Source organism: Fusobacterium sp. (assembly GCF_030528405.1).
Taxonomy (GTDB): Bacteria; Fusobacteriota; Fusobacteriia; order Fusobacteriales; family Fusobacteriaceae; genus Fusobacterium.
In genome coordinates this window covers 1-49,867 of record NZ_JAUMYY010000008.1, presented here as the reverse complement: position 1 = coordinate 49,867, position 49,867 = coordinate 1, and the positions used below count along the sequence as shown (strand labels likewise).

The 49,867-nt window shown below is 27.7% G+C and carries 61 protein-coding genes; 34 read left to right on the top strand and 27 right to left on the bottom strand.

Features of this window, described 5'->3' with window-relative positions; genetic code table 11:
- Positions 1-38: 38 nt before the first annotated feature.
- The 12 genes from Q4A58_RS02520 (at position 39) to Q4A58_RS02465 (ending at position 6,101) form a co-directional block, all read left to right on the top strand.
- A complete protein-coding gene (locus Q4A58_RS02520) occupies positions 39-776 on the top strand; it encodes a penicillin-binding protein (protein ID WP_303116333.1) in 738 nt (245 codons plus the stop codon).
- A 137-nt stretch (positions 777-913) separates the two neighbouring features.
- On the top strand, positions 914-1,495 hold the full coding sequence (locus Q4A58_RS02515; protein WP_303116332.1) for an N-acetylmuramoyl-L-alanine amidase: 582 nt from the start codon (positions 914-916) through the stop codon (positions 1,493-1,495).
- A complete protein-coding gene (locus Q4A58_RS02510) occupies positions 1,476-1,856 on the top strand; it encodes a hypothetical protein (RefSeq protein ID WP_303116331.1) in 381 nt (126 codons plus the stop codon). The genes Q4A58_RS02515 and Q4A58_RS02510 overlap by 20 nt, the downstream gene beginning before the upstream one ends.
- On the top strand, positions 1,846-2,292 hold the full coding sequence (locus Q4A58_RS02505; protein WP_368501038.1) for a DUF1353 domain-containing protein: 447 nt from the start codon (positions 1,846-1,848) through the stop codon (positions 2,290-2,292). Before Q4A58_RS02510 ends, Q4A58_RS02505 begins: the two co-directional genes overlap by 11 nt.
- A 14-nt stretch (positions 2,293-2,306) precedes the next feature.
- Positions 2,307-2,786 carry a holin family protein gene (locus tag Q4A58_RS02500; protein WP_303116326.1) on the top strand — a complete coding sequence of 160 codons (480 nt, stop codon included), beginning with the start codon at positions 2,307-2,309 and terminating at the stop codon, positions 2,784-2,786.
- A gap of 185 nt (positions 2,787-2,971) precedes the next feature.
- The gene (locus tag Q4A58_RS02495) at positions 2,972-3,325 is read left to right on the top strand and encodes a hypothetical protein (protein ID WP_303116324.1); all 354 of its coding nucleotides are present in this window, start codon (positions 2,972-2,974) and stop codon (positions 3,323-3,325) included.
- 27 nt (positions 3,326-3,352) lie between these two features.
- Positions 3,353-3,541: a hypothetical protein gene (locus tag Q4A58_RS02490; protein ID WP_303116322.1), complete on the top strand. Its 189-nt coding sequence runs from the start codon at positions 3,353-3,355 to the stop codon at positions 3,539-3,541.
- 55 nt (positions 3,542-3,596) lie between these two features.
- Positions 3,597-3,788 (top strand): hypothetical protein, encoded by a 192-nt coding sequence (locus Q4A58_RS02485; protein WP_303116320.1) that lies wholly within the window; start codon positions 3,597-3,599, stop codon positions 3,786-3,788.
- On the top strand, positions 3,772-4,254 hold the full coding sequence (locus Q4A58_RS02480) for a hypothetical protein (protein ID WP_303116319.1): 483 nt from the start codon (positions 3,772-3,774) through the stop codon (positions 4,252-4,254). Before Q4A58_RS02485 ends, Q4A58_RS02480 begins: the two co-directional genes overlap by 17 nt.
- A 527-nt stretch (positions 4,255-4,781) precedes the next feature.
- The gene (locus tag Q4A58_RS02475) at positions 4,782-5,123 is read left to right on the top strand and encodes a helix-turn-helix transcriptional regulator (protein ID WP_303116318.1); all 342 of its coding nucleotides are present in this window, start codon (positions 4,782-4,784) and stop codon (positions 5,121-5,123) included.
- A gap of 150 nt (positions 5,124-5,273) precedes the next feature.
- Entirely contained in the window at positions 5,274-5,855 is a 582-nt protein-coding gene (locus Q4A58_RS02470) for a hypothetical protein (protein ID WP_303116317.1), read from the top strand.
- Entirely contained in the window at positions 5,856-6,101 is a 246-nt protein-coding gene (locus Q4A58_RS02465) for an FCD domain-containing protein (RefSeq protein ID WP_303116314.1), read from the top strand.
- 217 nt (positions 6,102-6,318) lie between these two features.
- Here Q4A58_RS02465 and Q4A58_RS02460 read toward each other — a convergent pair whose 3' ends face one another.
- Positions 6,319-7,473, bottom strand: a complete 1,155-nt coding sequence (locus Q4A58_RS02460) for an iron-containing alcohol dehydrogenase (RefSeq protein WP_303116313.1) — start codon at positions 7,471-7,473, stop codon at positions 6,319-6,321.
- Positions 7,474-7,600: 127 nt separating this feature from the next.
- Between Q4A58_RS02460 and Q4A58_RS02455 the strand changes: the two genes are divergently transcribed.
- The 9 genes from Q4A58_RS02455 (at position 7,601) to Q4A58_RS02415 (ending at position 15,307) form a co-directional block, all read left to right on the top strand.
- Positions 7,601-8,137, top strand: a complete 537-nt coding sequence (locus tag Q4A58_RS02455; RefSeq protein ID WP_303116312.1) for a hypothetical protein — start codon at positions 7,601-7,603, stop codon at positions 8,135-8,137.
- A 145-nt stretch (positions 8,138-8,282) separates the two neighbouring features.
- Positions 8,283-9,365 carry an alanine racemase gene (locus tag Q4A58_RS02450; protein WP_303116311.1) on the top strand — a complete coding sequence of 361 codons (1,083 nt, stop codon included), beginning with the start codon at positions 8,283-8,285 and terminating at the stop codon, positions 9,363-9,365.
- Entirely contained in the window at positions 9,358-10,110 is a 753-nt protein-coding gene (locus Q4A58_RS02445) for a DUF368 domain-containing protein (RefSeq protein WP_303116309.1), read from the top strand. Before Q4A58_RS02450 ends, Q4A58_RS02445 begins: the two co-directional genes overlap by 8 nt.
- Positions 10,111-10,357: 247 nt before the next feature.
- Positions 10,358-11,434 (top strand): peptide chain release factor 1, encoded by a 1,077-nt coding sequence (gene prfA, locus Q4A58_RS02440; RefSeq protein ID WP_303116308.1) that lies wholly within the window; start codon positions 10,358-10,360, stop codon positions 11,432-11,434.
- A gap of 45 nt (positions 11,435-11,479) precedes the next feature.
- Positions 11,480-12,604, top strand: a complete 1,125-nt coding sequence (gene prmC / locus Q4A58_RS02435; RefSeq protein ID WP_303116306.1) for a peptide chain release factor N(5)-glutamine methyltransferase — start codon at positions 11,480-11,482, stop codon at positions 12,602-12,604.
- A complete protein-coding gene (gene queA / locus Q4A58_RS02430) occupies positions 12,585-13,616 on the top strand; it encodes a tRNA preQ1(34) S-adenosylmethionine ribosyltransferase-isomerase QueA (protein ID WP_303116336.1) in 1,032 nt (343 codons plus the stop codon). The genes prmC and queA overlap by 20 nt, the downstream gene beginning before the upstream one ends.
- Before the next feature lie 15 nt (positions 13,617-13,631).
- Positions 13,632-14,180, top strand: a complete 549-nt coding sequence (gene rsmD, locus Q4A58_RS02425; RefSeq protein ID WP_303116304.1) for a 16S rRNA (guanine(966)-N(2))-methyltransferase RsmD — start codon at positions 13,632-13,634, stop codon at positions 14,178-14,180.
- Between the two features lie 14 nt (positions 14,181-14,194).
- On the top strand, positions 14,195-14,407 hold the full coding sequence (gene xseB / locus Q4A58_RS02420) for an exodeoxyribonuclease VII small subunit (RefSeq protein WP_303116302.1): 213 nt from the start codon (positions 14,195-14,197) through the stop codon (positions 14,405-14,407).
- On the top strand, positions 14,408-15,307 hold the full coding sequence (locus Q4A58_RS02415) for a polyprenyl synthetase family protein (RefSeq protein WP_303116300.1): 900 nt from the start codon (positions 14,408-14,410) through the stop codon (positions 15,305-15,307). It abuts the gene before it with no gap.
- Positions 15,308-15,350: 43 nt separating this feature from the next.
- Here the strand turns inward: Q4A58_RS02415 and Q4A58_RS02410 are convergent, their stop codons facing one another.
- From Q4A58_RS02410 to Q4A58_RS02390, 5 genes are read right to left on the bottom strand one after another with little or no spacing between them, the layout of a single operon-like run.
- Positions 15,351-16,211, bottom strand: a complete 861-nt coding sequence (locus Q4A58_RS02410; protein ID WP_303116298.1) for a DMT family transporter — start codon at positions 16,209-16,211, stop codon at positions 15,351-15,353.
- A 45-nt stretch (positions 16,212-16,256) separates the two neighbouring features.
- On the bottom strand, positions 16,257-16,991 hold the full coding sequence (locus Q4A58_RS02405; RefSeq protein ID WP_303116297.1) for a MipA/OmpV family protein: 735 nt from the start codon (positions 16,989-16,991) through the stop codon (positions 16,257-16,259).
- A complete protein-coding gene (locus tag Q4A58_RS02400) occupies positions 16,988-18,775 on the bottom strand; it encodes a polysaccharide deacetylase family protein (RefSeq protein WP_303116296.1) in 1,788 nt (595 codons plus the stop codon). The genes Q4A58_RS02405 and Q4A58_RS02400 overlap by 4 nt, the downstream gene beginning before the upstream one ends.
- Before the next feature lie 15 nt (positions 18,776-18,790).
- Positions 18,791-19,684: a radical SAM protein gene (locus Q4A58_RS02395; protein ID WP_303116294.1), complete on the bottom strand. Its 894-nt coding sequence runs from the start codon at positions 19,682-19,684 to the stop codon at positions 18,791-18,793.
- A gap of 42 nt (positions 19,685-19,726) precedes the next feature.
- Positions 19,727-20,530, bottom strand: a complete 804-nt coding sequence (locus Q4A58_RS02390; RefSeq protein WP_303116291.1) for a Cof-type HAD-IIB family hydrolase — start codon at positions 20,528-20,530, stop codon at positions 19,727-19,729.
- Between the two features lie 197 nt (positions 20,531-20,727).
- On the opposite strand from Q4A58_RS02390, the gene nhaC reads away from it, so the two are divergent.
- The 5 genes from nhaC (at position 20,728) to Q4A58_RS02365 (ending at position 26,564) form a co-directional block, all read left to right on the top strand.
- Positions 20,728-22,155: a Na+/H+ antiporter NhaC gene (gene nhaC / locus Q4A58_RS02385; protein WP_303116287.1), complete on the top strand. Its 1,428-nt coding sequence runs from the start codon at positions 20,728-20,730 to the stop codon at positions 22,153-22,155.
- A 177-nt stretch (positions 22,156-22,332) separates the two neighbouring features.
- Positions 22,333-23,268, top strand: a complete 936-nt coding sequence (locus Q4A58_RS02380; protein ID WP_303116285.1) for a nitronate monooxygenase family protein — start codon at positions 22,333-22,335, stop codon at positions 23,266-23,268.
- 193 nt (positions 23,269-23,461) lie between these two features.
- The gene (locus Q4A58_RS02375) at positions 23,462-24,892 is read left to right on the top strand and encodes an NAD(P)/FAD-dependent oxidoreductase (protein ID WP_303116283.1); all 1,431 of its coding nucleotides are present in this window, start codon (positions 23,462-23,464) and stop codon (positions 24,890-24,892) included.
- A gap of 11 nt (positions 24,893-24,903) precedes the next feature.
- Positions 24,904-26,220 (top strand): NAD(P)/FAD-dependent oxidoreductase, encoded by a 1,317-nt coding sequence (locus tag Q4A58_RS02370; RefSeq protein WP_303116281.1) that lies wholly within the window; start codon positions 24,904-24,906, stop codon positions 26,218-26,220.
- Entirely contained in the window at positions 26,220-26,564 is a 345-nt protein-coding gene (locus Q4A58_RS02365) for a DUF1667 domain-containing protein (RefSeq protein WP_303116279.1), read from the top strand. The genes Q4A58_RS02370 and Q4A58_RS02365 overlap by 1 nt, the downstream gene beginning before the upstream one ends.
- 211 nt (positions 26,565-26,775) lie before the next feature.
- On the opposite strand, the gene Q4A58_RS02360 is transcribed toward Q4A58_RS02365, so the two are convergent.
- From Q4A58_RS02360 to Q4A58_RS02345, 4 genes are all read right to left on the bottom strand, one after another.
- Entirely contained in the window at positions 26,776-27,657 is an 882-nt protein-coding gene (locus Q4A58_RS02360; protein ID WP_303116277.1) for a phosphate/phosphite/phosphonate ABC transporter substrate-binding protein, read from the bottom strand.
- 154 nt (positions 27,658-27,811) lie between these two features.
- Entirely contained in the window at positions 27,812-28,222 is a 411-nt protein-coding gene (gene mscL / locus Q4A58_RS02355) for a large-conductance mechanosensitive channel protein MscL (RefSeq protein WP_303116276.1), read from the bottom strand.
- Positions 28,223-28,249: 27 nt separating this feature from the next.
- Positions 28,250-29,341, bottom strand: a complete 1,092-nt coding sequence (gene mnmA, locus Q4A58_RS02350) for a tRNA 2-thiouridine(34) synthase MnmA (RefSeq protein ID WP_303116273.1) — start codon at positions 29,339-29,341, stop codon at positions 28,250-28,252.
- A gap of 11 nt (positions 29,342-29,352) precedes the next feature.
- Positions 29,353-29,979, bottom strand: coding sequence for a LysE family translocator (locus tag Q4A58_RS02345; protein WP_303116271.1), 627 nt, complete (start codon positions 29,977-29,979; stop codon positions 29,353-29,355).
- A gap of 137 nt (positions 29,980-30,116) precedes the next feature.
- Between Q4A58_RS02345 and Q4A58_RS02340 the strand changes: the two genes are divergently transcribed.
- A complete protein-coding gene (locus tag Q4A58_RS02340) occupies positions 30,117-30,461 on the top strand; it encodes a hypothetical protein (RefSeq protein WP_303116269.1) in 345 nt (114 codons plus the stop codon).
- A 30-nt stretch (positions 30,462-30,491) separates the two neighbouring features.
- Here Q4A58_RS02340 and Q4A58_RS02335 read toward each other — a convergent pair whose 3' ends face one another.
- The 16 genes from Q4A58_RS02335 to Q4A58_RS02260 all read right to left on the bottom strand — a co-directional run bounded on the left by Q4A58_RS02335 (position 30,492) and on the right by Q4A58_RS02260 (position 44,692).
- Positions 30,492-30,686 carry a DUF1858 domain-containing protein gene (locus Q4A58_RS02335; protein WP_303116267.1) on the bottom strand — a complete coding sequence of 65 codons (195 nt, stop codon included), beginning with the start codon at positions 30,684-30,686 and terminating at the stop codon, positions 30,492-30,494.
- 126 nt (positions 30,687-30,812) lie between these two features.
- Positions 30,813-31,649 (bottom strand): 3-deoxy-8-phosphooctulonate synthase, encoded by an 837-nt coding sequence (kdsA, locus tag Q4A58_RS02330; RefSeq protein ID WP_303116264.1) that lies wholly within the window; start codon positions 31,647-31,649, stop codon positions 30,813-30,815.
- A gap of 1 nt (position 31,650) precedes the next feature.
- Positions 31,651-33,123: a UDP-N-acetylmuramoyl-L-alanyl-D-glutamate--2,6-diaminopimelate ligase gene (locus Q4A58_RS02325; protein ID WP_303116262.1), complete on the bottom strand. Its 1,473-nt coding sequence runs from the start codon at positions 33,121-33,123 to the stop codon at positions 31,651-31,653.
- A gap of 12 nt (positions 33,124-33,135) precedes the next feature.
- Positions 33,136-33,813 carry a uracil-DNA glycosylase gene (locus tag Q4A58_RS02320; protein ID WP_303116260.1) on the bottom strand — a complete coding sequence of 226 codons (678 nt, stop codon included), beginning with the start codon at positions 33,811-33,813 and terminating at the stop codon, positions 33,136-33,138.
- A gap of 95 nt (positions 33,814-33,908) precedes the next feature.
- Entirely contained in the window at positions 33,909-34,340 is a 432-nt protein-coding gene (locus Q4A58_RS02315) for an HD domain-containing protein (RefSeq protein WP_303116258.1), read from the bottom strand.
- Positions 34,331-35,074 carry a toxin-antitoxin system YwqK family antitoxin gene (locus tag Q4A58_RS02310; protein ID WP_303116255.1) on the bottom strand — a complete coding sequence of 248 codons (744 nt, stop codon included), beginning with the start codon at positions 35,072-35,074 and terminating at the stop codon, positions 34,331-34,333. The genes Q4A58_RS02315 and Q4A58_RS02310 overlap by 10 nt, the downstream gene beginning before the upstream one ends.
- 78 nt (positions 35,075-35,152) lie before the next feature.
- On the bottom strand, positions 35,153-36,613 hold the full coding sequence (gene guaB / locus Q4A58_RS02305; RefSeq protein WP_303116252.1) for an IMP dehydrogenase: 1,461 nt from the start codon (positions 36,611-36,613) through the stop codon (positions 35,153-35,155).
- A gap of 165 nt (positions 36,614-36,778) precedes the next feature.
- Positions 36,779-37,636, bottom strand: coding sequence for a mechanosensitive ion channel family protein (locus Q4A58_RS02300; protein ID WP_303116250.1), 858 nt, complete (start codon positions 37,634-37,636; stop codon positions 36,779-36,781).
- A 15-nt stretch (positions 37,637-37,651) separates the two neighbouring features.
- The gene (locus tag Q4A58_RS02295) at positions 37,652-39,232 is read right to left on the bottom strand and encodes an NAD(P)/FAD-dependent oxidoreductase (RefSeq protein ID WP_303116249.1); all 1,581 of its coding nucleotides are present in this window, start codon (positions 39,230-39,232) and stop codon (positions 37,652-37,654) included.
- 10 nt (positions 39,233-39,242) lie between these two features.
- Positions 39,243-40,208, bottom strand: coding sequence for an SIS domain-containing protein (locus tag Q4A58_RS02290; RefSeq protein WP_303116247.1), 966 nt, complete (start codon positions 40,206-40,208; stop codon positions 39,243-39,245).
- A 22-nt stretch (positions 40,209-40,230) separates the two neighbouring features.
- On the bottom strand, positions 40,231-40,779 hold the full coding sequence (locus Q4A58_RS02285; RefSeq protein WP_303116245.1) for a 5-formyltetrahydrofolate cyclo-ligase: 549 nt from the start codon (positions 40,777-40,779) through the stop codon (positions 40,231-40,233).
- On the bottom strand, positions 40,772-41,362 hold the full coding sequence (locus Q4A58_RS02280; RefSeq protein WP_303116244.1) for a uracil-DNA glycosylase family protein: 591 nt from the start codon (positions 41,360-41,362) through the stop codon (positions 40,772-40,774). Before Q4A58_RS02280 ends, Q4A58_RS02285 begins: the two co-directional genes overlap by 8 nt.
- Positions 41,363-41,373: 11 nt before the next feature.
- Complete coding sequence (locus Q4A58_RS02275) at positions 41,374-42,150, bottom strand: MBL fold metallo-hydrolase (protein WP_303116241.1); 777 nt, start codon at positions 42,148-42,150, stop codon at positions 41,374-41,376.
- Positions 42,147-42,851 carry an SDR family oxidoreductase gene (locus Q4A58_RS02270; protein ID WP_303116239.1) on the bottom strand — a complete coding sequence of 235 codons (705 nt, stop codon included), beginning with the start codon at positions 42,849-42,851 and terminating at the stop codon, positions 42,147-42,149. Before Q4A58_RS02270 ends, Q4A58_RS02275 begins: the two co-directional genes overlap by 4 nt.
- Before the next feature lie 16 nt (positions 42,852-42,867).
- Complete coding sequence (locus tag Q4A58_RS02265) at positions 42,868-43,881, bottom strand: spore photoproduct lyase family protein (protein WP_303116236.1); 1,014 nt, start codon at positions 43,879-43,881, stop codon at positions 42,868-42,870.
- Positions 43,850-44,692, bottom strand: a complete 843-nt coding sequence (locus tag Q4A58_RS02260) for a spore photoproduct lyase (RefSeq protein ID WP_303116233.1) — start codon at positions 44,690-44,692, stop codon at positions 43,850-43,852. Before Q4A58_RS02260 ends, Q4A58_RS02265 begins: the two co-directional genes overlap by 32 nt.
- Before the next feature lie 242 nt (positions 44,693-44,934).
- Here Q4A58_RS02260 and Q4A58_RS02255 point away from each other — a divergent pair, with 242 nt between their 5' ends.
- Positions 44,935-45,432 carry a flavodoxin gene (locus Q4A58_RS02255; protein WP_303116231.1) on the top strand — a complete coding sequence of 166 codons (498 nt, stop codon included), beginning with the start codon at positions 44,935-44,937 and terminating at the stop codon, positions 45,430-45,432.
- A 42-nt stretch (positions 45,433-45,474) separates the two neighbouring features.
- Here Q4A58_RS02255 and Q4A58_RS02250 read toward each other — a convergent pair whose 3' ends face one another.
- Positions 45,475-45,996, bottom strand: a complete 522-nt coding sequence (locus Q4A58_RS02250) for a nitroreductase family protein (RefSeq protein ID WP_303116229.1) — start codon at positions 45,994-45,996, stop codon at positions 45,475-45,477.
- Positions 45,997-46,139: 143 nt separating this feature from the next.
- Between Q4A58_RS02250 and Q4A58_RS02245 the strand changes: the two genes are divergently transcribed.
- The 6 genes from Q4A58_RS02245 (at position 46,140) to Q4A58_RS02220 (ending at position 49,804) form a co-directional block, all read left to right on the top strand.
- Positions 46,140-46,928, top strand: a complete 789-nt coding sequence (locus tag Q4A58_RS02245; RefSeq protein WP_303116335.1) for a M48 family metallopeptidase — start codon at positions 46,140-46,142, stop codon at positions 46,926-46,928.
- A gap of 61 nt (positions 46,929-46,989) precedes the next feature.
- Positions 46,990-47,583, top strand: a complete 594-nt coding sequence (locus Q4A58_RS02240; RefSeq protein WP_303116227.1) for a flavin reductase family protein — start codon at positions 46,990-46,992, stop codon at positions 47,581-47,583.
- 305 nt (positions 47,584-47,888) lie between these two features.
- Positions 47,889-48,326, top strand: coding sequence for a YtxH domain-containing protein (locus tag Q4A58_RS02235; protein ID WP_303116225.1), 438 nt, complete (start codon positions 47,889-47,891; stop codon positions 48,324-48,326).
- 13 nt (positions 48,327-48,339) lie between these two features.
- Positions 48,340-48,834: a hypothetical protein gene (locus tag Q4A58_RS02230; protein ID WP_303116224.1), complete on the top strand. Its 495-nt coding sequence runs from the start codon at positions 48,340-48,342 to the stop codon at positions 48,832-48,834.
- Positions 48,835-48,960: 126 nt separating this feature from the next.
- Positions 48,961-49,329 carry a nuclear transport factor 2 family protein gene (locus Q4A58_RS02225; RefSeq protein ID WP_303116223.1) on the top strand — a complete coding sequence of 123 codons (369 nt, stop codon included), beginning with the start codon at positions 48,961-48,963 and terminating at the stop codon, positions 49,327-49,329.
- Between the two features lie 97 nt (positions 49,330-49,426).
- Positions 49,427-49,804 (top strand): hypothetical protein, encoded by a 378-nt coding sequence (locus Q4A58_RS02220; RefSeq protein ID WP_303116222.1) that lies wholly within the window; start codon positions 49,427-49,429, stop codon positions 49,802-49,804.
- The last annotated feature ends 63 nt before the right edge of the window (positions 49,805-49,867 follow it).

Here is a 49,867-nt window from a genome sequence, read left to right as displayed (position 1 = left end):
AGATTTAAAAATCTACACAAAATTAAGGAGGTAAATAAATGTTCAGAATATTTACAAAAGAAAAAAAGAGTAAAGAATTATTTAACATAAATTTAACAAAAGAAGAAGTTAGGGAATTGATGCATGATAATTTATTTTTAGATTATCCGCATATAAAAAAAGAAGATTGTATAGTTATAGAGAGAGAGGAACCTTTTAAAAATCCGACATTTGCCGATGGAATTATAAGAGAAATGACAAGAGAAGAACTTGTTGAAAATGATATTTTAATTCCACTTGAATTAGGAGAAAAAATAGTTGATAAAAAAATTATAAAAGTTCCTAAGCCCGATGATAAAAATTACTGGAACTGGGATGGAGAAAACTGGGTTTATGATAATGATCAAGAGAAAAAGGAATATTTTAACAGAATAGATGAAATAAAAGCTAAATCACTTGCCTACGGATTTGATTATAAAATTAATGGTCAAGAGCACAGACAGAGGTGTCGTGACAAAGACATAGCTCTTATGGCAGCTTCATTAATAGAATTAATTGCAGAAAAATTAATAGGGAACGATAAAGCTACTTCTTTTTGGTATTTTGAAGATAATTACGAATGGGAAGTAGATTTAAAAACTTTAACACTCTATGCTAGATATGGAAAAACATTCACTACAAGTGTATACAAAACAGAAAACTATTTTAAAACTCAAGTCATAGCTAAAAAATTATCAGAACAAGAATTTGAAAACAAAAGAAAGGAAATTCATAATGAGCTTGTTAAGGGCTCTTAAATTTCTTTTTGATATAAAATATCAAAGAATAGTTTAAAACGATTTTTAAAAGCAAAATAAAAGAAATTAAAAGCTATAAAGTAGTATCTTAAGTTATTTTAAGATGAAAAATCCAATTCTGAAAGGAGGTGAAGGATATGAAAGTAGCTTTAATTATAGGTCATAATCCTCGTGGACAAGGCTCTTATAGTTCTCATTTAGAAAATTCAGAATATAATTTCTGGAGAGAAGTGTGTAACTCAATTAATACTATAAATGATAGTATAGATATATATTGTCGTGAAGCAAAAACAAATTATATTGAGGAAATGAAGCCTGTTATAAAAGAAATAAACAATCATAACTATGATTATTGTCTTGAACTACATTTCAATGCTCATAAAAATGAAAATGCTAAGGGATGTGAATGTTTAGTACATAAGAATAGTAAAAAAGGTAAAGAGATAGCTTTATCTTTTTTAGAAAAGTTGAATATAACATTTGATATTCCAATACGACAAAAAAATACAAAAGGATTAATTGAGGTAGAAAATAGTAAAACTAGAGGTGCATATGGAATTTGTAATACAAAACCTCCATATGTGTTAATAGAACCTTTTTTTGGAACTAACGTAGAGGCTTTAGAATTCAAGGATTCGAGAGTTATGGCAAGATTTATAGTAGATTTTATAATGGGATTTAAATTTAAGGAGGAAAAAAATGAAAGAAATTTTAAATAATATATATGCTTATTTGGGGAATTTCACAATGGAAGAATGGTTATGGATGTTAGGAGCTTTAATAGGAATTTTATACATACTTTATAATAGAAAAAAATATGTTGAACTCTTTGATAATTCAGTCGTTATGGCTGAAACATCTTTTAATCATGGTGATAACTTGAAAAAGTTGGAAGCAGCAATAAAATTTGTAAGAGAAAGAACTGCAAATTTACCTTTTGTAGCAAGATTTATCATAATTAAATTTATATCTAAAAAAAGAATGGTAGATCTAATAGAAAAATCACTACAAAAATTCTCTGATGTGTTCGGTACAGGTAGAAAAGTAGACATAAAAGGGAATGAGGCTGATGGAGAATAATGTTAAATTAATTGTAGATGGAGATAGTTTTATATTGCTGGAAAGTTATAGTAGAAGAATTAATAACTTTTCTATTATAGTTCCTAAAAATTTTAAAACTGATCTTGCTTCGATACCAGGACCAGCTCGAATTTTTTTCAAAACTTTTGGCAAATATACTAATGCAGCAGTAGTCCACGACTTCTTATATTCTGAACTCAATGCAACAGGAATAAATAGGTTTCTTGCCGACAAAATTTTTCTTTATATAATGAGAGAAGATGGAGTTTCAAAAGTAAGTAGCTCACTTATGTATAGGGCAGTCAGAAGCTTTGGGGAGCTGTCATGGAAGAAAAAAATAAAAAACGAAGGATATAAAGAACAAGCACTTATAGATAAAACTATAGAAGCTCAAAAATATTATAAACAGTGGAATAGAATATTAAAACTAGACTAAAGGGAGCTGATTGGATGCTACAATTGATTATACAAATATATCAGTTAGCCAAACATTATTTGATGATGCTAGGAAGTAGCTTGCTAGCTATCTTAATTTGGGCAATAGGTGGCTTTGATGTACTAATAAAGGCATTATTATTTCTAATGACATTAGATTATGCTACTGGAGTTTGGATAGGCTACCGGACAAAGACATTAAATAGCACAAGAGCATACAAAGGACTTGAAAAAAAAATAATGGTTTTAATCATTATATGTTGTGCTACAGTTATAGAAAAATTAATGCCCAAAATGGGGATAAGAATAATGGTAGGAATATTTTATTCGGCTACAGAAATATTAAGTGTTATTGAAAATGCTGCTAAACTAGGTGTTCCTTTCCCTGAAGCATTAAAAAAAGCTCTCGAGCAGTGCAAAGGAAATCAATGTACTAATTTAACTTCAGATAAAAAAGTTGATAAAAAAATAGATATAGATGAAAAGATGAAATAAAAATTAATGGGTAGGTGAGAGCCTACCCTCTTTTTTTATTTCTTATAAAAAATTTTTTAATTATTTTTTCAAAATTCTCTATAAAACGTTGAAAATAAAAAGAAAAAAATTTAAAAAAAGTGTTGACATAACTATATAGTTATGATATTATATAGTCAAGATAAGAGATTAAAGGAGGAATAAAAATGAAAAGAGAAGTAATGAAGAAAGCTTGGATGTTAATGAGAAAAGGATATAATAAAAATTTTGCAACTTGCTTAAAAGCTGCATGGGCACTAGAAAAAAGAGTAAGAAAAGTTTTTTCTGAAACTTCTCTTGATAGAGATGAATTAAACAATATGATGAAATTTAACAAAGCTTTTAAGCATTCTGCTAATAAAAGCAATATATCAAGAAATGTTATTTATCAAGGTCAAGGAATTGAAAACTATAGAGATTTCAGACTTTGGGCAGTAGAAGGAAGAGCAAGAGTTTATGTAGAAAGATATATAGATAATATATTTATAGAAAAAATGTACACTGAAATAAAAACAATATAAAAAATAATATAAAAAGGAGTGAGATTTATGAAAAAATTAAGTTATTTGGATTACGAGGAAGGAATAATAAAATTCTCGTCTAAGGAAGATGAGGAAATATGCCTAAAGCATTGGAAAGATGAAAATAAACTTTCTGTAGACGAATTTGGAAGAGTCTACAATGAAGGTGGACAGTATATTGCTGACGTTGGGTTTATAAGTGAAGATGAAGAATAAATAACTTATTATACAGAAGAGAGTTGTTTTACAACTCTCTTCTGAAAGGAGGTACATGGGAAGAAAAGGATACAGCACTTCTGAAAAACAAGTTGCTGCTAATAAAAGAAACCTGGAGAAAAATCCTATTGCGAGAGTAAAGCAAAGAAAGTTTAATGCTAAATCTCAAGCAAAAAAATATATTCTTGAACTCGCCGATAAAGATGAGTTAAAGGAAGTTCAAGAATGGATTGACTCCAGGAAATAAAAAATTACCTAATCTAGGAATAATTTCAAGAATTTTAAAGAAAAAGACCTGGGAAGAAATTCTTATAAAAATAGATAGAATAGAAATTCAGAAAACATTTATAAAAGAAAAAATGAAAAAAGAATATATTGAAATATCTGAAAAACTTAATAAGCAATATGGTGCAAGCATCCCTGACATAAAAAGATATTCAAAATATAGCGTAACTTCATTTTATTTTGTCTTTAGAGGAATGGAGGGTTTAAGAAAAGAATGTAATTTTGAAAATCCTTATCTTAAATCAAAACTTAATTATAACGAAATTAAAAAAACTGCTATTGAATTGTTTAAGCAGTATGGAGAATTATCTAAAACTGATTTAACAAAATTGTTAAAGGAAAAAGAAATTTCAATAGAATCTATATTTAAAGCTTTTAAAGTTATGAATATGAGAAATTTATATAAAAAATTAAAGGAAGAAGGATAGTGTAAGATAATATTAAGAATGATTAAGATAGATATAATAGTGTAGTAGTTATCTAAAAGTAAAAAAATATATTAAACGGATAAAAAAACAATAAACAGATGATTTTATAGCGAGTTCAAATCCCTCTCTCACCGCCATAAAATCTTTATTTACCAATGCTTTTTTGAAAGTAAAAAAATATTTTGACAGGGAGTGGCAGGGTGAAAACTTGTAATATCCTTGAATTTAAGGAGAGTTATATCTTTTTTATAGCTCTTTTTTTTATTTTGAAATTCAGGTTCTATACTTTTAAGTGTTGATATTTTACCATCAACACTTAAAAGTATAGAACCGAAATAGAACAGTCTATAAAAGATATAGATAATAAAAAGAAGTAAAAAAGTTAATTTACTTCTTTTTTATTTGTGAAAGAAATAAAATTTTTTGTTTGGTATATCCATACGAAGGTGGTATAATAGTTTTTAAGAAAGGGTAAAGATTTTATTAAAACTTTTTTCCTTTTTAAAAAATATAAAAGGAGTATAGGTATGAAAGAGAATAAAACAGAGAAAAGAAGAGAACAATACGAAAAAAAATTAGGTATTTTCTTAAAAAAAGTTAGAACTAAGAGAAAATTATCTCTAAGAGTTGTGGGAGAGAAAGCAGATATGAATTTTACATATCTTTCTCACCTTGAAACACATAATCGTGAAAAAGCAAAATTGCCAAGTGTAGAAATATTAAATAAACTTTTTACAGTATATAAGTTAGATTTAAAAGAAAGAGTAAAGTTTTTAGAAATTTACTTTAATTTAGTTATACCAGAAATATATATATACAATTTAAATACTGATAAAATCAAGGATATAATTAAGATTTTAGAGGCTTAATGGTTCTGTTTATCAGAAAGTTTAGTAACATTCTTTAAAAGCAACTTCCAATACTTTTTAAATTTGTTATACTTAATTATATAAGCTGGTGTAAAAATATAAAATATATGTTACAATTGATAAATAATAAAATTTTTTTAAAGGAGAAGTATGAAAAAAATAATATTTTATATGTTACTTATGATGATAGGAAAATTTACCTTTGCAGTTGTAAATACTCATCAACCAGGGTCAGCAGCATGGCATAATTATAATAATATGTTATGGGGTCAGTTAGAGTATGATAGGCAACAAAGAGAACAAGCTGCACAGAACTCTCAATTTCCACCTCAACAAGCTATGGAAACTTATATTAACAGGTCTGTATTTGTTTGGAATGATGAAACAGGAAAGGCTTTTTATCTTCCATGTGGACAGGAGAAAGAAGGCTGGGGTGCAAAGAGAGCAGTTGTGAATAGAGCTAAAAAAATTTTTTTTGAAATCCATGGAGAGAAGTCAAATAGACATATTGATTGGGATTGTAGTTTTGCTGTTATTACAATGGGAATTGGTAATAAAAGTGGAAAGATAGAAGCTTTTGTTGATAACGACATAAGAAAGTGGGTAAAAAAATATGGAGGAGATGATCCAGATTTTAAAGTAAAAGTAGAAAGGGATGCATTAGATTATTGTGAATCGCAAGCCTATAATTGTGAGCTTATATATGAACTTGGTGATTTCGGTGAAAAATAGTTGAAAGTTGTAAAATGGACTGGAAATAGTCAGTTATATGAAATGGTAAAAGAACTGAATGATAAAATATATATGGTTGGTCATAAAGCAATAAATAACGAAAAATCTACAAGAGATATGGAATCGCTTGAAGAACACAGAAGGATTATTGAAGCTTTAAAAAATAATGATATCCTTGCTGCTAAAAACCTTATGATTCTTCATATAGTAGAAACAAGAAGGAATTTAATAAAAAATTTTTTATAATTTAAAATTTTTTTCTTTAAGAATAAATAATTATTTAATAAAATTGATAAGAGATAAATAAAATTCTATCCTTTAATTTGCAAGTTAAGGCATTTATCTTAATAAGAAAAGGTTTATTTATCTCTTTTTTGCATATAAAAAAGGTGTTGATAGATAAGAAATATAATCTGTCAACACCTAAAGTATATATTAGATTTCTTATTAGTAACAAGAAAATTTAATATGCCATTTTTAAAATTTGGTATATTTCTTCTTTAGTTAAAGGATATGCATAGCCAATATCTTGTCTAATAGCAAGCTCAGCAATTTTTTCTAGAGAAGATTCTTTAACTCCAACTTCACTTAATCTTGTTGGTGCTCCTATCTTTTTCCAGAAACTTTGTAATGCCAAAGCACCCTCTCTTGCAACTTCTTTGTCTGACCTATTTTCGCCGTTTATTCCCATAATATTTATAGCAAAATCTTTTACTCTAGTTACATCTTTATTCAAAATATGTAAAATCCAATTAGGCATTATGATTGCAAGACCTTCACCATGAGGAATATCATATATTGCACTGACTGCATGCTCTATTCTATGAGTTCCCCAATCTCCTACTACTCCTAATTCTAAAGAATTATTCAGAGCCATTGTAGCAGATAACATAAGTACAGAACGGGCATCATAGTCATCTGGCTTTTCTAGAGCTAGAGGAGCGTATTTCATAATAGTTTTCATTGCCCCTTCTATAAAAGTATCAAGCAAAGGATTATGTTCTCTATTAAAATATTGCTCAAGTAAGTGGCTCATAGAGTCTACAACACCATTTACAGTTTGATTTTTAGGAACAGTAAAAGTATATGTAGGATCCAATATTGAAAATTTTGGATAAGTTAAAGAGCTTCCCCAACCAAGCTTTTCTCCAGTTTCTAAATTAGTTATCACACTACCTGAATTCATTTCAGAACCAGTAGCTGCAATAGTTAGTATTACACCAAAAGGGAGAGCTTTTTTAGGTCTATGTTTAGCTATAACAATATCCCAAGCATCCCCTTCATAAAAGCTTCCAGCAGAAATTAATTTCACACAATCTATAGTACTTCCTCCACCAACAGCAAGTATGAAGTCTATATTATTTTTCTTTATAATTTCTATAGCTTTTCTAGCGGTAGAAACTCTTGGATTTGGTTCTACTCCTCCAAGCTCAAATATTTCAAAATCTTTTAATTCCTCTTGGATTTGCTCATATATACCATTTCTTTTTATACTTCCTCCACCATAAACAAGTAAAACTTTTCTACCGTACTTTGATACCTCTTTTGCTAAAGATTTAATTTTTTCTCTTCCAAAAATTAATTTTGTAGGGTTTTGATATATAAAATTTTTTATCATAGTTTAACCTCCTTTTCCTATATGTATATTTTACAACAAATTTTGAAACTTTCAAAATATAAAAATTTTTTAGTATTGACTTTTTTTTGATAAAAATATACCCTATATTTATACTGGAGGAGAAAACATGAGAAAAATTAAATTTACTCTTATCTTTTTACCCTTAATTCTGGGTGTATTAATTTATTTATTATATAGAAGTAGGAATCTCTTCTACTATAATTTAATACATTTTTTAGATATGAATGGTTATGTCATTTTGGCTAGAGAGGCAGCTTGGCTATATAGAAAATTATTTCCAACCTGGAGTATATACTCCTTACCTGATGGATTATGGCTTTTTTCTACAGGAGCTGCTTTTTTATTATGTAGAAACAATTATTTAGTTCATTGTGTTTGGTTTAGCTGTATATACATATTAATGATAGTTATTGAATATGTACAAAAGTTCTATGGTGGACATGGAACTATGATAGGTACCTTTGATAAGAAAGACATAATGACCTTCACTATTGCCTATATTTCTATAAATATAGTTGCTTTTATTTTAAGAAAGTTGGACAAAAACTATAGATACAAGATGACATTAAAAGCTGAAATAATAGAAAATTTTTATTATTCTTTTATATTTTTGTTATTGGGGATATTGCCTAGTATGTTATAAAATAATTTACGAAGTATTATATAAAATTTTAAAATATAGAAAATTAATTCATAATTTAACTCTTGTTCTGATTCTTGCAATAAATTATATTATTATTTATAATAGAATTAAAGTAGAACTTGTTTTCAATTATAGGGAGGAAAGTATGAGTAATTCATTTTATGCAGTTATTGATAAGGAAGCTTTAAAAAACAATATCGAATATTTAAAAAATTTTAAAAATAAGGATATTCTTCCAGTTATCAAAGCAAATGCTTATGGACATGATATTTTTTTGATTGCAAAGTTATTATATGATTTAAATGTTAAAACTTGGGCTGTTGCTCGTTTATCTGAAGCTTTAGGCTTAATTGAATACTTTAAGACTTTGAGTATAGATGACTTTAGAGTTTTAGTTTTTGAAAGTATAGACAACTATAAAGTTTTGAATGAAAATAAAAATATTTATCCATCTATTAATAATCTTGAAGAGTTTAAAAATGCTCTTGCTAATAATATAGAAACAGAGAGAATGTCTTTAAAAATCGATCTTGGATTTGCAAGAAATGGCATTTCTGAAAATGAAATAGAAAGTTTAAAAAAATTGGCTAAATTTAATGATTGGAAATTTTTTGGAATTTTTTCACACTTATTTTCTGTCGAATATGAAAATGGCTTTAATGTTATAAAAAAATTTACCAATATTGTAAATAGTCTTGGAAAAAATAAGTTTTCTATCATACATTTACAGAATGCTGCTGGAATATATAATTATGATATAGAAATAGTTACGCATCTTAGGACAGGAATGCTTGTTTATGGTTTACAGGAACCTGGATACTATGATACAAATTTAAAACCTGTTTTATTTGAACTTACAGGGAAAGTTGATACAGTTAAATATGCAAATGAAATTGACTATGTAGCATATGAAACTTTAGAGAGCGTAGATGCCTCTACTACTAAAATAGCAAAAATAAAAATTGGCTATGGTGATGGCTTCCCAAAGTGTAATAAAAACACTTATTGTTTAATAAATAAAAAAGAGTATAAAATATCTCAAGTAACTATGGACAACACTTTTATAGAAGTTGATGATAAGGTAAAAGTAGGAGATAGAGTGCAACTTTATCATAGACCAAATGAATTAAAAGCAAAAACTGGCTGTGGAGCTCTTGAGTTATATATTGCTCTTTCTCCACTTAGAATAAAAAGAGTTTTGAAAGGTGAATTGAATACAGATGATTAAACTATTTTTAAAATCTATTATTATAGGAGTAGCAAATATAATTCCTGGTGTTTCTGGAGGAACAATAGCTGTTTTGCTTAATATCTATGATGAATTAGTTGAAAAAATTGGAAATTTTTTGGATGTTGATTTTAAAACAAAAATTGACTATGCAAAATATTTAATAGTTGTCATAATAGGTGCCTGTGTTGGAATTTTATTATTTGCTAATATAATAAAATTTTCTATTACAAATTATCCTAGATTTACATCTCTTGTTTTTTCATTACTTGTAATACCATCTATTCCTTTTATTGTAAAAGGTTTAGATTATAAAAAAAAGAAAAATTTACTTGCTTTTCTCTTTGGAATTATATTTATGCTAATCTTTGTTTTTTTAAGCATCAAATACCCTAAAGAAACTAGCTCACCAATTATTTACACTGTATCTGATATTGGTTGTTTTGGTCGTTCATATTTAATAAAAATATTTATTTGTGGTTTAATTGCAGCAGGAGCAATGATAATACCAGGGATTTCAGGTTCACTATTACTTCTGATGTTAGGAGAATACTATAATATTGTTGCTTTTATAAGTAATTTTACTATTCAGCCTCTATTATTTTTAGGCTTAGGAGTTGCCACTGGATTAGTTCTTTTCTCAAAAATGATAGATTTTTTATTAAAAAATTATAGAGAACTTACTTTATTTTTTATAACAGGTATAGTTACTATGTCTGTTATTCAAATTTGGATTAATATATAAAAATTTCTATGATTTATTTAAATAAGGAAGAATATTTTTTTTGTACTGCACCCTCAATCTTGTTCAATGTTAGGAGTGCAGTACAATTTATTTTATCATTTTTAACTAATTTTCAGAATTTTCTCTAAAAAAATTAAAAAATTTATAGGTAAATATTAAAAAATATGTTTTTATTGAATTTATTTAAGAAAAATATAAAAAATGTGGTATAATATTATGCTTATACATAGATTAAGGAGAGTGTAAAATGTTTGATAAATTAGATGAAGTTGTTGCTAGATATGAAGAATTAAATCAAATGCTCGTAAGCCCAGAGATTCTTGCAGATTCTAAAAAAATGATTGAATGTAATAAAGCAATAAATGAAATTACTGAAATAGTAGATAAGTATAAGGAATATAGAAAATATGTAGATGATATAGAATTTATAAAAGAAAGTTTCAAGACAGAAAAAGATCCTGATATGAAGGAAATGTTGCAGGAAGAATTAAGAGAAGCTGAAGAAAAGATTCCTGAAATTGAAAATCAATTAAAAATATTATTACTTCCTAAAGATAAAAATGATGATAAGAATGTTATTGTTGAAATAAGGGGGGGAGCTGGAGGAGATGAGGCAGCATTGTTTGCTGCGGACTTATTCAGAATGTACTCTAGATATGCAGAGAGAAAAAAATGGAAGGTAGAAATCATTGAAAAACAAGAAGCAAGTGGACTAGGAGGCTTAAAAGAAGTAGCTTTTACGATAATAGGTTTAGGTGCTTATTCAAGACTAAAATTTGAATCAGGTGTACATAGAGTTCAAAGAGTACCTGAAACAGAAGCTTCGGGTAGGATTCATACTTCTACTGCTACTGTTGCAGTTTTACCAGAGATAGAAGATGTTCAGGAAGTTAAGATAGATCCTAAAGATTTAAAAATTGATACATATAGATCAGGGGGAGCTGGAGGACAGCATGTAAATATGACAGATTCTGCTGTAAGAATTACTCATTTACCTACAGGTGTTATAGTACAGTGTCAAGATGAAAGATCTCAATTAAAAAATAGGGAGAAGGCTATGAAACATTTAGCATCTAAACTTTTTGAGATGGAACAAGAAAAACAAAGATCTGAGGTAGAAACAGAAAGAAGGTTGCAAGTGGGTACAGGAGATAGAGCCGAGAAAATTAGAACTTATAATTTTCCACAAGGAAGAATAACTGATCATAGAATAAAATTAACTGTGCATCAACTAGAAGCTTTTTTAGATGGTGATATAGATGAAATGATAGATGCGCTTATCACTTTTCACCAAGCTGAGCTTTTATCAGCATCCGAAGAATAATACTTTTGATTCTTTTTTAAGTAAATTGTGAATATGAGGTAAAAAATGAATTTATTAGAGATATTAAAGTTTGCTGAAGAGTATTTGAAAAAATACTCTTTTTCAAAATCACGCTTGGAAGCAGAAAAATTAGTTTCCTATGTTTTGAACTTAGAGCGTATTGCTCTTTATCTTCATCATGAAAGAAAATTAGAAGAAGAAGAAAAATCTAAGATTAAATATTATTTAAAGAAAATGACAAGTGAAAATAAAAAATTTGATGAAATAAAAGAGGAAAAGAAAAACTTTAAAATAGAAAATTTAGAGATACTAAAAAAATCTATCGACTATTTGGAAAAATTTGGAGTTATTAATGCTAAACTAGAGACTGAATATATCTTTTCAGATGTTTTAAATATCAATAGAAATATTTTAAATCTTTCTATTTCCCGAGAAATATCAGAGGAAAATAAAAAAAAGATAAAAGATATGCTTATAGCACGAGCTAAAAATAGAGAGCCCTTACAGTATATTTTAGGAGAATGGGCTTTCTATGGTCATAATTTTAAAACTGATAAAAGAGCTTTAATTCCAAGAGCAGATACTGAGATTTTAGTGGAACAATGTAAATTGTTAATGTATGATAAAAATTCTTGTGACATATTAGATATAGGTACAGGAAGTGGAGCAATTGCCATAACTTTAGCTAAAGAACTCCCTAATTCTAAGGTTATAGGATTGGATATAAGTCAAGAGGCTCTTGAGCTTGCAAATGAAAATAAAATTTTAAATAAAGTTGAAAATGTAGATTTTATCCTATCTGACCTTTTTAATAAAGTAGAAGATAGAAAATTCGATTTAATAGTATCCAATCCCCCCTATATAAGTAAAGAAGAATTTGAAACTCTTATGCCAGAGGTAAAAAATCATGAACCAAGAAATGCACTTACTGATGAAAGGGATGGACTTTTCTTTTATGAAGAAATAAGTAAGCAAGCTTCTTATTTTTTGAAAGAAGATGGATATTTAGCCTTTGAAATTGGCTATAATCAAGCTGATAATATTAAAGAAATTCTGAAGAAATATGATTTTACGTTGATTTCACTACTAAAAGATTATGGTGGGAATTATCGAGTGGCTATTGGAAGTAAAAAGAAAGTAGATGATGAAGATGTCAACTTATCTGAATGACTATGAATATTTTTTACCAGAAGAGTTAATAGGGCAAATTCCAAGAGAACCAAGAGATCACTCTAAGCTTATGCTTTTAAATAGAGAAAAAGCTACAGTTGAACATAAACATTTTTTTGATATTATTGACTATTTAAAAGAAGGAGATGTGCTTGTTAGGAACTCAACTAAAGTAATACCTGCAAGAGTTTTTGGACACAAATGTACTGGAGGCATTTTAGAGGTATTACTTATTAAAAGGATTGATATAGATAGTTGGGAATGTCTTTTAAAACCAGCTAAAAAATTAAAATTGGGTCAAAAACTTTACATTGGTGAGGATAATTTACTAATAGCTGAATTATTGCAAATTAAAGAAGATGGAAATAGAATTTTAAAATTTTATTATTCTGGAAGTTTTGAAGAAAATTTAGATAAATTAGGTAATATGCCATTACCACCTTATATAACCAAAACTCTAAAAAATAAGGATAGGTATCAAACTGTATATGCAATGAAGGGAGAGTCTGTTGCTGCTCCTACGGCAGGTTTACACTTTACGACTGAACTTTTAAAAAGAATTTCTGAAAAAGGCATAGAAATAGTTGATATATTTTTAGAAGTTGGACTTGGAACTTTTAGACCTGTTCAGACTTTAAATGTCTTAGAACATACAATGCACAAAGAATTATTTGAAATTCCTGAAAAAAGTGCTAATATAATAAATAGAGCAAGGAAAGAAGGAAGAAGAATTATATCTGTTGGAACAACTGTAACAAGAGCTTTAGAATCATCTGTTGATGAGCATGGATATCTAATAGCTCAAAAAAAAGATACAGGTATTTTTATTTATCCTGGATATAAATTTAAAATTGTAGATGCTTTGATAACAAATTTTCACTTGCCTAAATCAACCTTACTTATGTTAGTTTCAGCTCTCTATGATAGAGAAAAAATTCTTGAAGCATACAGGCTTGCTGTAAAAGAAAAATATCAATTTTTCAGTTTCGGAGATGCTATGTTTATATATTAATTTTAGGAGAGTTTTATGAGAATAATAGCTGGTGAAGCAAAAAATAGAAAGTTAAAAACAAGAAAAGGTTTTGATACAAGACCAACTTTAGAAAGTGTTAAAGAATCTCTTTTCTCTATAATTAGTCCCTATTTAGAAAACTCTGTATTCTTAGATTTATTCAGTGGGAGTGGCAGTATAGCACTTGAAGCTATAAGCAGAGGTGCAAAAAGAGCTGTTATGATAGAAAAAGATAGTGAAGCTTTAAGATGTATAATAGAAAATATAGATGCACTTTCTTTCACTGAAAGATGCAGAGCATACAAAAATGATGCTTTGAGAGCTATAGAAATTCTTGGAAGAAAAAATGAAAAATTTGATATAATTTTTATGGACCCTCCTTATCAAGATGAACTTTGTAAAAGAACTTTAAAGCAAATACAAAAGGCTGATATTCTAGCAGAAAATGGACTTATAATATGTGAACATCACCTACATGAAAGTTTAGATGAAGAAATTGCTGGATTTAGAAAGAGTGACGAAAGAAAGTATAATAAGAAGATTTTAACTTTTTATACTAGATAATACAGGAGAAGATTATGAAAAAAAATAGTTTTGAAGAAAATTTGCAGAATTTAGATGAAATCATTGAAAAATTAGAAAGTGGAAGTTTAACTTTAGATGAATCTATAAAAGAATATGAAAATGCTATGAAGATAATAAAAAATGCATCTAAATTCCTAAATGAAGCTGAAGGGAAATTATTTAAAGTCTTAGAAAAGAATGGAGAAATAGATATAGAGGAGATGTAGATGACAGCTGAAAAATTCAAGAGCTATTTAGAAGAAAAAATAATTTTTTTCGAACTTGAAATGGAAAAAGAATTAAGTGAGCTTTTCTATCCAGAGATTATTGCTGAAGGAATGAAATACTCAGTTTTAAATGGTGGAAAAAGAATAAGACCTATTTTACTTTTTGCAACATTGGAACTTTTAGGTGTCAGTATTAAAAGAGGTATAAAATCTGCTATCGCTTTAGAATTTATACATTCTTATTCTTTAGTGCATGATGATCTTCCTGCACTTGATAATGATGAGTATCGACGAGGAAAATTGACAACTCATAAAAAATTTGGGGAGGCTGAAGCTATTTTAATTGGTGATGCACTACTTACTCATGCTTTTTATTTACTATCTGAAAAAAACTTAAATTTCTTAAGTGCAGATAAAATTGTGAAAATAGTTTCAAAAACTTCACTTTATTCGGGAATAAATGGTATGATAGGTGGGCAGATGGTAGATATTAGTAGTGAAAATAAGAATATTGATTTGAGAACTTTAAGATATATTCATAGTCATAAGACAGGAAAACTAATAAAATTACCTATTGAAATTGCATGTATAATAGCAAAAGCAGATTTAAATATTCAAAATATTCTAAGTGAGTATGCTGAACTTATAGGTCTTGCTTTTCAAGTAAAAGATGATATTTTAGATATAGAAGGTTCTTTTGAATATCTTGGTAAAACTATTGGTAGTGATGATAAACTTAATAAATCTACTTATCCTACTCTTTTAGGATTGGAAGAGAGTAAAAATATATTGACACAGACAATAGATAGAGCAAAGAAACTTATAAGTGATAATTTTTCTCTAGATAAAGCAGAAATTTTGATAGCTTTGGCAGATTATATAGAAAATAGAAATAAATAAGGTTGTTGGAGGGATAACTATATCCTTTTCAACAACCTTTTATTTATTCAATTTTTTCTTTTTTCTTGTTGTGCAAGTAAAGATATATAGCTGTTATAATAATTATTGTTCCACCTATTATACTATATGTATCTGGGATTTCACCAAACACAAGATATCCTGCTAACATTCCTGTAAGTATAATGGTGTAATTGTAAATGGACACTTCAGAAGCAGGAGCAAATTTATATGCATAAGTAAGACCGAATTGCCCAAAGGTTGCTGAAACACCTATTCCTATTAAAAACATTAATTCTATCAAATTTGGTTTTATAAAATTTAATAGCATATAGGGCAGTGTTCCTAAGACAGTTGTCAAAGAAAAATAAAAAATTATTACTTCTGCTTCTACCTTATTATTTAAATATCTTATAATAGTATAAGAGAAACCCGCAGTTAATGCCCCAAATAAACCAACTAAACTAGGAAGCAAAGTAAAAGAGTTGCCTGGTTTTACAACAAAGATAACTGCTAATAACATAAATATTATGCCAATTATTTGTTTCTTATCAATTTTCTCTTTTAAAAAATAGCAAGCACAGATTGTAACAAAAACTGGTGATAATTTGTTTAACATGTTAGCATCTGCTATAGTTAAATGTTCTATTGCATAAAAATTAGCAGCCATTCCTAAAGAACCAAATAATGATCTTCCAAATACAAAAGGAATAAATTTTCTATCTATTTTAAGGCTTTTTTTATTTTTCAATATAAAAACAAAAGACATTAAGCAATTTATTAAATTTCTTAAAAAAAGTTTTTCATATATTGGGATATTTGGAATATATTTTATTACTATACTCATAGCTGTAAAACCCATTACTGATACAAGCATCCAAAGAATTCCCTTAGTTTTATTAGTCATTGCTTTCTCCCATTTTAGTTGTTTCTATGTAAAATTCTATTTTCCTTAAAAAGAAAACTTTAGTCCCATACCTACATTAGTAACTACATCATTTTTAATAATAGGAGATCTTCTAACCTCTTTAGAATATTTATCTAAGCTAATATAGGCAAATGCTGAGAAAGCTCTATTAAAATAATATTCTGAGTAGATGCCAGCTCCTACTGAGTATGAATTATCGGGTTTATAGCTTTCTTTTATAGCTTTTCCCAGTTCGTTATCAGCAATACCAAAATAATATCTTGTATATTTTTTTTCAAAATACTTACTGTTGATATTAGGAATCAGTATAAAATTTTCAGAAATTTTTATTACTTTTGATAATTCTAATTTTCCATGTGTTCCTCTTTTACCTCCTTCAAGTGAAGTACTTAAATTTATTTTTTCACCAACTATATTTAAAGGGGCATCTAATTTTATTCCAGCTGTTATTTGCTTCTTTCTTTCATTTATAGTTTTGTAACCATAGTCCATATTAGAAGCTTTTATTGAGTGACCATCTTGAAAATTACCATATACGGATAGATCCAAAACATCAGTATTTAAAAATTTATATCCAACTTTAAAGCCATTTATATAGAAATTATCATAGTTAACTTTTACATAAGGAAGAAACATTGTATCTTCACTCCCTCTATATAATCCACTTTGTTTTCCCACTACTCCTCCTACAGAAACAGTATTTGCAAAAGTAGAACTTGCGAAAACTAACAAACTTATTAAAATATATGATTTTTTCATTTTTTTTCCTCCCTTTTTATTTTTATAAAGTTGTAATTTCCTTTAACTTTTCTTTTAAAACTTCTAAGATTAGTATTAGGAAAAATAGCTATTCTTCTTATTTGATAAAAATCATCTGAGATACAAACAGAGCCAGAATCAGTTGCCAGAGCAAATATATATCCTGCTTTTTTTGCCATTTTTTTAGCATATTCATTCAATATTCCATAAGGATAGGCAAAACTTATTATATTTTGACCTATTTTTTCTTCTAATATTTTTTTGCAACATATAACTTGTTGTTCTATTTCTTTCTCACTTATTTTATTTATTTTAGGATGGTTGAAAGTATGAGCACCAAATTCTATCCCATATTCCTGCATTTCTAAAATCATTTCTTTAGTCATTAAAGGGAATTTTTTTTCATTGCTTGCCTCAACATCCCATTCATTATATGTTGATTCTGCCATTAAGAAGATAGTAGCCTTAAAATTAAATTCTTTTAGAATAGGAAAGGCTAGGTCAAAATTATCGACATAACCATCATCAAAAGTTATTATTATATATTTTTTATTTAAATCAAATCTCTTTCTCCAAGAAATTTTTTCAAAGTCTTTAAATGTTATGGGCTCATAATTATTATCTTTTAAATATTTCATATGTTCTCTAAAGCTATTTTCATAGATATAGGTTCCATGTACACCTTCATTTTCAGAAGAATTAATAACTCTATGATACATTAGAATTGGAACCTCCCATCTTCGTTTTTGAACATATAAAGAGAAATATTTTTTCTCTATTTTATCAACTATATTTTGAAGGTTAACTTCAGAAAATACAACTTCTTTTAAGTTTTCTTTTTCAGTGTCAGAAAGCTTCAAAGCATTTTTTATATCATTTAAAAAAATATCAACTTCTATCTTAGCATATTTGAAATTACTAATATCTCCAAAATTTGAAGAAAATGCCATTTCTAAATTATTGTTTTGAACAAGCCCTAAGTATTCTGTTTCTCCTACAGCTATAACTGGAACTTTATTCAGTATTGCTTCCATAGCAACTCTTCCAGCACCAATTATAATATCTGAGCTTAAAATTTTTTCTTGTATATCTGGGATATAACCTAAAAATTCAATTCCTTCTTTTTTAAGAGGAAGAAATCTTTTAGGTATATCTTTTCCACCTATAACTCTCACTTTGTAAGTATCAAGTAATTTTTGTTGGCTAAAAATATTTAGTATATCGTAGGCTACATCACCCTTAGGGCCTGATAGCCTTCCTATAATTGATACAACTATTTCCTTATTTTCTTTTTTAGGAAGTAGTTTTTCAGAGAAGTTTATGGGATTTCTAAGTACAGTAATTTTTTCTTTTGTAAAACCTATATCTTTTTCAAGATGATTTTTTATATTTTCACATACGGCTATGCTATGTTCTCCAAAACCTTTTATTATCTTTCGACTTAAGTGCACTGGTTGTTTTCCATGAGTTGTAGTTATTAAGGGAATATTTGTAAGCTTACATGCTATTTGGCAACTCCATGAAGAAGCCCTTGAATGAGCATGTACAATGTGTATATCATTTTCTTTAATAATTCTTACAAGTGTTTTAATATGACTTAATCTATTAGCAAGACTTCTTTTATTAAACTCTAATTTTATATATTTAGCTTTAGTGTTTGTAGATAGAGTGTCAGAAACTATAAAAACTTTATTTCCTCTTGTTGTTAGTTCATCTGCAATGGTAGTAGCATAAATTTCAGCTCCTGTAACCTCTAGTTGAGATAAAGCCATTAATATATTCATAGCGATATCACCTCTCTATAAAAATCTATAATTGTTCACATCTATAGCCTCATGTTCTATTGCATTATCTATTTCAGCAATCATCCTATCTATATCATCAGGTAAATTTCCTTTTAAATTTAAATAGTTAGATGCATGGTTTGCTCTAAATATTACTTTTCTTGTAAATTTTTCTCTATCCATACTTGCTAAAGTAAGTTTCATTTCTTTTAAAACTTCTACTCCTTCTAAGTAATCATATTTTCCTTCCTGCATAAGCTTGTATAATTCAGTTCCTTCATACAGTCTTAAATTTAAAATACTGGCATATTTAGGAGAAATTTCTTGAATTATTTTTGCTGTGTTGATTGCATGGTTTTTATTATCTTGATATTTTCCCATAAGACCCGCTATAAGTGTTATTGAAAGTTCAATACCAGTATTCATTATTTTTTTTGATAATTCAACGATCTTCTCAGCTTTAATTCCCTTTTTTATGAATTTAAGAGCCTCATTATCACCACTTTCAACTCCTAAATAAACTAATGTTAATCCTTTTTCGTAGAGAAGTTTTAATTCGTCTGTACTTTTTTGGTGTATAGCAATAGCTGTACCATATACCGATACTCTTTGACATTCTGGAAACACCAATTTAATATAGTCTAAAATTTCAGCAAGAATTTTAGTTGGAACAATAAGTGCATCCCCATCAGCTAAAAATATTTTGTCCACAGGTCTGTTTTTATAAATTGCTCTAAAAGTATCTATTTCTTTTTTGATTTCTTCTACAGGTTTTATAACAAATTTTTTATCTTTATACATACTACAAAAAGTGCATCTATTATGAGAACAACCTAATGTTATTTGAATTATAAGACTGTAAGCTTCACTTGGTGGTCTGTATAATGGAAAATCATATAAATCATACATAAATTTTAACGCTCCTCTTAATTAAGTAATAACTAAAATTTTTTAATTTTGTAAAAAAATTTCTTCTAATTTTTTTGCGACACCATCTTCATTACAATTGCCAATAATTTCTAATTCTGGTAATTTTTCTTTAAGTCTTGGATTAGCATTATCCATGATAAATCCTCTTCCGACTATACTTAACATTTCATAATCATTGAGTCCATCGCCAAAGGCAACTATATTCTCCAAAGGAATGTTTAGATAAGTTGCTATTTTTTTTATAGTATTTCCTTTATTTGTACCTTTTTTTAGTAATTCTATACAAAATGAAGATGATAGAGTTATAGTTAAATCTTCAGAAAATTCTTCTCTTAACCGATGCTCTAAAACTTCTATTTTATTCTCTTTAGCTAGGTAGAAAAATTTTGTTATATCATGATTTTTAAACCTATCAAAATTTTCTATTTTATATGGAAAACCAGATTCTGCGTGAAATTCATCTAGTCCTTCTATTTTATACTCTATATACCAGTTGCCATTTTTGTAGATATTTCTATGATATTCTTTTTTATCAACCTCAAAATCTAAGATTTTATTTACATATTTTTCTGAAATTTTTTCTGATATTATTTCTTCATCATTCTCATTATGTACAACAGCACCATTAGAAGTTACTAAAAAAGATTTTAAACCTAATTGATTTTTAAAAAATTTTGCATCTAAATATGGTCTTCCTGTAGCTATAACAAAAATTATTCCCTTTTCATTTAACTTAGAAATTATATTTTTACTATATTCTGATATTGTGTGATTTGATGTGAGCAAGGTTCCATCCATATCACAAATTACTAATTTATATTGCATATCTTCTCCTATCTGTATTTTTATTTATCATTTATTATAACACAAAATTAAGTTTTTTGTGAATTTTCTGAATAATCGCACAGTTTTAAATATATTTTATATATTTAATATTTAAAAAATATATATTTTACAAATGTTGAGAATAAGATAAAATTTAATAAAATATTTTTTATCAAAAAATAAAAAAGGAGTTGGATATGATGAGAATAAAAAGGAAGCCTAGTCTTTTTATTGCAGTTTTGCCTTTTATTTTTTTAATTATTGTTATGCTTTTAGGAACTATTGTCTATGAATCACCTGCACAAATCCCTTTAATACTTGGAATAAGTTTTACTTGTATATTAGGATATTTTTTAGGTTATTCTTATGAGGAAATTGAAGAATCTATGATAGAAACTAATAAAATGGGTTTACAAGCTAATTTTATTATGTTAATAGTAGGCTGTTTAATTGGTTCTTGGATTATTGGTGGAATCGTTCCAGGTATGATATATTACGGATTAAATTTATTCACTCCTAGAATTTTTTTGATAGTTCTTCCAATTATGTGTGCAATAATTAGCGTTTCAACAGGAAGTGCATGGACTACGGCTGGGACAATGGGGACAGCCGCAATGGGAATAGGAATAGGTATGGGAATCCCAGCACCATTGGTAGCTGGAGCCGTTGTTACTGGAGCATCATTTGGTGATAAATTATCTCCTTTGTCTGATAGTACAAACCTTGCAGCTGCAACAGCGGAAGCTAATTTATTTGAACATGTTAGGCATATGTTAAAAACAACTATTCCAAGTTTTATAATAGCACTTCTTATTTTTTCATTTTTAGGAAAAAATTTTGGAAATTCTGACATTGATAATCAAGCTATTGTTGATATTACAAAAACAATTGCAGCTAATTTTAAAATTACTCCTCTAGTTTTTATTCCACCTTTAATTATAATTATAGTCATCTTTTTAAAGATTCCTCCAGTACCAGGAATGCTTATAGGTACAATTGCAGGAATTGCTATGTCTTTTTATCAGGGGGTAGATTTACAAACTATAATTACAGTATTATATGAAGGACCTAGTTTAGATACAGGAAATGCAGTTGTTGATAAACTTTTAAATAGAGGTGGCTTACTTTTTATGATGGAAACAATTTCTTTGGTGATTTGTGCTTTAGCTTTTGGAGGAGCAATAAAGGCAATTGGATGTGTAGACACAATTATTGAAACTATTTTAAAGCATTTAAGAAGAAGAGGATCAATTATGACTTCCAATGTTTTAATGTGTATATTATGTAATTTTGTTGCAGCTGATCAATACATGTCTATAGTTATACCAGGACAAATGTATAAAAAAGTTTATAAGAAATTAAATTTAGCACCTGAAAATTTATCAAGAACACTGGAAGATGCAGGAACACTTACTTCAGGATTAGTACCATGGTCAACTTGTGGTGCCGTATATTTTGCCACTTTAGGTGTAAGTGCTTTTCAATATGGAAGGTATCATATACTTGGTTTAGCGAATCCAATAGTAGCCATAATCTATGCTTATTTTTTAATTTGTTTAAATCCGTTGGACAGAAATAAACCAATTAAAGATAGATTAACAGAGGAAGATATAAAAGATTTATAAATTAGAGAATTTACTAATTTATTAAATAGTGTGAAAAATATAAAACAATGCATTCTTTTTTTAATAAAAAAATTTTGTTTTTAATATATCAATAAATATTTTTCTTTCATTATCTTTAAACTTATGCTATAATATTTTCATAAAAAATAACACTTGTTATTTAATGGAGGTAATTAAATGTTAAAGATAGGAAATGTAGAAATAGAAGTACCAATTTTTCAAGGAGGTATGGCAATTGGAATCTCAATGTCTAATTTAGCTGCAGCAGTGAGCAATGAAGGAGGGCTTGGACTAATTGCTGGGACTGGACTTTCAAAATTGGAATTAAAAAAACAAATTGAGGATGCAAAAAGCAAATTGAAAGATGCTAAAAAGGTCTTAGGAGTCAATATAATGTTTGCTGCAAGTAATTTTATGAAATTAGTAGATGCTGCAATCGAAGGAGGAGTAGAGTTTATAGTTTTTGGAGCTGGCTTCTCTCGTGATATTTTTGAATATGTAAAAGGGACAAAAACTCAAGCAATTCCGATAGTTTCCTCTTTAAAACTTGCAAAAATTGCAGAGAAATTAGGGGCACCTGCTGTTGTAGTAGAAGGAGCTAATGCAGGAGGGCATTTAGGTACGGATCTTGATTCATGGGACATAGTTCCTGAAATAGCTCAAAATTTGTCTATTCCTGTTATAGGTGCAGGTGGAGTAATTACCCCAGAAGATGCAGCAAGAATGCTTTCAATTGGAGCAGTTGGAGTTCAAATGGGCAGTAGATTTGTAGCTTCAGAAGAGTGTGAGGTTAGTAGAATTTTTAAAGAAATGTATGTTAACCTAAAAAAAGGTGATATAATACAAATAATGAGTTCTGCTGGTCTTCCTGCTAATGCGATTATAAGTCCTTATGCAAAAAAAGTTATAGATGAGGTAACTGAGTTTCCTAAAAACTGTTTTGCATGCTTAAAAAAATGCACTAAGAAGTTTTGTGTAAATGAAAGACTTGTAATGGCACACGATGGAGACTTAGATGAAGGAATTTTTTTCGCGGGTAGAGATGCTTGGAAAATAGATGAAATATTACCTGTTAAAGAAATTATGGATAGATTCAAAAAAGTATTTAAGTAAAGTATCATAGAGAATTTGGTATATTATAAAAAATATTCAATATATTTAATTATACCTTGACAAAAAATAAAAAAAAATGTAATATAAAATAGCAAAAATAAATAATCTGACTAGTGTATATGTGTGTCATGTAAAAAGTGGAAGAGATTCTATACTTTTTTCATGACCTTTATTTTTTTAAGGAGGAAACGATATGTTTGATGTTGCTATAATTGGTAGTGGAATTATGGGAGCTGCTGTTGCACGAGAATTATCAAAATATAATTTAAGTATTGTAATAATAGAAAAAGATAATGATGTTTCTTGTGGAACTACGAAAGCTAACTCTGCAATAGTGCATGCTGGTTATGATGCCAAAGAAGGAAGTCTTATGGCTAAATATAATGTTGCTGGAAATGCTATGTATGAAGAGCTTTGTAAAGAAGTTGATGCTCCTTTTAGAAAAGTAGGTTCTTATGTATTGGCTTTTTCTGAAAAAGAAAGAGAGCATTTAGAACTTCTTTACAAAAGAGGAATTGCAAATGGAGTACCTGAACTTGAAATAATTGAAGCTGAAGAAATTCAAAAAAGAGAACCTTATGTTAGCAAAGAAGCTGTTGCAGCTTTATATGCTGGAACTGCTGGTATTACTGGTCCATGGGAATTTACTATAAAACTTATAGAAAACGCTATGGAAAATGGTGCAGAGCTAAAATTAAATTCAGAAGTAATAAATATAAAAAAAATTGATGATTATTTCGAGATAAATTTAAGAAATGGAGAGATTATAAAATCAAAAACAGTTATAAATGCTGCTGGAGTTTTTGCCGATATTTTAAATAATATGGTATCAAAGAAAACTTTTAAAATAATTCCTAGAATTGGAGAATACTATTTGCTTGATAAATCTCAAGGTTATTTAACTGATAGTGTAATATTTCAATGTCCTAATGAAATGGGAAAAGGGATTTTAGTGGCAAAAACAGCTCATGGAAATATAATTTCAGGTCCAACAGCTTCTGATGTCAGTGATAGAAACTACGTTGGAAGTTCTGCAGAAGCCTTAGAACAAATTAGAAATACCGCAGTTAAAAGTATAAAAGATATTAACTTTAGAGATAATATAAGAAACTTTTCTGGACTTAGAGCTGAAGCTGACACTGGAGATTTTATTTTAGGTGAGGCAGAAGATGTAAAAGGATTTTTTAATATGGCAGGAACTAAATCACCTGGTCTAACATCAGCACCTGCTATGGCTGTTGATTTGGCAGATATGGTAGTTAAAAGTTTAGGAAATATAAGTAAAAAAGAAAATTTTATACAAAATAAAAAACATATTTACTTTATTGAACTTTCTGCAGAAGAAAAAGCAGAGCTTATAAAAAAAGATCCAAAATATGGAAGAATAATTTGTAGGTGTGAGAATATAACTGAGGGTGAAATTGTTGATGTAATTCATAGAAAATGTGGTGGAAGAACTTTAAATGGCATTAAAAGAAGATGTAGGCCAGGTGCAGGAAGATGTCAAGGTGGATTTTGTGGACCTCGTGTTCAAGAAATATTGGCTAGGGAGCTAAATCAAAAACTAGATGATATATTACTTGAAGAAAAAGGCTCTTATATTTTAACTGGGGAAACAAAATAGGAGGAAACGATATGAAATATGATTTAGTAGTGGTAGGTGGTGGACCTGCTGGTCTTGCAGCTGCAGTTGAAGCAAAAAAAAATGGAATTGATAGTATTTTAGTAATTGAAAGGGCAAAAGAATTAGGTGGAATACTGCAACAATGTATACACAATGGTTTTGGATTACATGAATTTAAAGAAGAATTAACTGGACCTGAATATGCACAGAGATTTATTGATCAATTGAGAGAACAAAATATTGAATATAAACTGGATACTATGGTTTTAGAAGTTTCTCCTGAAAAAGTAGTACAAGCAATAAATAGTGAAGATGGATATATGATTATAGAAGCTAAAGCTGTTGTTTTAACTATGGGTTGCCGTGAGAGAACAAGGGGAGCTATAGCGATTCCAGGTGATAGACCAGCTGGTGTATTTACTGCTGGTGCAGCTCAAAGATATATTAATATGGAAGGATATATGGTTGGAAAAAGAGTTGTAATCTTAGGTTCAGGCGATATAGGACTTATTATGGCTAGAAGACTTACACTTGAGGGAGCAAAAGTTTTAGCAGTAGCAGAATTAATGCCTTTTTCAGGTGGACTTATGAGAAATATAGTTCAATGCTTGGAAGATTATGATATTCCTTTGTACTTAAGTCATACTGTAGTTGATATAATAGGAAAAGATAGAGTAGAAAAAGTTATTATAGCTAAGGTTGATGAAAATAAGAAACCTATTCCTGGAACAGAAATAGAATATGAATGTGATACTTTACTTCTTTCAGTTGGTTTAATACCTGAAAACGATATTTCAAGAGCAACAGGTATTGAAATGGATAGAAGAACAAGTGGACCTATAGTTAATGAATTAATGGAAACTAATATCTCTGGAATATTTGCAGCAGGAAATGTTGTACATGTTCATGATCTTGTAGATTTTGTTAGTGGTGAATCAAGAAAAGCTGGAAAAGCTGCAGCTAGATATATAAAAAATGAAATAGAAGACGGAGAATATATAAATTTAAAAAATGGAAATGGTATAGTATATACAGTTCCGCAAAAAGTTAGAGTGGAGAACATAGAAAAGTCTTTAGAAGTTTTTATGAGAGTCAATAGAATTTTTAAAAATGTAAAATTAGAAGTAAGAGCTGGTGATGAGATTCTTATGTCAACTAAGAAAAATCATATGGCTCCAGGAGAAATGGAAAGACTCCTAATATCTAAGAAAAAATTAGAAAATTTAAAAGGAAAAGATATAATATTTGAAATAGTAGAAGGAAAACAAATTGTTTCTTGTACTAGTTATGATAGCTGTACAATAGAACAAATTGGAGGGGATAAGTAATGAAAAAGGAAATGATATGTATAGTTTGTCCTGTTGGTTGCCATATAAACGTTGATACAGAAACTTTAGCTGTCGAGGGAAATGCATGTCCAAGAGGAGCTGTCTATGGAAAAGAAGAGTTAACAGATCCTAAAAGAGTTGTAACATCTACTGTAAAAATAAAAAATGCTTTGGATTATAGATGTCCAATTAAAACAACTGCAGGGATACCAAAGAATATGAATTTTAAATTGATGGATGAATTGAAGAAAATTGAACTGACTGCACCTGTTAAAAGAGGAGATATAATAATTGAAAATGTTTTTAATACAGGTGTAAATGTTGTAGTTTCTAAAGATATGTAAACAAATTTAAGATTTCTGAGAGTATGAACTTTTTTCTGTAAATTCTATCTTCTATGATTAGAATTTTTTAGTTAACTTTAATATATTAGTTTAATATTTTTAATATGTCAAGATTAAGGTATTCTAAAATGAGTACCTTTTTCTTTTTTAGGATTCAAATCTACACTCTCATAAAAAGTGGGGCTGTTGAAATATAGCCCCTTCTTATTTTTTATTTTACTTTTTCAATATCTATACCTAATTTTTCTAATTTAATTCTTATATTATCATAATTGTTTTTATCAGCTTCTTGAAATCCCTTTAATCCAAAAAGATTTAAAAGAAGTTCCTGACCTTCCTTCTCTTCTGTTATATCTATGAAAGCTTGTTTTATTTTATTTTTTGTAGAATCATCAATTTTTGAAGAAACAGTTAAAGTAACTCCAGGTATCAAATCACTCTTTTCTATTATTTTAGTTTTTTTCTCTATTTCTGGAAATTCTTTTGAGAATTTTTTAAAAGCATTTTCATATGTTCCTATTGCATCTACATCGCCATTAATAAGAAGCTGTAAAGCTTTATCATGACCACCAGCAAATTGATATCTAATATCTCTTTCTATATCTATTCCATTATCCATTAGTATGACTGCTGGAAATATGTAACCTGAAGTTGATGAAGGGTCTACAAAAGCTATTTTTTTTCCTTTTAAATCAGAAACTTTTTCAATTCCTAAATCATTTCTAACAATTAGTACAGAATAATAACCTGGTTCATTATTTTTATTTAAACTTGTAAGTAGAGCTTCAGAACCATGTTTTTTATTAGCAAGTATATAGGCGAATGGAGGTATCAAAGCAAAATCAATTGTCCCTGTTCCCAAGGCCTCAACTACTCCTATATAATTAGTTGCAATAAAGCCTTCAACTTTTTTTCCTATTTTTTCAGTTAACATATTATGTAAAGGTGCAGTTTCCTCAATTAATTTCTCAGAATTACTTAAAGGTACAAGTCCCATAACAAGAGCTTTTTCTTCTTTTTTCTTTCCACATCCTAATAATAAGATTAAAATTGAAAGTATTATGCTTGTAAATAAAATCAATCTTTTCTTCAAAATGTATACCTCCTAATTAATATTATATTTATATCATACTTTATATATTTCTATTGTCAAGAGTATTTTAAAATTCATTTTAATAATAATTTATGCATTTTTAATTAAAAAAGAGAGTGTTTAATAAAAAACAACTCTCATTTATTATTTAAAATTACTTATCAGCCATTTTTGTTAAGGCATCTCTAATTTCAGTTAATAGAACTTCTTCTTTAGATGGTGCTGGTGGAGCAGGTGCAGGCTCTTCTTTCTTTTTGCTTAGATTATTTATAAGCTTTATAAATACAAAAATACAGAATGCTATAATTAAAAAGTTTATTATTTCTTGTAAGAAAACTCCATATTTAATAGAAGCTTGTTCAACTCCTTCAGCAGCTTCCCCTAATTTGTATTCCAAAGAAGTGATATCAATATTTCCCAAAGCTATACCTAAGATAGGCATCATAACATCATTAACTAGGCTTGTTACAATTTTTCCAAATGCACCTCCAATTATAACCCCAACTGCCATGTCAATCAAGTTTCCACGCATAACAAATGTTTTAAATTCTTTAAAGAATCCCATTTTTTTACCTCCTATTTTTAAAAATGTTTATTTTTTAATAAAGCCTCCCGCTATTACAGAACCTTCATTATTATAAAATACTATACCCTGACCAGGAGTAACAGCTCTAACAGTATTATCTATTAATTTAACAATAAAATCTTCTCCAGACTTTTTTAAAATACATTTATGTAAGATGTCTCTTGATCTTGTTTTTACAAAGCATTCTAAATTATCTAAAGATTCTATGTTTGTTTGTAAAAATAAATTGATATTTGTAGCAATAAGTTCATCTTTATTTAAATCTTCGTTACTTCCAACTATTATACTATTAGTTTTTACATCAAATTCTAAAACATATAAAGGTTTATCTGTTGCTATTCTTAAACCTTTCCTCTGCCCTATAGTATAGAATGAAAAACCTTCATGTTGCCCAAGGACTTTTCCATTTTTATCAATTATATTTCCTTTTTTAATTGCAGTACCTTTTGAATTTTCTATTAAAAATTCTTTTAATTTTCCATCTTTAACAAAACATATTTCTTGAGAATCTTTTTTAGAATAAACTCTTACCCCTAATTCTTTAGCTAATTCTCTTAGTTTAGGTTTTTCCAAATCACCAACTGGGAAAATAATATTTTTAAGTTTTTCTTTTTTTACCTGTGCTAAAAAATATACCTGATCTTTATTTCCATCATCTCCTGCAGTCAGTGCACCATTTTTTAGTTTAGTATAATGCCCTGTTGCCATATAAGAGGCACCTTTATCTAATATAAAATCAAGTAATTTACCAAATTTTATATGTCTGTTACATACCATACAAGGATTAGGAGTTCTTCCATTCATATATTCATTTATAAAGTAATTCATAACTTTTTCTTTAAAATCGTCTCTAACATCTAAAACATAGTGTTCTATTCCCAAATCTTCACATACTTTTTTAGCATCTGAGTCTTCATCATTAAAGGTTTTCATAGTTACGCCAAATATTTTATATCCCTGCTCTTTTAAAATATAAGCGACTGTTGAGCTATCAACACCTCCACTCATAGCTACTCCTATTACTTTATTTTGATTCTCTGGATTAAATTTTACATATTTTTTAAATTCCAGTGAAATATTTTTATTTATGTTAGTCATCTGTTTCCTCTCTAAAAACTTAGCCATTTAAACAAAGTTTTAATAACTAAGATTAGTGAAAATGTAAATAATAAAATATTAACTCCTTTTATTAACTTTGACATTCTCTTTTTATTTAAATTTTTTCTAAAGCCTGCAAATATACGAGTAGTAAAAAACCACATTGTAGCTCCACCTATAAAAACTCCTAATAAAGTTTCATATATATGAGTAGAACTTTCATCATTGTAAACTTTAAGTGTAGTGAAAATGACAGTTATCATTACTATACTTGTTATATTTGCAAGAGCAAAAAATATACCTGTAAAATAATTTTGTACCATATTTTTTATTTCTACTCTTACTTCTTTTATCTCTGTTTTGGATAATATTTTTTTTAAGGCTATATACATTAAAAATAATCCTATAATTAGAGTAAGAAAATATTCATATTTTATGATTATTGTTTCAACTTTTGAAATAAAGAGTAAAGAAATTATTGCATATAAAACATCAATTGTAACCATTCCCATTGCAGCCATATAGCCCTTCCAACGACCTTCTACCATTGTAAGTTCTATACAATATAGCCCAACAGGTCCAAATGGCAATGATAATATTATTCCTGTTATAATTCCCTTTAGTAATGAAAGCCCCAAGTTTCTTCTCCTTCTATATAAACATTTTTAACAATTACTTTTTATTTTAACATAATTATTAATTTTTTTCTATAATTAAAATTAGAAATTATGCTATAATAAGCATAAGTAAATTTTAGAAAAAAGGATGTTGCATAATGACAGAACTAGAAATAAAAATTATAGAATTTTTGCTTTCTGCTGCCGTATATAGTGAAACTGCAATAATGAAAAACTTAGGAATTGATGAAAAGACTTTAAAACAAAGTTTTTTGATTCTTGAAAAAAATGGCTATATTGAACCTTACGATGTATTTATAAAAAGAGAGCAATTAAATGAAATAAGTGATTGCTGTAAAACTAAATCATTTAGTTCTTGCTCTTCATGTAAAGTATCAAACAATTGTACTTCAAATTGCTGTTCAAGTAATATTTTTAGTAATATAGAAGATTTTTCAAAAATAAAAGTTTTAACTAATAAGGCAATAGATTTGTTCCTTTAAAAATGCAAAAGCTCCCTTAGGGAGCTTTAATTATTTCTGGATTAATGCATTTATTTCATCTAAAATTAATTTTACATCTAAACCATGAGCTTCTATTCCTTCTCCTAAAGTTTCTCCAGAAGCTATCATACATCCTACACAACCAAGACCATGTCTTTGGAATACTTCCACTGCTACAGGATATTTTTGAACTATTTCCATTATATTCATATCTCTTGTTACCATTTTTTATCCTCCTTGCTTTAAGTTTATTAATCTAGCTAAATTATAATAAACTTTATAAAAACTGTCAACAATTTTTATTTCCATACATTTATATTAAGCAAATATAAAAATTATTGTAGTTAAATATTATTTTCCTTTTACAATACTATCTATTTCCACTGCAACTTTTAAAATTTCCTCTAAATCTTTTAAATATAGCATATTAGGTCCATCAGATTTTGCTTCAGCAGGGTTAGGATGAACTTCTGCAAATATTGCATCGATACCGATTGCTAGTCCTGCTCTTAAAAGAGGATAAACATATTCTCTATCCCCTGAAGTTGCAGTTCCTAGACCTCCAGGCTTTTGTACAGCATGAGTTACATCAAAGACGACAGGATAACCAAATTTTCTCATTTCTAAAAGAGCTCTCATATCAACTACCATATTATTATAACCAAAAGTCGAACCTCTTTCACAGAGCATTATATTTTTATTATTAGATTCTTCAAATTTTATAACAATATTTTTCATATCCCAAGGAGCTAAAAATTGACCTTTTTTAATATTAATTGCTTTTCCTGTATTTGCTGCAGCAACAAGTAAATCAGTCTGTCTACATAAGAAAGCAGGTATTTGTAAAATATCTGCAACTTCTGCTACTTTATCGCATTGCCATGCTTCGTGAACATCAGTTATAACGGGAATATCATATTTATCTTTAATACTTTTAAGCATTTTCATTCCTTCATCTATACCAGGACCTCTATAAGAGTAAATCGAGGATCTATTTGCTTTATCAAAGGAAGCTTTAAAAATATAATTGATGCCTAAATTATCACAAATATTTTTGACCTTAGCTGCAATTTCATCCATAATTTCTAATGATTCCATAACACAGGGTCCTGCAATAAGAGTAAATCTATTACTTCCTCCTATTTCAAACTTTCCTATTTTTATTTTATTTACATTGCTAATTAGCATTTTAAACCTCCGTTTTATATTTCGTCTTCTCTTTCATTTTTCTCTTAACTATTTCTCTTCTGGCAATCTCTTTATCGTCAAAATGATATTTTTTTAACCCAATTATATGATAAGTTTCATGTCCTTTACCAGTTATCAATATTATATCATTCTTTCTAGCAATAGATATAGCTTTTTTTATAGCTTCTTCTCTATCAGGTTCAAATATATGTTTTTCTAAAAAATTAAATCCTTTTTTTACTTCTTCAAATATTTGTTCTGGATTTTCTGTTCTAGGATTATCAGATGTAAGTATAGTTATATCGCTATATTTTTCTGAAATTCTCGCCATGATTGGTCTTTTTTTTCTATCTCTATCTCCACCACAACCAAATAATGTTATTACTCTTCCCCTATCTTTTATGTTTTTAGCAGCTTTTATAACATTTTCAAGAGCATCTGGTGTATGTGCATAGTCAACTATAACTTTATATTCTTGCCCACATTCCACAGTTTCAAACCTTCCTGGAGCAGGTCTTAATTCTTCTATTCTAGCAGCTATTACTTCTAATTTTTCTCCCATTTTTAAAATAATTCCCAATGCACCTAGTGTATTATACAGATTAAAATTACCTAAAAGTTTATAATTTACAACTATTTCTCTTTCTTTGTATCTTATTTTTATTTTTTCATTATCTATAAATTCTGCTTTTAATTCTCCGTTTTTTATACCATAAGAAAGAATAGCATTTGAAGTATTTGATAGTTCTTCATAAAGTTTTTTTCCATATTCATCATCAATATTTATGACTGAATTTTTTTTATCTTTAAGCTTTAAAAATAATTTTTTCTTGGCAAAAAAATAATTCTCCATAGTTTCATGATAGTCTAAATGATCTTGAGTCAGATTAGTGAAAAGTGCATAGTCAAAATCTACAGTTTCAACTCTACCAAGTTCTAAGGAATGAGAACTAACCTCCATAATTACGTAATCTACACCTTTTTTTAAACTTTTATCAAAAATTTTAATCAAGTCTAGTGACTCGGGAGTAGTATTTACAGCTTCTATAATTTCATCATCAATTTTATATTCTATAGTTCCTATTCTTGTTATTTTCTTATTTCCTAATAATTTTTCTATCATATATGTACTTGAAGTTTTCCCATTAGTTCCAGTTACACCAATTATTTTCAATTTTCTTTGAGGCCAGTTAAAATAATTTGAAGCTATATGAGCTAATTTCAATCTCAAATTTTCAATTAAAATATAAGTAATATTATGTTTTAATTCTACTTCCTTACTTACCACTACGCAAGTTGCACCTCGTTCAACAGCAATATCTATAAAATTATGCCCATCAACATTAGAACCCTCAAGAGCAATAAAGATAAAATTTTCATTTATTTTTCTCGAGTCATACTCTATACCACTATATTTTCTATCAAAATCAACATTTTTTAGAATTTTATATTCTAGTCCTGAAAAAATATTCATTTATATACTCCTTTAAAATTTATTTTCTATTTGCCAATCAATTTCTTTTAAACCTAGATTTTTTAAAATTTTATTGGCTTCACTAAAATGTTTACAGCCAAAAAAACCTCTGCTTGCTGAAAGTGGACTTGGATGTACACCTTTTAAAATAAAATGTTTTTCAGTATTTATAAACTTCTCTTTAGATTTTGCATTATTTCCCCATAGTATAAAAATTACTGCTTCTTCTCTTTCATTTAAAATTTTTATAACATTATCTGTAAAAATTTGCCATCCTATATTAGAATGAGAATTTGCTTCACTATCTCTGACAGTTAAAGTTGTATTTAGAAGCAGTACACCTTGCTTTGCCCATTTTTCTAAATAACCATTGTTTGGAATATATAGACCTAGGTCATTTTGTAATTCTTTATACATATTTATAAGAGAAGGTGGAGTTTTAATACCATAATTTACAGAAAAAGCCAGTCCATGTGCTTGGCCATACTGATGATAAGGATCTTGTCCTAGAATAACTATTTTTGTATCTGAATAAGAAGTCAGCATAAAGGCATTTAAAATGTCTTTTTTAGGAGGATAGACTTTATAATTTTTGTACTCTTCCTCTAAAATACTTTTTAATTTTATAAAGTATTCCTGCTTAAATTCATTTTCTAAAATTTTTTTCCAGTCATTGCTTATTTTTGACATAATTTTTCACTCCTATAGAATTAAAAATAGGGAGGTTTTCAATCCCTCCTCTATTTTATCACAAATATATTTCTTAATCTATTTTTAGTTTTATTTTATTCATCATCTAGTTTTTGAAATTCTCTCATCATTTCATCCAAGGGTTTATTATGATGATTAAGGCATAAAGTGGCAAGTTCTAGATTATATTTTTTTAATTTTTCATATGCATTTAAGCTATGCATTTCTAAAATTTTATCTCCCATTAATACTTTTTTTATTCTTCTTAATAAGGAGGCATTGCCTTTTCCACAATCATGTAAGAGAGCTAATTTTAAATATAAATTATTATTAGATAATAAGTTATTTTTTTGAACTCTTTTCATCAGATTATAGGAATGTAGTTTGTCGTAATCAGACATCTTAGAAAATATTAAAAACTCTACCTCAGATAGTATTTCTTTAATTTCTTTGTCAAAAGTATTGTCATATTTACAAAATATGTATGAAAATCCTTGTTTTATTCTTGAAATGAATATTATTCCCATCTTTCTTTTAATAATCTCCCTTTATCATAGGTAGAAATCATATCAAGTGAGCCATCTTCTCTATATTTTTTCCAAACTCCATCTTTTTTCCATGAGGTATAATTTCCTTCTTCCGATAATTTTCCATTACTCCAATAAAATTTCCAAGTTCCTGTTCCATTTTTAAAGATACTTTCATGCAAAATTTTTCCATTTTTATCATAAGCTATTATTCCATCTACTCTTCCATTTAAATATTTTACAATGGATTTTAAATTTCCATTTTCATAGTATGATTTTTGTTCGCCATGAAGTTTACCTTTAGAATAAATTTCGGATAGCAGAACTCTTCCAGTTCTAGAATACCAAACGCTTTCTCCATCTAAAAGACCTTCTTTATAAGATTCATAGTAGCTTATTTGTCCATCAATAACTGCACCAAATAAACCAGTAAAAGGGGTTTTTTCATCAATCTTATATGCTATACCATTTTTCATATCTTTTTCAAAAACATCAATTATTGAATTTGGATCTATTTTTTCAATTTTGACTATTTCATTACTTGTATAATTTTCTTCTTTTTTTTCTTTCTTATTTTTTATGAAAGAAGGATTAGTTTTTTTTGATCCAGTTTCTCCTATTATTTCATTTGAAACATCTTCTAATAATTTTATTTCTTTTATTTCTGCATTGTAAGAAACAGAAAAATAAAATAAAAATCCCCCCAGAATTATTATTTTATTCCACTTTTTCATATAGTACCTCATTTTCTTTTTAATAAAAGGCTGTTGCAGATTCGTTTAAATATAGAATGCAATAGCCCAATTTTTAAATTATTTTGAATAATTAGGTGCTTCTTTAGTTATAGTTACATCATGAGGATGGCTTTCTTTTAATCCAGCACCAGTTATTTTTATAAATTTTCCATTTTTTTGTAGGGCTTCAACTGTTGGAGCACCACAATATCCCATACCTGCTCTTATTCCACCAGCAAGTTGAAAAACAACATCCTTTACAGAACCTTTATATGCAATACGCCCTTCTATGCCTTCAGGGACTAATTTGGATATATCATTTTCTGTTTGGAAATATCTATCTTTAGAACCTCTTTTCATAGCAGCTATAGAACCCATTCCGACATAAACTTTAAATTTTCTTCCTTCTAGTATTATTTCTTCTCCTGGTGCTTCTTTAGTTCCAGCTAAAAGACCACCTAACATTACGCAGTCTCCCCCGGCAGCAAGAGCTTTTACTATATCACCAGAAAATTTTATTCCTCCATCAGCGATAACTCCGATTCCTTTATCTTTACAATATTCGTATACATCGTTTACAGCAGTTAATTGTGGAACACCAACCCCTGCTACAACTCTTGTAGTGCAAATTGAACCAGGTCCAATTCCTACTTTTACAGCAGAAACACCTGCATCTATAAGATCTTTTGCAGCCTCAGCAGTAACAATGTTACCACCTATTAGTTCAAGTTCTGGATAAACTTTTTTAATTTCTCTAACAGCATTTATAATTCCACTTGAATGTCCATGTGCAGAATCTAGAGTAACTATATCTACTCCAGCTTTAACAAGGGCTTCAACTCTTTTCATTAAATCAGGACCTACTCCAACAGCAGCACCACATCTTAATTTTCCTGAATCATCCTTGCATGCATTTGGGTATTGTACAATATTATCTATGTCTTTTATAGTAATTAATCCCTTTAAATATCCTTCTTTATCAGTTATAGGTAATTTTTCTATTCTATTTGCAAGCAAAATTTCTTTTGCTTCATCTAATGTTGTTCCAACAGCAGCAGTTATAAGCCCTTTACTTGTCATTATTTCACCAACAAGTTGATTCATATCTTTACGATATTTAATATCTCTATTTGTTATAATTCCTATTAACTTTCCACTTTCTTCTATAACAGGTAAACCTGAAATTTTATATCTTTTCATTATCTCTTCAGCTTGATAAACTGTACTTTCTTTATTAAGAGTTATAGGGTTTGTTATCATTCCGCTTTCTGATCTTTTTACTCTATCCACTTCTGCTGCTTGCTCTTCAATAGACATATTCTTATGTATAAAACCTATTCCTCCTTGTCTTGCAAGAGCAATTGCCAAATCAGATTCAGTTACTGTATCCATTGCAGCACTTAAAATTGGTAAGTTTAATGTTATCTTTTTTGTTAATTTTGTTTTTAAGCTAACTTGATGAGGTAATACATCAGATTTTGCAGGTATCAAAAGTACATCATCAAATGTTATAGCTTCTTTTAAAATTTTTCCGTTCATTTCTCCTCCTAAATTAAATATAGTTTATCAAGATATTTTTTACATTTTTAAACTCATCTTAAAAATTTATTTGATATTATATCAAAATTTGAATATTTTATCTAGATTTTTATTAATATTTAGTTTACATTTTTCAATTTTGTTTAGAGAGTGAATAGAAAATTTTTATTTTCTATTATAGATATCCAATTTATTATATGGAATTTCTATTTCATTTTCATCAAATAGCTCCTTAACTCTTTTATTTATATCATACATAACATCAAAATAATCTTCTATTTTTACCCAAACTCTAAATCTATAATCAAGTGAACTTGAATTATGTTTAATAAGGGATATTACAACAGTTCTTTCTTCATTTTGAACTATTCTTTTTTCTTCATCTACAACCTGTTGTAATATTTTTAATGTTTTTTCTACTGAGTTATCATAAGAAGTTGAATATACTAGATCTAATCTTCTTTCTGGATTTTTTGTAAAGTTTATTATTGCAGAATTTGCCAGTTGACTGTTAGGTACTATAAGAGCTAAGCCATCGGGAGTTGTTATTGTAGTATAAAGAATATGTATACTTTTTATAACTCCTTCTATAGCTCCATTGTTAGCAGATATAAAATCACCTTTAGAAACATTTTTAAAAAATAATAATATCATTCCACTTGCTAAATTTGCTAAACTTCCTTGTAGAGCTAAACCTACAGCTATTCCTGCAGTACCTAAAATAGTAACTAGAGAAGTTGTCTGTACTCCTAAAGTGCTTATTACAAAGAAAAATAATACTATATATAAGATTGTTTTTATAAGTGATCTTAGAAAACTTGAAAATAAAGGATCTACCTGTCTTCTTTCTGAAAATTTCTTCATGGAAAATAATATAAAATTTACAAGTTTAGGCCATATAAAAACTAATATCAATAAAAAAAGCAATTTACCCGCCAAAATAGGTAAAACCTTTTCAAATTTTTGTAAGCTATCTGTTAGCATTCTTTCTATCATACTTTTTTCTATAATAATTTCTTTCATTTTTACTCCTACCTTTTAATCTATAATTTTACTAAATGCTAAATCAACAACTCTTATTCCATCTACTGCAGCACTGGTTATTCCGCCAGCATAACCTGCTCCTTCGCCTATTGGAAAAATTCCTTTAATAGATAGTGATTCACCTTTTAAATCTCTTAAAATTTTTACAGGTGCTGAAGTTCTAGTTTCAGGGCCTATTAGATTGACATTTTTAGATATAAATAAATTATTTTTAGACCAATTTTCAAAAGCTGCTCTTAAATTTCTTGTAATGTATTCTGGAAAAAAATTGTTCATATCATAGGCTGTTAATTTCATTTTATAACTGCTTTCTATACTCTCTTTAGTTACAATATTTTTCATAAAATCAATGACATTTTGATATATTGCTCCATAAGTCCCTACAATTTCATAGTTCTTTTTTTCTAACTTTTCTTGTAGTTTCATACCAGAAAAAATTTGATCTCCATAATCTTTTTCAGAAATGCCAACAACAATAGCTGAATTAGAAAATTTTCCATTTCTTGTTGAATAGCTCATTCCATTTACAAGTGAAGCACCTGATTCAGATGATGCATTTACTATTTCTCCACCTGGACACATACAAAAAGAAAAGATTCCTCTTGTTTCATTTTTATTATTATATGCCATATTATAAGTTGCTGCTTCTAAATTAGGATTTGATATATTTTTTCCATACTGCATTTTGTCAATATCTCTTCTCAAATGTTCTATTCTTAGACCAATAGCAAAGGGTTTATTCTCCATAGCTAAACCTCTCTGATAGAGAATGTTATAAGTGTCTCTAGCTGAATGACCTATTGCAAAAATAGCTTTATCAATTTCATATTCATATTCTTTATTATTATTTTCTTGGATTATTAAAGATTTCAAGCTTTTATTCTCTATTTTTATATCTTTTACCTGAGAATTAAAATAGAATTTTCCACCCATAGATTTTATTTTTTCTCTTAGGTTTTTAACAACTATTCTCAACACATCTGTACCTATATGTGGCTTATAATTCCACAGAATTTCCTCTTGTGCACCGCAACTTACAAGTTCATTGAAAATTTTATCTATGTATTCACTCCTTATACCTGTATTTAATTTTCCATCTGAATAAGTTCCAGCTCCTCCTTCACCAAATTGTATATTTGAATTTGGATTTAGTTTGTAAGTTCTTATAAACTCAGCAGTTGTTTTATTTCTTTTTTCTACCTCTTCCCCTCTTTCAAAAACAATAGGTATATAGCCATATTCTGCAAGTCTTAATGCAGAAAATAAGCCAGCTGGACCTGCTCCAATAACAGCCACTTCTCTTTTAGGATAAATAGGAAGCCTTTTTTTTAAAAAAATTTCTTTTGCTAGACTTAGCTTTTTATACTTTTCCAGATTAATTTTTTCTTTTAACTCTATTTCTAAACTATAAATAAACTTTATATCATTTTTTTTTCTACTATCTATAGATCTTTTTAGGTACTTTAAATTTTTAATGTTTTCTTTATTTATTCCATTTTTTTCTAATTCTTTTAGAATTTCTGAATTTTGTTCTTTATCTATAGATATAATTAGATTATTGATATTAACCCTCATTCAATGCTCCTTATTTTACTTTTAATAAGTCATGTATTCTTATTATTCCAGTAAACTTTTCTCCATCAAAAACAGGCAACACATTTATTTGACTAGGTCTGTCCTCCATAAGTGACAATGCATCTGTTGCCATATCCTCCATGTCTATTTTTGTATAATTTATTGTCATTATATCTTTAGCTTTTAAGTTAAAAAAATTTTCTCTATGTTTTAAAGCTCTTCTTATATCTCCCTCAGTAATAATTCCCACAAGTTTTTCATCTTCCATAACGCAAACTATTCCAAGCTTTTTGTCGTTCATAAGAATTACTATTTCATCTATTGCACTATCTTTAGTGCACAGTGCCAAGCTCAATCCAGATTTCATTAAATTTTTAACCTTCGTTAAGAGTTTTCGTCCTAAACTACCACCTGGATGATACATAGCAAAATTTTGTGGCTTAAAGTTTCTAAGCTTCATAAGACAGCCAGCTAAAGCATCTCCCAAAACAAGAGCTGAAGTCGTTGAAGCCATAGGTGCTAAATTTAGAGGGCAACCTTCTCTATCTACATGGGTATCTAAAACGATATTAGATACTTGTGCAAGAGAAGATTTTATATTTCCTGTCATAGCAATTATATATGCTCCTATATTTTTAATTGCTGGTATTATAGACATAATTTCTGTATTTTCTCCACTGTTTGAAATAGCTATTACTATATCTTCACTATTAACTAATCCTAAATCTCCATGTAGTCCTTCTGTAGAATTCATATATGTGCTTGTTGTTCCCGTTGAAGCCAGTGTTGCAGATATCTTCCTTGCTATTATTCCTGTTTTACCTATTCCAGTTAAAACTACCTTTCCTTTACAGTCCAAAATTTTTTTAACAGCATTTACAAAATTTTCGGATAAATTATTTTTTCGCTTTTCTAAAGCTTCAATTTGAGCAATATATATACTTTGTGCTATGTCAATAATATCTTTATCAGTCATTTAAAAACTCCTTTTGTTCTTATTATTTAAAATTATATATATTATTTTCTGTAATTAGCATATCAACTTTCTTATCAAAAGTTTCAGTTACTATTTTTTCTTCAATAACCTGTATTTCAAATGCTATGGCTATTTTTTTTGCAGATTCATAGTTTGTAAAAAATCTATCATAGTAGCCTCTTCCAAAACCTATTCTATTTCCAAATTTGTCAAAGACAATACCTGGAACTATTATTAGTTCAATTTCTCCTAAAAATTCCTCGCCTAGTGGCTCCATATTTCCAAAAGGACTTTTAGAAAACAGTCCATTATTTTTAATAACTATCATTTTATCTCTGTTTATAACTCTTGGTAAAATTAAAGTCTTTTTATTTTCTTCTATAAATTTATTAATTTCATTAGTCATAACTTCATTTTTAAAATCCATATATGAAAGGATATTTTTAGCCTTTAAAAAGCTTTCTTCTTTTATAAGCTTTTCAAAAATTTTTTTACTTGCTTCTTTAATAAAAGTTAAATCTAAGCTCTCTCTTTTTTTTCTTATTATTTTTCTCAATTCATCCTTATTCATTGTTTTCTAACCTCAATTTTATGGATTTAATATCATTCCAAAAATTTGTTGCTACAATTGATTTTTTTCCCTCATCATTTCTTGCTTTTATAACAGATTCTATATCATAGGTAATAAAAGTTTCGATTTCTCCTTTCCAATTAAAAAATTCGCCTCTTTCTCTATCAAAGTCAACTTCTTTCCCTAAAACTATCTGTGCTGTATCACTTCCCAAAAATACAATAATCCTAGGGGCAATTAAAGCAATTTGCATAAATAATAAATCTAATAATTTTTTTCTATCCTCTTCAGCTATAAAAAATTTAAACTTTACTTCTCTTTTCGATAGGGTAGTTATATAATACATATCAGGCCTTATTTCAACAATATCTAAGAGCTTTAATAAGAATTCACCAGTAGAATTTGCACCAACCTTATAATTTTCAGCTAAATATAATCCAGTATCATTTCCAATAAAAAGTATAGGAGCATTCCTATCTCCCATTCCAATTAAAACTTCTCTTTTGTCTTTAGGAATTAAATCATTTCCAATTGTTCCGACTTCAAATTTTATTTCTTCCCATAACTCCATTATTTCTTCCATAAAATCACCTACTATATATCTATTAGCTCGCTCACTTCATCTTGAGAAGTAATTTCATATTCAGGTCGACGAAGCATCCTATCAAATTCATCATCTAATGTCTGTTTTATAAGTTTTGGGTCATTACTATCTTTACTGACATGAGCTAAAAATATTTTTTTAATTTTTTCAGTATACATTTCTTTTATAAATCTCGCACAATCATTATTTGAAAGATGACCATTTCTACTTTTAACCCTTGACTTTAAATTCCATGGATAAGAACAATTCATTAACATATTATAATCATAATTGCTTTCAATAACCATAGCATCAACACCTTTAAAGGCTTCTCTCACAACATTATCAACATAGCCAATATCTGTTGAAACAGCAATTTTTTTACCTAATTGACTTTCTAGTCTAAAACCTAAAGTTCTCACTGCATCGTGCATGACATCAAAGGGAGAAACTTTTATAGTATCATTTAAAATAAAATCCTTATCTATTAATTTTACTAATCCCCTATTAATTTCACCTAATTTTGGCATTCCAGCTTCATAGCTTTCAGGACTAATATATAGAGGTATATTATATTTTCTTGCTATTATTCCAGCACCGTTTATATGGTCACTATGTTCATGAGTTATTAAAATAGCTGAAATATTTGCTAAATTTTCACCTATTTGTTCTAATTTTTCTTCAATTTTTTTGCAGCTGAACCCAGCATCAATTAAAATTTTTAGTCCATCAACTTCTATATAGGTGGAATTTCCAGCACTTCCACTTCCTAGTACAGAAACTTTCATTCTCTTATATTTCCTTTCCTTTTTATTATATGTCTTTGTGGTTTTATTATTAACTCGTTTATAACTATGTTTGAATCTTGGTTTAAAATAAATTCAAGAGTTTTTGAAACATCTGAAGTTTTTATATATGAATTTTCATCTTCATGACATTCAAAAAAAGAATTTTTATAAAAATTTGTTTTAGTCATATCTAAATGAAGAGTTATAACTTTTACTCCATATTTTCTAACTTCTTCAAAAAGAGATCTACCAAAATGGCTAAGACCTGCTTTAGTAGCAGAATATGCAGCAGCATAAGGACTTTCTTTTTTTGCAGTTACAGAAGAAATATTTATAATAGTTCCCCTATTTACTTTCAAAGTTCTTAAAAAATATTGTGTTATTATAAGAGGAGCTTGTAAATTAACAGAAACCATATTTTTTATTTTAGATATATTCATCTCTTCATGTAAAGAAAAATATGCAAGACCTGCTGAATGAACTATTAAATTAAAATTCATTTTTTTTAAACTATGTAAAGTTTTTTCAAGACTATCCAGCTTGGATAAATCACACTTTATTTTAAAGAAATTTACGTCATCAATTTTAATTTTATCAAAATTTCTACCCAGTCCATAGACTTTAAAATTCATATTTAAAAGTTTTTTTGTTATTTCATAACCTATACCTGATGTAGCACCTGTTACTAAGGCTATTTTCATTTTAACACCTCTATTTTTATATGTATATTTTTTCTAGATTTATATACTCTAAGAGCCTTTCTTTAACAAAGTTCAAAGCTTTTTCTTTTTTTTCTTTGGAGTAAGAATAAACTCCATTCTCACAGGTGTATGGGTAGTATAAAATTTTAGAATTTGGATTTTGTTTTCTTAATTTTTTTAAGTAATCCTTTGATATTCTAAAAACTCCTATACTTATATCTATAATTTTATTTCTATTTAATTCAGAAAAAATTACTTTTATCATTTCAGAATAGTCAGCCTCAAAGTTTTCTTCATAGATTATAGGGTCTATACAAATTCGTGTATTCCAAGAATAATCATGCAGTTTTTTAATAGCTTCTATTCTTTTAAAGAAGCTTGAAGTATAATTTTCATAGTTATTTACTATTTTATTAGGAGATAGTGTGAAAGCAATTATGAAATTATCAAGGGCTTCTTTCTCCAAAAGACTTTTAATATTTGTAGATTTAGTTCTCAGCTCTACTTTTAAATTTTTATTTTTTTTAGTAAATTCATACCATTTAGAAACAAACCCAGAAATATTATCAAGTGCAAGAAGATCAGTGTCATAAGATATGCATAGATAAAGTTCTCCTAAATCTTTTAAAAGTCTTTCTACTTCCAAAAATACATTTTCAATATTAACAAATATTACTATGTTAGCAGAGGGGTAAACACCTTGTAAATAACAATATTCACAGTCATAAATACAATTTATTATAGAAGAAGTATAGTAGAAATTCTTATTATTAAAACTTTCGCAGACTTTTGCACCCCGATATATTATATTTTCATTTTTTTCAGCTAAAATAAGTTTAGGGCTCAATTTCTGAAGTGAAAAATTTTGATTATTATTTGAAAATACTTCTTTGTAGTTGTCTATTTCTATGACTTGAGATTTTGAAAATTTTTTTAAAATATTATGAGTAAGTTCATACTTTAAAGCACTTTTTTCAATGTAAATATGTGAAAATTTATTAGTCAATAATTCTTTTTTTAATATCTTCAAAATGTTTCTTTCCTTCTAATTTATTTTTTATTTCAATATTTTCATAAATTTTTAAAAATTTAAAAATATCTCTTTTAGATAATTTTAAATATCTCAGTAAATTTAAAAATTCATAGTACATTGTATCACTTAATTTAAGATTTTGTCTTATTTTTTTTATAAAATTTTCTTCTAGAAGGTTAAAATTTTGTTCATTTTCTTGTGAAAAATTTATAAGCTTTTCAATAAAAATAAATATTCTTTCATAAGCACGTAAGAGAAAGTTACTATTATTTAAATCTATAAACTTTCTTTCCTTTTTTGTATAGCTAAGTATGTCAGAAACTATTTTTAAAATTATGATTTTTTCTCTCTTGAAATAATAGCTAGCTGCTTCAAAAAATCCAATACTTTCCATATCAATGTAAAATCTTTCCTTGAATTTTTTATGAATGCTATATTGTATTTCATCATAGCAAATTAAAGTTCCTTCTAAAAAATCATGCTTATAGAGCATTTCAGGATAAAAGCATTGAGAGGAATAGGCATTTAATATTTTATTAGGCATTAAGATATCAGCTAAACTATCTTTATCACTAGTGCTTGCACAAAAACCTAAATTTATTATAAAATCTTCTCCTCTTATATTAATATTAGTTGAAAGTTGGCTTAAAGCTATACTGGATTTTATTCTTCCCACACCAGAAATAATTAATTTGATTTTTTCGTTTGAAAATATTTGAAATTTTGGAGAAGAATTTTCTTTTTTTAAATTATATTTATCTATCAAAGGCTTTGCTTCAATATAAAGGGCAGCTACTATATAAATCATTTTCTCTCACTTCTAGTATATAAATTTTCTTCTTATTATAGCATAAGAATTCATATAAATTTCATTTTTTAGTTTATAATTTCTTTTTTTTAAATTTGTTATTTTTTAATGAAAAACGTTCGTTTTTTAACAAATGATTTTTTTTTAAAAATAAAAAAATCATCCATTTCTTTAAAACATCTTGACAAGTCAATTTTTCCATTATAAAATTAACATAGTATATTTTTAAGGAGGTATTTTCAATGAAAACAGTTGGAATTTTTTATGGTACAAATGGAGGGAAAACTCAAGAAGTTGTTGATATAGTTGCTGCTCAATTAGGTGATGCTCAAGTATTTGATGTTGCAGATGGAATAGATGCAATTGAAATGTTTGATAATATTATCTTAGCTTCTCCAACTTATGGATTAGGAGATTTACAAGATGATTGGGCAAATGTTATCGATGAACTTGCTGATATTGATTTTTCAGATAAAACAGTTGCTTTAATTGGTGTAGGAGATGCAGCTTTATTTGCTGGAAACTATGTTGAATCTATGATGCATCTATATAATGCTGTAGAGCCTAAAGGAGCTAAAATAGTTGGAATGACATCTACTGATGGATATGATTTTGAAGCTTCTGAAGCAGTTATCGATGATAAATTTATGGGTCTTGCAATTGATGCTTCTTTTGATGAAGATGAAATAACTTCAAAAGTTGAATCTTGGGTAGAAAATTTAAAAGATGAATTACAATAATTAAAATTTTAAAAGGAGCTAAATAAATTAGCTCCTTTTATTTTAAAATATTTCATAATGAATTTTTTTTAAAAGCTCATCAGTTACTTTATTAGGATTTAATTTATGATCTGTTTCTCCTAATACAAGCAAAGCAAGTAATTTATAATTTTCTGGAAATTTTAAAATTTTTCTTGCACAACTCTCACTATCTTCTCCAGCTTCATTTTGACGAGAGCGTATCTGTATCCAACAACTACCCAATTCTAAAAAGCTAGCCATAAGCTGCATATTAGTCATTGCAATTGAGCAATCTTCAATCCAAGTATCAGATTTAGTTGTATCAGCTAAAACAGCAATTACAGCATTTCCTTCATTTATAAACTTAGCCCCTTTCTTACATTCAGCAAGTAAATTTAATCTTTTTTTATCTTTTATAATAATAAACTCCCATGGTCTAATAGCTTTTCCACTAGCTGATAAAAGAGCAGCTTTTAAAACTTGTTCTAATTTTTCATCTGTTATATTTTTTTCGTTGTATTTTCTTATACTTCTTCTATTTTCCATTAATTCTAATAAATTCATAAATTATCTCCTCCTTTTCTTATTTGTGTAATAAATTTTACCATAAAATAATAAGTCATTCAAATTCAAAAATTTTTTATATTGAAGTTTTGTAGTAAAAAGTTTATAATATTTTAAATCTTTTTTTAGGAGGTATTATGAGAATTAATAAAATAAAAAATTTACTTTTAGTATTTGTAGTTGGATTTTTAATAGCCTGTACTTCTACAGCACCTATAACAGGAAGACGACAATTAAAATTAGTTGATGATGCTTCTATAGTTAATAGTTCTGTTGCTTCATATAATCAACTTATAAATCAAACAAAAGCTAAAGGTTTACTCGCAAATAATACAGCAGAAGGACGTAGACTTGCAACAATAGGTAAGAGAATTGCTAAAGCAGTTGAAACATATATGATAGAAAATGGAATGGGTGAAAGACTAAAATATTTGAACTGGGAGTTTAATTTAATAAACAGCAAAGAAATAAATGCTTTTGCCATGCCAGGTGGCAAAATTGCGTTTTATACTGGAATTTTACCTATCTTAAAAAATGATGCTGGTATTGCCTTTGTTATGGGACATGAAATAGGACATGTAATTGGTGGACATCATGCAGAAGGAGCAAGCAATAGACAAATAGCAGGTCTTGCTGCGGGGCTTACTAATATTTTTGTAGGAGGAACAACTTCTGCCTTAGTTTCAGATGGACTTTCTTTAGGTTTATTAAAATTTAATCGTACTCAAGAATATGAAGCTGATAAATATGGTTTAATCTTTATGGCTATGGCTGGGTATAATCCTGAGGAGGGAATAAGAGCTGAAGAGAGAATGGCAGCTATATCAAGTAAAAATGCTTCTGATTTTACATCTACTCATCCAGCTAGTGAAAAAAGAATTCAGGCTTTAAAAGACTTTTTACCAGAAGCTATGAAATATTATAAAAAATAGAATTAATTAAAATAAAGACTATAATGAGAGTTTTAAGCTTAAAATATTGAAAGGAAAATATATGGCAAAAAGAAAATTCAAAGCGAGTGTTTTACTAAATCCAGTTCCAGCTGTATTAGTGACATGTAAAAATTCTGAAGACAAAGAAAATGTCTTTACGGTTGCGTGGACAGGAACAATTTGTTCTAAACCTCCAATGCTTTATATATCAATAAGACCTGAAAGATTATCTTATGATTATATAAAAGAAACAAAGGAATTTATAATAAACTTACCTTCTTCTGCTCAAACAAAAGCTATTGATTATTGTGGAGTTCGTTCTGGAAAAACTAATGATAAAATAAAAGAAATGAATTTTACTATGATAAAAGGTGAAAATGTAAATTGTTCCTATATTGAAGAATGCCCTATAAATATAGAATGTAGAGTTAAGAATATTATAGAGTTAGGTACTCATGATATGTTTATTGCAGAGGTACTCTCTACACATGTAGATGAAGCTTTAATAGATGAGAAAGAAAAAATACATTTTGAAAAAGCAAACTTAATAACTTACTCACATGGAGAATATTATCCTCTTCCTAAAACTTCAATAGGAAAATTTGGATTTTCTGTTGCCAAAAAAATAGTTAAAAAGAAAAAAGTAAAAAAATAAAAAAATCAGGGGTTGTTGCAAATCAGATTTTAAAAAGTTTTGTTTGTCACACTGTTTATAAAATTCGAATATTTTTGAGAAGTATAGCTTTAATATAAATATTAGAAATTATTATTAAGTATGATTTCAAAACACCTACAAATCTTTAAATTGTAATAGCCTCTTTTTCTTTATGTAGAATATTCTTTTATATTGCACAAAATAAAAAAATAAGGTATAATAACTTAAGTGGAGTATTTTTGTTTAATATGATATATAATAGAAATATTTAAGAAATACTTTAAAAATATTTGGGAGGTGTTGATATGGGATTATTCGATTTAATTGAAACAAGACGTCGTGCAAAGGAAAGAAGAAGAAAAGCAGCTAATGCAGCTAAAATAATTGCAGGTGTGGGAGTAGGAGCAGCATTAGGTGTTTTATTTGCCCCAAAATCAGGTAAGAAAACTAGAGAGGACATTGCTAATGCAGCCAAAGAAGGAATTGACTTTGTAAGTGAAAATGTTAACACAGCTATGAAAGCTATTAGAGATAAAAGTGAAGAATTAAAAGATGCTGTTGTTGAAAAATATGATAAATTCTCAAATAAAAATATAGCAGAGGCTATACCTGAAAATATTGATAAATTGGAAGAAAAAATTGAAGAGACTAAAGAAAAAGTGAAAAAGAAAGCTAAAATAATAAAGAGAAAGGCAAAAGATGTTAAAGAAAAAGCAGAAGAAAAGGTAAAAGAAGCTAAATAATAGGAGGGAAATTATGGTAACAATTGATTTAGAGTTAACTTTAAAAGTCCTACTATATATTACAGTTATAATATTTTTTATACTGTTTACTTTAACTTTAATAAAAGTTAAATGCTTTTTCTCAAAATTAGATTCTATTTTAAAAAATACTAAAGTAGAAATAGAAAAAAGTGTAGCTCAATTACCAAGTTTACTTAAAAATACTAGTAAAGTGTTAGAAGATACCAATCTTAGCTTAGAAAAAGTAAATCTACTTCTAGAAGATGTTGATTGTATTTTGAAAGATTCTAAAAAGAATATTGTGGATAGTTCAAATAATGTTTCTTCTGCCTTAGAAAATATTAAAAATATTTCTACTAATGTTGCAGATTCAACTAAATTTCTTACTGAAAATATTATTGATAAAACTACAGGAATTAAAGAAAACTTTAATAGTATTGTAGATATTTTTGATACAATTATTGAGTATATAGAATTATTTAGAACGTATTTTAGAAAAAGAAAATAAGTTTAGTTAATTTAAAAGGGTAGAATTATGTTTCTACCTTTTTGTTTATATCCAGTAGAAATTAATTAAATTTTATTTATTAAAATGCTACTAAGATTAAGAAATAAAAATTTTGGAGGACATTCTATGAATATAAGAAAATATTGGAGAGCTATTATAGAACGAAATGCTGAAGAAATCTCGAATTATTTTAAAGATACTGCTATTATTAGATGGCATAATACAAATGAACAATTTACTTTAGAAGAGTTTATTAAAGTAAATTGTGAATATCCAAGTAATTGGGATTGCGAAGTTGAACGAATAGAAGAAATAGCTGATTTAATAATTACAGTAACAAGGGTGTTTGCTACGAATAGCTCTGTTTCTGTTCATGCAACTTCTTTTCTTAGGATAGAAGGTGAAAAAATTGCTTCGCTGGATGAATATTGGAGTGATGATGGAGAAGCACCAAAGTGGAGATTAGATCTGAAAATAGGAAGAAGAATTATATAATTTTTAGTTTGAAGATATTAAAGAATATTAAATTAGAATTTAGAGATGAATGAGCAGTGTTAAAATGTTATTATAAATGAGTCTGAGAGGAGAAATTATGAAAAATATAAAAAATTATAATGCAAAAAAATATGGTGATGAAAAAAATTATAAAAAAATAGAAGATGGAATTTATAAATATAGAGATAATGATAAGATAATCTATGTGAGCTCTATTTCTTTTGAACAGGAAGCAAATTATGAAGAAGGGGAGTATGCAGATGAAATTTCTCAATATCCACTGGAAGATATATTAGATAGATTTTATTGTTATATCTCGGATTTTTATGAAGATATAAATACTTCAGATTCTAAAATATGCTATTTAGAATTTGCAGCTACAGATATTGATAATATTAAAAGTTTAAGAAGTATAATAGGAAAACATGTTTATAATAAAGCAAATGAAGATAGAGTTGAGCTGATTATTGAATAAATAAAAAAACTTTACTCTCAAATATGAAATAGAGAGTGTGAACTTTTTTCGAGAGTGTGAACT

Coding starts and splice junctions, on each gene's coding strand:
- nhaC (WP_303116287.1), top strand. CDS start 20,728: ATGATGAGAATAAAAAGGAAGCCTAGTCTTTTTATTGCAGTTTTGCCT.
- prfA (WP_303116308.1), top strand. CDS start 10,358: ATGTTTGATAAATTAGATGAAGTTGTTGCTAGATATGAAGAATTAAAT.
- Q4A58_RS02295 (WP_303116249.1), bottom strand. CDS start 39,232: ATGAGGGTTAATATCAATAATCTAATTATATCTATAGATAAAGAACAA.
- xseB (WP_303116302.1), top strand. CDS start 14,195: ATGAAAAAAAATAGTTTTGAAGAAAATTTGCAGAATTTAGATGAAATC.
- Q4A58_RS02455 (WP_303116312.1), top strand. CDS start 7,601: ATGAGAAAAATTAAATTTACTCTTATCTTTTTACCCTTAATTCTGGGT.
- mscL (WP_303116276.1), bottom strand. CDS start 28,222: ATGGGATTCTTTAAAGAATTTAAAACATTTGTTATGCGTGGAAACTTG.
- Q4A58_RS02255 (WP_303116231.1), top strand. CDS start 44,935: ATGAAAACAGTTGGAATTTTTTATGGTACAAATGGAGGGAAAACTCAA.
- Q4A58_RS02395 (WP_303116294.1), bottom strand. CDS start 19,684: ATGTATGATTTATATGATTTTCCATTATACAGACCACCAAGTGAAGCT.
- Q4A58_RS02270 (WP_303116239.1), bottom strand. CDS start 42,851: ATGAAAATAGCCTTAGTAACAGGTGCTACATCAGGTATAGGTTATGAA.
- Q4A58_RS02445 (WP_303116309.1), top strand. CDS start 9,358: ATGATTAAACTATTTTTAAAATCTATTATTATAGGAGTAGCAAATATA.
- Q4A58_RS02475 (WP_303116318.1), top strand. CDS start 4,782: ATGAAAGAGAATAAAACAGAGAAAAGAAGAGAACAATACGAAAAAAAA.
- Q4A58_RS02290 (WP_303116247.1), bottom strand. CDS start 40,208: ATGACTGATAAAGATATTATTGACATAGCACAAAGTATATATATTGCT.
- Q4A58_RS02450 (WP_303116311.1), top strand. CDS start 8,283: ATGAGTAATTCATTTTATGCAGTTATTGATAAGGAAGCTTTAAAAAAC.
- Q4A58_RS02275 (WP_303116241.1), bottom strand. CDS start 42,150: ATGAAAGTTTCTGTACTAGGAAGTGGAAGTGCTGGAAATTCCACCTAT.
- kdsA (WP_303116264.1), bottom strand. CDS start 31,649: ATGCTAATTAGCAATGTAAATAAAATAAAAATAGGAAAGTTTGAAATA.
- Q4A58_RS02510 (WP_303116331.1), top strand. CDS start 1,476: ATGAAAGAAATTTTAAATAATATATATGCTTATTTGGGGAATTTCACA.
- Q4A58_RS02400 (WP_303116296.1), bottom strand. CDS start 18,775: ATGAATATATTAATGGCTTTATCTCAACTAGAGGTTACAGGAGCTGAA.
- Q4A58_RS02300 (WP_303116250.1), bottom strand. CDS start 37,636: ATGAAAGAAATTATTATAGAAAAAAGTATGATAGAAAGAATGCTAACA.
- Q4A58_RS02470 (WP_303116317.1), top strand. CDS start 5,274: ATGAAAAAAATAATATTTTATATGTTACTTATGATGATAGGAAAATTT.
- Q4A58_RS02310 (WP_303116255.1), bottom strand. CDS start 35,074: ATGAAAAAGTGGAATAAAATAATAATTCTGGGGGGATTTTTATTTTAT.
- queA (WP_303116336.1), top strand. CDS start 12,585: ATGTCAACTTATCTGAATGACTATGAATATTTTTTACCAGAAGAGTTA.
- Q4A58_RS02260 (WP_303116233.1), bottom strand. CDS start 44,692: ATGATTTATATAGTAGCTGCCCTTTATATTGAAGCAAAGCCTTTGATA.
- Q4A58_RS02220 (WP_303116222.1), top strand. CDS start 49,427: ATGAAAAATATAAAAAATTATAATGCAAAAAAATATGGTGATGAAAAA.
- Q4A58_RS02515 (WP_303116332.1), top strand. CDS start 914: ATGAAAGTAGCTTTAATTATAGGTCATAATCCTCGTGGACAAGGCTCT.
- Q4A58_RS02315 (WP_303116258.1), bottom strand. CDS start 34,340: ATGGGAATAATATTCATTTCAAGAATAAAACAAGGATTTTCATACATA.
- Q4A58_RS02485 (WP_303116320.1), top strand. CDS start 3,597: ATGGGAAGAAAAGGATACAGCACTTCTGAAAAACAAGTTGCTGCTAAT.
- Q4A58_RS02240 (WP_303116227.1), top strand. CDS start 46,990: ATGGCAAAAAGAAAATTCAAAGCGAGTGTTTTACTAAATCCAGTTCCA.
- Q4A58_RS02365 (WP_303116279.1), top strand. CDS start 26,220: ATGAAAAAGGAAATGATATGTATAGTTTGTCCTGTTGGTTGCCATATA.
- Q4A58_RS02380 (WP_303116285.1), top strand. CDS start 22,333: ATGTTAAAGATAGGAAATGTAGAAATAGAAGTACCAATTTTTCAAGGA.
- Q4A58_RS02490 (WP_303116322.1), top strand. CDS start 3,353: ATGAAAAAATTAAGTTATTTGGATTACGAGGAAGGAATAATAAAATTC.
- mnmA (WP_303116273.1), bottom strand. CDS start 29,341: ATGACTAACATAAATAAAAATATTTCACTGGAATTTAAAAAATATGTA.
- Q4A58_RS02520 (WP_303116333.1), top strand. CDS start 39: ATGTTCAGAATATTTACAAAAGAAAAAAAGAGTAAAGAATTATTTAAC.
- Q4A58_RS02410 (WP_303116298.1), bottom strand. CDS start 16,211: ATGACTAATAAAACTAAGGGAATTCTTTGGATGCTTGTATCAGTAATG.
- Q4A58_RS02460 (WP_303116313.1), bottom strand. CDS start 7,473: ATGATAAAAAATTTTATATATCAAAACCCTACAAAATTAATTTTTGGA.
- Q4A58_RS02230 (WP_303116224.1), top strand. CDS start 48,340: ATGGTAACAATTGATTTAGAGTTAACTTTAAAAGTCCTACTATATATT.
- Q4A58_RS02495 (WP_303116324.1), top strand. CDS start 2,972: ATGAAAAGAGAAGTAATGAAGAAAGCTTGGATGTTAATGAGAAAAGGA.
- Q4A58_RS02285 (WP_303116245.1), bottom strand. CDS start 40,779: ATGAATAAGGATGAATTGAGAAAAATAATAAGAAAAAAAAGAGAGAGC.
- Q4A58_RS02335 (WP_303116267.1), bottom strand. CDS start 30,686: ATGGTAACAAGAGATATGAATATAATGGAAATAGTTCAAAAATATCCT.
- Q4A58_RS02280 (WP_303116244.1), bottom strand. CDS start 41,362: ATGGAAGAAATAATGGAGTTATGGGAAGAAATAAAATTTGAAGTCGGA.
- Q4A58_RS02500 (WP_303116326.1), top strand. CDS start 2,307: ATGCTACAATTGATTATACAAATATATCAGTTAGCCAAACATTATTTG.
- Q4A58_RS02415 (WP_303116300.1), top strand. CDS start 14,408: ATGACAGCTGAAAAATTCAAGAGCTATTTAGAAGAAAAAATAATTTTT.
- Q4A58_RS02370 (WP_303116281.1), top strand. CDS start 24,904: ATGAAATATGATTTAGTAGTGGTAGGTGGTGGACCTGCTGGTCTTGCA.
- Q4A58_RS02250 (WP_303116229.1), bottom strand. CDS start 45,996: ATGAATTTATTAGAATTAATGGAAAATAGAAGAAGTATAAGAAAATAC.
- prmC (WP_303116306.1), top strand. CDS start 11,480: ATGAATTTATTAGAGATATTAAAGTTTGCTGAAGAGTATTTGAAAAAA.
- rsmD (WP_303116304.1), top strand. CDS start 13,632: ATGAGAATAATAGCTGGTGAAGCAAAAAATAGAAAGTTAAAAACAAGA.
- guaB (WP_303116252.1), bottom strand. CDS start 36,613: ATGAACGGAAAAATTTTAAAAGAAGCTATAACATTTGATGATGTACTT.
- Q4A58_RS02235 (WP_303116225.1), top strand. CDS start 47,889: ATGGGATTATTCGATTTAATTGAAACAAGACGTCGTGCAAAGGAAAGA.
- Q4A58_RS02225 (WP_303116223.1), top strand. CDS start 48,961: ATGAATATAAGAAAATATTGGAGAGCTATTATAGAACGAAATGCTGAA.
- Q4A58_RS02390 (WP_303116291.1), bottom strand. CDS start 20,530: ATGCAATATAAATTAGTAATTTGTGATATGGATGGAACCTTGCTCACA.
- Q4A58_RS02325 (WP_303116262.1), bottom strand. CDS start 33,123: ATGAATATTTTTTCAGGACTAGAATATAAAATTCTAAAAAATGTTGAT.
- Q4A58_RS02375 (WP_303116283.1), top strand. CDS start 23,462: ATGTTTGATGTTGCTATAATTGGTAGTGGAATTATGGGAGCTGCTGTT.
- Q4A58_RS02505 (WP_368501038.1), top strand. CDS start 1,846: ATGGAGAATAATGTTAAATTAATTGTAGATGGAGATAGTTTTATATTG.
- Q4A58_RS02340 (WP_303116269.1), top strand. CDS start 30,117: ATGACAGAACTAGAAATAAAAATTATAGAATTTTTGCTTTCTGCTGCC.
- Q4A58_RS02405 (WP_303116297.1), bottom strand. CDS start 16,991: ATGAAAAAATCATATATTTTAATAAGTTTGTTAGTTTTCGCAAGTTCT.
- Q4A58_RS02320 (WP_303116260.1), bottom strand. CDS start 33,813: ATGTCAAAAATAAGCAATGACTGGAAAAAAATTTTAGAAAATGAATTT.